Genomic DNA, 57671 nt, shown 5'->3' on the forward strand with positions numbered 1-57671 from the left:
ATTTGTAAGCATCATAAAAAACAGGTCCGTTGGCACATTCATTCCCCATCGACCAAAGGATTACCGATGGCGCATTTTTATCTCTCTCTACCAAACTGTAAATTCTGTCCAAATGGGCTTCTCTCCATTCCGGAAGATAAGAAGGCTGTGTCTTTGGATTCATAAAACTTTGACCTTCCACTCCCATTCCGTGACTTTCGATATTAGCTTCGTCAACCAAATACAAACCGTATTTATTACAAAGTTTTACCCATAAAATATTGTTAGGATAATGACTGCAGCGCACCGAATTGATATTCAGCTGTTTCATCAGCTTGATGTCTTTCATCATGGTAGCTTCGTCTTGGTAATGCCCAGTTACAGGATTATGCTCATGAATATTGACACCATGCACCATCAGTCTCACACCGTTTACCAATAATTCTCCGCCTTTCAATTCTACTTTTCTAAAACCGATTTGGGTAGAAACTGTTTCAATTATACTGCCGTTTTCATTTTTTAGCGTAAGCAGTAATGTGTATAAATTTGGTGCTTCACTGCTCCATAACTTTGGACTGGAAACATTCGCTGCAAAATTGACTGTTTGAATTTTATTAGCCGGAAAATTTACCTTTAAATCTTTTACAAAAATATTCTTGCCGGAAGCATCAACCAATTTAGCTTCCAATTGCTGATTATTTACTGCAGCAGAAGACAGGTTTTTCAAATTAACTTCTACATTCAAACTTCCGCCTTTGTAACTCGCATCTAAATCAGGTTTTGCAAAAAAATCAGCAATACGAATGTCATTGGTACTATACAGATAAACATTTCGATCAATGCCCGAAATCCTCCAAAAATCCTGATCTTCCAGATAAGATCCGTCGCTCCATCTGTAAACTTCAACTGCTACGCTGTTACTCCCTGCTTTTACATATTTTGTAATGTCAAACTCAGCAGGACTTTTTGTGTTTTCCGTATAGCCAACTTTTTCTCCATTTACCCAAATATACATCGCCGAAGTTCCTGCTTCAAAATGAAGATAAACATGACGCTTATCCCAGTTTTCGGGCAAAACAAAATCTCTTTTATAGGATCCGACAGGATTATCAGAATGATTGATAAATGGCGGATTTCGATCAAAAGGATACGTAATATTAGTATAAATTGGAATGCCATAGCCATTCAATTCCCAGTTTGAGGGAACCTGAAGTTCTTTCCAGTTTAAAGTGCTGTAATCTAATTTATAAAAATCTTTCGGGCGTTGGTCTGGTGTGGGTGACCAGGAAAATTTCCATTTTCCATTCAGCGAAAAATACCAAGGCGAGCTGGCATAATTATCGCTGATTGCCGATACTTCGTCTGCATACGGAAGAAATGATGCTCGTGCCGGTTCCCGATTAATCTGAAAAACACCCGGATTTTCCCAGTCGTTTTTTTCCAGTTTTTCTTGTCCCTCAACAGTTGCCCCATAAATTGCCAACAGACACCATAAAAGTATTTTAGATTTTATTTTCAGCATTTATTTTTATTTTAAATGTAACCCAACAGTAAGAAGCGAATAAGTGAAGTTCTTTAAAACTTCAATTTTTCAGGCAGATATTTAGCCACTAATTCTTTATAATATGGAAGTAATGCTTTAACATCTGGTCTTACTGGAGCCTTTGTATATAAATCATAAGGATTGAACTTTTTGACCCATTCGAACATTTCTGTATCTTTCTCGTTCATTAAATGCGCATAGGCATTTTCTCTATGCTGTGAGTAAAATGAATGATATCTAATCATGTATAATGCTGGCTCCGGCAAATAATCTTTCATTATCTGATACAGATACTCATCATGTCCCCAACTCATCTTTACATTATCAAGTCCGCAATTTTCGGTATAAACGCCCAATTTAGTATTGAAACGCTCATCGGTATAATCTGGATTTTCGTTGAAAAATTCTGAATACACAATTTTATCTGAATATGCACAGCCTACAGGAAAAGTATCTCCTACAACAGCCCATTGCGGTTCACCAAACAGACATAAAATTTTTCCGAGATCATGGATAAAACCAGTAAGCACAAACCAATCTGGATGACCATCTGCTCTAATAGCTTCTGAAGTCTGTAAAAGGTGCTGTGTCTGGTCTAAATCAATATCCGGGTCACTGTCATCAACAAGCGTGTTCAAAAAATCTACCGCTTCCCAGATTGACATTTCTTTTTTATTGAACTGCAGAAATTCTTCCTCTTTACTGCACACAAAATCATAAGTTTGATAGGTGTGATTCATCCTATAGAACTCTTTAACCGTTTCTACTCTTTCTGAATCTACATAATTTCTAAACTCTTCTTTTTCTTTTGTATTTTCTGCTGGATCTGGATAACGTATCAATAAATCATCTTCCCATTCGTCCAAATTCTTTAGCGGTTTATCTGTATCTATTATTTTTTTCATGTCTTTTAAATTAAAAGTTACAAGACAAAAATATAGTTTCACCTAGGAAATGAAATGGATTAATTCATCAAAAATATGGATATATTTCAATTAGACGGATGATTCATACCACTTTAGAACATTAGCCGCTAATTAACTTGCTTGGCGGAAATCCAAACTGTTTTTTAAAACATCGGCTAAAATATAAGGGGTCATTAAAACCTACTAATTCTGTTACTTCAGAAACATTATATCTTTTTGTCTTTAAAAGCTGTGCTGCTTTTTTCAAACGTATGGTTCTGATAAATTCATTCGGAGCCAAATCTGTAAGCTCTTTAATTTTTCGGTATAATTTTGAAGAGCTTACTCCTAATTTATCACACAAAAATTCTGTTGACAAATCAATCTCGTCCAAATTGTCATTTATCAAAGCCGTAATTTTTGTCATAAACTCTTCGTCAATAGGAGAATGTGTAAGCAAACCGACCTTGCTTTCTACTTCGCCAGAGAATTTTTCCTTTAATTCTAATCTTGATTTTATAATATTTTCTATAACTGTTTTAAGTAACGAAGGTTCAAATGGTTTTACGATATAACCGTCTGCTCCAATACCGTATCCCTTTACCTTATCTTCATTTTCAGAAAGTGCCGTTAATAAAACAACCGGGATATGGCTGATAAACTCATCCTTTTTTAGTTCGGCACAAAATTCGAGTCCGTTCATAACCGGCATCATGACATCAGCAACACATAGTATAGGTTTAATCTGCCTGCAGATTTTAAGTCCTTCCATTCCGTTTTCTGCGTCGTAAACTTTGTAATAATCGGATAAATAATCCACTAAATATTTTCTAAGTTCCGTATTGTCTTCAACAACTAATATTTTTTGTTTTAACTCTGTATTTTGAAGTATCTTTTTCACCGTTTTTTCAGGAATAGACATACTCAGATTGCTGGTTTTTAAAACATATTCGAATACTTCTTTATCATTATAAAAACTGCGGTCAATTGGAATTTCAACTGTAAATGTACTTCCGCTTCCAGGTGTGCTTTCAACTTTAATATTTCCCTTATGAAGTATTACCAATGATCTTACCAATGACAGACCAATTCCTGATCCTGTATTGTGTGTTTTACTGCTGCTGACCTGATAAAAGCGCTTGAAAATTTTCTCCTGACTTTTTAAAGGAATTCCTATTCCGTTATCGCTTACTTCAATAACTAATATATTTTCTCCGTCTTTTAATCGGATAAACAAATCTACTGTGCCATATTTATTTGTAAACTTTAAAGCATTGGATAAAAGATTGTATAAAATTTTATCATACTTGTCATTATCTACCCAGCCAATTATAGTGTCATTTTCTGTGTTAAAGTTTAATATAATGTTTTTATTGAAAGCCAGTTCTTTAAAAGAATCAAAGATATTTTTAGAATAGGCAACAATATCCGTTTCTGAAGCTTTAAGTTTTAATTCTCCTGCCTGCGCTCTTCTAAAATCCAGTACCTGATTAACCAAATTTAGCATTCTGCTCGCATTCTGATGAATCAGATTATACCTGCTTTTTTGATATTCGCTGGCATTTCCTTCTTCCATTAATTGTTTGGCTGGCCCTAAAATCAGAGTCAAAGGTGTTCTTAACTCATGAGAAATATTTGTGAAGAAACGGAGCTTTTCATTATTCAGCTTAATATCCTGTTCCCTGTTTATTTTTTCGGTCAGTAATTCCTGTTTTAATCGGATACGGTTTCTGATTTCTTTTCTAACAAAATAAAAAACAACAGATAACAGCACTAAAAATAACAGCAGGGCCATTGGTGTCAGCCAGAAAGGCGGGCGGATTATTATTTCATAAGAAACTGTCTTGCTCCAATGCCCGTCACTATTGCTTGATTTTATTTTAAAAACGTATTTCCCCGGAAAAAGATTGGTATATTGAACAGTTCTTGAATTACTATTCGTAGTGATCCAGTCCTTATCAAAACCTTCCAGCATATATTCAAACCTGTTAAGCTTTTCATTTGTAAAAGAAGGTGTGGAAAACTGAAGCGAGAAATCGCGGTTTTTATAACTGAGCTCCACCTTTTTGCTGTAATTTAAATCATTCAAAAGCGGTACTTGCCCATTAATTTCTGTTCTTGGGAATATCTCTTCATTCTGAATTTTGAATTCAGTAATAATAGGCGCTGGAGACCATTTATTATTTATTATTTTATCAAGCGAAAAATAAATAATCCCATTTTTACTTCCTAAATAAATGGTCGAACTGTTAAAATTAAAAAAACTGCTTGAACTGAAAACATCCAGTCTGTTACCGCTTTTTACATGGTAAACATTTACATCTTTTAAATTGGATTTAAGTCTTGCAATAGTATTGTTATTGATATTTAACCATAAATCCCCATTGATGTCCGATAACATATCTGTAATCCAATTTCCGGATAGTTCTTTGGGATTGGCAATGGGTTTAAAATTATCATCTAAGCGGTCATAAAGACACAAACCTACACGTGTAGAAGCCCATATTCTGCCTTTTGAATCAACCAGAATATCACTAATATTATCATCGTGGGGTATACCTTTCTCTTTTGCATACAGCGCCTTATATATTTTAATCTGACCCGATTTAATATTGTATTTCGCAACGCCTGTTTCTGTTGCAAACCAAACATTATTAGCATTATCAGTTTCGATGGCATTGATTTGAAAACCTGGAAGTAATTTGCCCGAAGCAGTTTGTACCTGCAGTGTTTTCGTATTTAATATAACCGCTCCTTCTCCAAAAGAGCCAATCATGACAGTTTGTTCCCCAATCTTATTAAAAGCAAATACTGGTGTTGTATTAAATCCTACACTAACCTCTTTTGAAGAATTGTTCATATAATTATAAACCAGCACATTGCCGTTCCAGAGCCCGCAGTAGAATATTTTTCCATCATCGGAATAAATACTTGCCATGTCTTTTTTACTGTCATATAGAGGAATGAAACCTTTAGCATTAGATATAAAAAGTCCATTGTGCCTTGTTTCCACAATTATTTTTCCATCATAGGTTTTAGAAAAACCGCGTATGCGGGGAGCTTGATTTCCTATATAATTTGATATGTCTTTATTGAGAACAAACTGGTTTTCATAAGGATCGTATTTGTCTAATCCGTCCTCTGTTCCAATCCATAAAACTCCGGAAGAATCAAAATACAATGCCGATACTAAATTGTCAATTATTGAGGTATCGTCAGATAATTTTGAATAATACCATTTATAATTCCCTTTTTGTATGTCTTCCAATTGACTGCAGACAAGTAAGCCTCCTAGAGTCCCAACCCAGTATTTCCCGTCCGGAGCCTGTGCCACCGACAAAAAATAAGGTCCTAAATTATTCCTTATTTCTTTATTTTCAATATACAGATTTATAAATTTATTTGCTGATTTATCAAGTTTATACAAGCCTTCACGGGTTCCTATAAAAATATCAGACTTAGCATTTTCATAAATAAAATTAATGTACGGATTCTTTCCGCCAGAATTAGGTACGATTAAAGCATAATTATTAATGCGTACAATTTCGCCTTTACTGTCTAAAGTAATTTTTGCCACCGATCCGGTTTCATAACTGCCAACCCAAATCCCTCCTTTTTTGTCTTCAAAAATTTCATTTACATATTCAAATCCAGGTATTGAAACTTTTTCGAATCGGTTTTCTTTTAGAAAAAACAGATAAACTCCTTTGGTTTTGGTTCCTACCCAGATCCTTTTAAATTTATCTGCATGCACTGCTCTGATTTCTTCGTCCGGCAGACTTTTTGGATTATTTATTTCCGGCAAAAAAGTAGTGAACTGGTCGGTGTCAATTTTATAAAGTGTCAGTCCTTTTCTTGTGCCTATCCATAAATTATTGGAGGTTTCATCAAGCTCTAAAGCTGTTATATCATCATTCTGCAGTCTGTTTTCACTTGTCGAAGAACTCATGTATTTTTTAAACTGATAGCCGTCAAAACGATTCAGTCCAGAGAATGTGCCAAACCATAAAAAACCTTTTTTGTCTTGAACAATATGCCTAACAGAATTATGAGACAATCCATTGTTGTCATTATAATGATCAAATTTTATATTCTGTGAATGCGAAAAATAAAAAGTGACTAAACTAAAAAATAATATAAAGGAATTCTGTTTCATAAAATGATTTATATATGCAATTTACAATTTTTGCACCAATAATTTCAAGGTTTTTCTATTGGCTTATGCGCTCTATCTGACTGTTATTCAGATTAATTTTAAAATGATTTGAAGGCTGTCCATTCATTGTTTTCAGCACTATTTTTGACCACAAAACCAATTTCCCGTCACCCGATTTTTCTAACTGCTCGCATACCATTTGGTATTGCTTTAATCTCTTAGCGCCAATTTCCGGAATGGCTAATTCATCAGCATTTTTTAATCTGTAAAAATCAAATATCATATCAAAACCGGTCCATGATTCAAAATCTTGGAGAGTTAAATTATTGGATGACAATACTGCATCAACTGCTAAAGCATTTTTGTTGATTTGCAATAAATCTTTACCGGAAAGTTTTAAAATAGAAGCTAAAAAATCCACCGGAAAATCTTCTGGCAAAAACCGAAGACGCACTAATTCTTTCAGATGCCATTGGGTGAAATCTTCATAATCTTTAGCTTTCAGAATCTCTTTATTCCAAATATTCGGGCTTTTTATATTTTGCAGATGGGCGTACTCTTCTTCATAAAAAGGGAATAAACTGTTAAACTTTGGAACAGAACCCACCACGACCGTTTCTACCTCAACTTCAGAATTAGAATGAACAATCAGTATTTTATACGCTGGCATATAAGCGGCCAAGGAAGGCGTTTGAATATTAAATAAAGTATTGCCTTTTGCAGTTGTCCGTACTCCCGTATCGTTAATGTGCATGTGTCCTCCAAAATGAATCTGGATACCTGCATCGGCAAATGTCTGGGCAACTTCTTCATTAGGCACTCTGTCCAGCTGCATTTTATTGGAACCAAAAAGAAGCTTCATTTCTGGTGAAGTATCATCGTTAAAATCGACCATCGGATAATGGCTGAAGGCAATCAGTATTTTTCCTCTTTGTTTTGCTTCTGCAGCCACTTTTTTTACCCAGTCTATTAAATGTTTTTTATAAATGAGCACATTGTTATAACCAATGCTTGCGCCTGAAAAATCATGCGGATTGTCTGCCAATCCTGATAATTTTTGATTTGGGACATACGCATTGGCATCGATTGCCAAAAGCCAGACTCCTTTTATTGGTTCAACCAAATAACTGGCATCGGGAAGTAATAAATTGGTGTTTTTAAGGACATACGTTCTATTTTCTAATGCGGATGCTTTTAAAGCTTTATCAAAATCATAGTCTTCATACCCATAACTTGAAAAAGGCGTTTCCCAATACAAATAGTTTTTTTGTGGAAAGAAACCAAAATCCGCCATTACATTCAATGTCTCTTTGTAGCCTCCATTTTTTATATCAGAAGTAATAATAGGTTCCAATTGATTCTCCTCTTTGGTCAAGTTAGTTCTAGAACTGCTGATTATTTGTTCTTTACCGTCTTTGCCTAAAAAATCAGTTTTTGCCGCCTCCTGAGAAAAAGGCCGTACCGCATCATGGTTTCCTGTTGTAACAAAAAATGACATGCTGTATTTTTTGGAATACTCATCCAGTATTTTTCTCAATCCTCTCACGTGAATTGGCTGTCCGTCATCACTAAAATCCCCAGGAAGCACCACTTGCTTAATTCCTCTTTTCGAGATATCATTCAAGGCTTCCAAAAAGGCAAAATAATTTTCATTGAAAATTCGGGTAGAATGCAGCTGCGAGTTCATCGTCCTGATATTAGCATATTCGCCCGTTACCGGATTTTTGATTCCCTGATAATTATTGTCTTCAAATTTTGGAAAAATATCCTGCAGATGAACATCAGCAATGAAAGCAATTTCCAGAGAAGGCTTCATTTCTTTTTGTTGTGATTTACAGGCATTAAAAGAAAGTAACAGCAGCATCAAACCCGATATTCTTAACATATAACTTTATTTTCTAATTATTTTATTCGTTCAAAAGTATTGTTCTCAAAAGAAATCTTGAAATCCGATTTAAACAATTTGGATGGCAGATAATAATCGGTTGAGATGACTTGTGCTCCAGATGCTTTGGCTTTTTCAAACGAAGTATAATCATTTGTTCTAGCCTGCTTGGTATCAGAATCTGCTCTGGTGCGAACCATATAACCTTTAGCCACTAATTCTTTAATATAGTCAAAATCCTTGATTGGGTCATTTATAATTCGGAATGCTGCTTCGGGATTTCCCTCTTTACTGTTAACAAATAAAATTCTGTTTTTTAACGAAAAATGATTTTCTAAATACCGATTGATTTTTTCTTCTTTTTCATCTAATACAAAAAGGAAACGCCCTTTCACGGCATTCAACTCCGGCCAGCCCTTTTTTAGAATTGCTTCTTCTAAAGTTTTGTGTTTTCCTCTAACCAAATCTGGTGTAATAAGCTGTTTAGCAGAAAAAACGCTTTTTATTTCTATATCAATGCTGTCCAAAGCTTTTGCAGTAAAAGGCAATGGCTTACGCAATTTTTCGATAACATCATCTTTAGTATTCATCAAAATAAAAATCGGCGTGTGATTCGGGTGTTTATCAGACCATTTTTTCAGAGCCAATAAGCCTTCCCTAAACAATAGATAATGACTTCTAAAATCAATATCCTGAATATGGAACATTTTCAAACCCGGTTTTTTAAGCTTTTGCTCTTTATCAAAAGCCATAGGTTCCTGCCCTAAATTTTTTACTATTTCCAATCCTTTTGGATTCGAGTAATAGCCACCGTTGGGGTCATATAAAACATCCAATTCTAAATTTCGTAATCCTAAATCCAGTTGTTCTTCCAAGGGAATATGACTATACTGCAGTGATTTTGCTCTTGAAGAATCCAGTTTAAACAAATAGTTGAACAAAGGTTCTTCAATAGCGATTTTATAAGAATTATGACTGCCAATAACCTGAATGTCATTAAGATGTACACCATCATTTGTAAAACTGCAAATGATGACACCTAAAATTAATAGAACAGGACAATATTTTCGAATATTTACAATCATCATTTACTCTTAATTTCAAGTTTCTGTTCCAATAATTGATCTTCCAAAACGGCTGTAACAACGTTATTAAAGACAAGTTGTTTCTGTTTTTCTTTCGGAAGATCTACTGCTTCCATTTTTAAGTTTTGAACATCATCAAAAACAAAAGCTGGTCTAAAATCAGCATCCTCCAATGTTAATTTGATATTTTTCATACTTAATCCATTTACATGTCTCACATAAAAACCATAAGCAGGCAATTCACCAAACATAGAAAATTCAGGATAATCTTTTACTGCTTCCGGTACTTGATTCAGTCGGTTTAACGGAATATAAGCCATTCCTTTTGAAGCTCTTCCCGGATAATTTATTTCAATGTTTTCTAAAGTTACATTTTCGACTGCATAACCTTCCAAACCAACTATTGAAGAAGGAAACGGATTATGGAAAAAATCAACTTCCGGCCCTCTCAAATCATAATTGCTGTCTGGACGGCCAAATGGCACTTGAACTTTTATATTTTTTATAGACACATTCTTTATACTTCCCGGTTTATCGCCGCTTCGCTGTCCCAACCGTATAAAAATGGCATTACCTGTATTTACTGCTTGTATGTTTGAAACATCAATGTTTTCAATAAAAGCACCATCTACAGATTCTAATGCAATGGCTGAACGAAAAGTATCGAGAACCTTAATATCTTTGATGGTCACATTTTTAAATCCGCCAAAAGAAGCGGTTCCAAATTTTATGGCACTGGCACTGGATTTAATCGTACAATTGGCAATATAAACCGAATCATTATAATATCCGGGGTAATATGATTTTAGACAAATACCGTCATCGGCAGCATTTATATCGCAGTTGGTTACCTTCACATTTCTACAATCCGTGATATCTATTCCGTCGTTGTTCCAATACGAGCGGTTCACAATAGTAAGATTATCGAGCGTAAGATTACTGCATAATTCAAAGGACAATCCCCAGCAGGAAGCTTCTCCTGCTTTCAACCCTTCGATTAAAACATTATCACACTGCGAAAAGCGAAGCAATTTGGGTCTCATGGTTTCGTTTGGCCTGTTTCTGCGAATGCTGTATTTTGGGTCAACAGCAATACCGGCATGATGAAGGCTGTCGATATTCAAAGCCAATTTTAAACCCTGACCGTCTATTTTTCCTTTTCCTTTGAGTGAAATATTATTTGCTTTATGCCCTAAAATTAAAGCCATTTGGGAGTTGTCGTCATTTTTTAGAGAAACAGGTCTTCCCTCAAAAGCCATATTAAAGTAATCTTTGGGATTTGTGCTTCCCAATAAAACCGATTCTTCTTCAAAATATAAGGTTACATTACTTTTTAATATAATGCTTCCTGACAAAAAGATGCCTTTAGGAAAAACTACCACGCCCCCTTTATTTTTGAAAGCAGCATCAATTGCTTTTTGAATAGCTGTTGTATTGACCGTTTTCCCATCTGCTTTTGAGCCATAATCCGTAATCAGAAACTCCTTTTGAGATTGAGTTACTTTTTGCGCATGGCACTTAAATCCAATTAAAAAATGACTGACCAATAAAGCAATAAAAAACAGTTTTAGCTTAATTTTTGACATTTTATTCTTTTATTATTTTACAATTTAAACAAGAACATACTAAACTAAAACCGTTTTCCATTGGCTCAAATTAAGGATAATCAGTCTATTTTATATAGGCTTCTAATTTATCCAAAGTATTTAGTTCCTGTTCTCTTTCGCTTGAAGATATAATTTTTGTTTCTAAAGACACAGTTGGCTTAGAGATCAGCAGATACTGAGTTCCGTCATCTGTATTTTTTACATAATCTTTAGGATTGTACTTTATTGCTGCTCCAATCCCTATAACTTCAGCAGCTACGTCTTCAGGATGTTTTCCCCATACGGCGATATAATTAGCTCCTTTTTTGGTTTCAAAATCTTTAAAATAATTTACTCCGGTAACAAACTGCACTTTTTCTCCAGTTAAGCTAACGGCTTCTACTTTAGCCTCTCTTTTTCCAGAAAATACGGTTACACGAACTAAAATATCTACTTTTTTCCCTTTGTAAGGAACTCCTCTTGAAATCATTTCCATCCATGAAGTAGTGTCTGTTTTTCCAACACGGGCTAAACGATTCGTAACCGGATTCAACGGCAATACTTTTTCTCCGTCCCAAAGGCGTATTCCTCCTAAACCAACAGTAGATGCAACTTTATAATAATCAGCTCCCCATCCTTCTTTTTGCTGTTCCGGAGTTGGATACCATTGTGCTTTTTTCAACTCTAAACCTGCTTTTGCTTTATTATAAACGTCGATAGCCACTTTATCACTAAAATAAATTCTCAATGCCATCCACTCGTTTTCGATAGCAGGTCCGTGATGCCCGATTGTCTTGTATAAATCCCCTGATTCTGAACCTATATCAGTCAGGTATGTTATTTTTTCTGATTTTTCGGCCTTCATATACAAACTGGTGTCTGTATTATTTTGTCCAAAACAAATACAGCAAAACAGCAAAGCGGCAATAAATGATAATTTCATAATTTCAATTATTTATGGATTAATTTTAATTTTCGTAAAATTAAAACAACCTTTCAAAAATACATGAAGAATTCCTTGATATTATTAAGAAATTGTCATTTTATGATGAAAAGGCGTAAATCCTGTAATGTAAACATGCTCGCCATTGGTACGCAGACTGCCCTGATGATAAGTATATTCTTCACTGTCCAAATTTTCTACGTTTAAATGTTCGCATTTTCCTGGTCCAAACTGTACAGTATCTGCTCCCAGCGAAAGCAATCCCATTTCGGATTTAAGGAAATAATTCTTTTTTTCGTCCATTATGGCTCCAGTTATATTACTTCCTTCCTTGAAACACATTTCGATTGTCACTTCAACATTTGGAGGACCGTCAACTTTAAAATCTAAATTCAGCGTTCCATTGTCTTCAGTGATTTCGATTACCGTAACTTGTTTTTTCACATTGCTTTTAGTTCTGGAATCAAAATCCATTTTATTCCAAAATCGTCCATCCGGTGATTCGGATAATTTATAATCACCATCAGCTTTGCGAAATTCTTCCGCTAGAGGCTGGTAATAATCTGCTTCTTTAATCTCCTTCAAGATGTATTTATTTCCTTCTTTTACAATACCATCACTGCTAAAATAGCCCAATCTAAAAAACGAAGTGGACAGACGCATGTATTTTAATATAGCATCGCCTTTTCTATACATCAAAAAGTTGGGATTTGAGGATCTTCCTGAAACAACCATAATCGGTTTATCATTACCTCCAAATAGTGTTACAGAAATTTTTCCGCGTCTGATTCTTGCCAAATTAGATACTGCAAAAAACTTTTCAAAATCATTTACAACCTTGCCCTCAACAGGTATTTGTTTTCGAAATTCCTCATTTTCCATAAAAAATACCAGCGAATCCGACAGTACATCATTGATAAAACTTGGAAGATTTTCAATAACAGTAACCATATAGGCAAACATTGGATTATTAGTATGAATTGCCATATAACGGTATTGCAAATAAAATTTAACGACAGTCAGATTCATAAATTGATCCTGCCTTTTGGAATTGACAGTAACCAAATCTCCGTTGGTTTCTGTATGATAATAACAGGTTGTCAGATTTTTGCTGACTATCTCCAATAATTCCGGTTTATGCAGCAAACCTGCCATAGTAATTAACGCTTTGTCAATAACCGCAGAGTAAACACCGCTTCTTTCTGAATAATCTCCATCTTCATTGATATAAATACCTTCAGCAAGCCATTCATTAATTCTTCGAATATATCTTGGATCCGGATACAGGGAATTGATATTTGCCAAAGCTGCACAAATAACCCATCTGTGATTTGGAGTATGAACGCCTCCAGTAATCATAGCTTCTCCTGCATTTACAATAAACTTTTTCAATTTGTCTCTCAGTATCTCTAAATCTTTTTGCTTTTCCAGATTTAAAACTGCTGCGGCGGGACATATATATTCCAAAATAAAAGCTGTATCGGGTGGAGACTGCATATTTCCTCCAGCGTCTAATGTACCATCAGGATATTGCTCTTTCAGCAGAATATCTATTGCCTGATTTAGTTTATCGGCCAAAAGTTTGGACTTGTAATATTCGGATTTCGAATTGGAAATTGAAGCAGCCATAACTGCTATGGAGCTTGCTATAGGACGAAAATTACTTACTCTTATGGTTGGGTCAAGTGGCGCTTTATTCAATATGCTCTTCACTTTGGCATCATTATTCAAAATGAGTTTTTTCATTAATTGAATATCCTCTTTTGCCGTATTGCTGTTTAAAAAATCATTTGCAGAAACAATATCACTAACCAAAGCCCCCGCTAATGTAAAGCCTCCTAGTTTGATAAATTCTCCACGGCTCATTTGATGTTTCATACTGTCGTTCTTTAGTTGGTTTAAGTTAATATAGGGGCGTTTATGAAAAATTAGACATTAAATAATTTAAACACATAGAAACATAGGTTTTATGTTTAAAAAAGAATACGAAAAAGAAATACATTTCTTTCACATAGATAACTATGTGCATTTTAAATAAGTGAAACGCCTACTCTTAAATCTATAGAATCTATGTTTCTATGTGTTAAAAAACCACATTAACTTCTTACTTGTCAACTACCTTTACTAATGTCCAATTTATACCAAGCGGATTTTTCGTCATTTTGCAGATTAAAGGAAAATCAGGATTTTTCATTATCCACATTTCAGTTTCATCTATCTGCGCCACCACATGCAAAGCATCAACTGATTTTCCGTCAATTGAAACACTGCTTTTATCGGTATTTGTATCTAAAACATAAGTGGTATTGTTATAAATAAACTTATTGTTTTTTAGTAAATCCTGATAGGCTGACCGCGAAATCATAAAAAATGTTTCAGTTGGCTTTAAATTTAAAACAGGAGAAGTTTCACCTTGATTATAGCATAATGCATTTCCGTTTTTCAAGCCTTCCGGCAATGTTACAATACTGCTTTTTACACCTCTTGTATCCATATTCAATACAAGTGTGTCCGTAACCTTTTTCGCTGTTAGCGACAAAGTCCTTGTTTGACCATGAAGCTTACAGACATAATTTAATTCTGTTTTGTTTTTAATCGTGGGCATGTAGTCTTGTGCTTTCACTACTTGAAAAAGTGAACAAAAAACGATTGCTAAAAATATATTTTTCATCTGCTGCTTATTTTGTTGGCGGTAAAATAGTTGTTCCCCATGCCGAAGGTTTTGAATCCATTTCTAAAATCAATTCGCCACCCTTAACAATATCTTCGTGTAAAATCCATGCTTGGTTATAAGGCTTTCCGTTTAATAAAGCCGATTTTACATACTTTTTAGTATCACTTAAATTTTTGGCCGTAATCTTAAAACTTTTACCCTCTTCCAACTGCAGAATCGTTTCTTTAATTAAAGGCGTATTCAGTAAATAATAAGGCTGACCAGCGTTTGGATATAAACCCATCATGTGAAAAGCCAACCAAGAAGACATCGCTCCCGAATCGTCATTTCCAGGTAAACCCTCATGGGAAGTATTGAAATTCTCCTTAATGATTCCCCTGATTCTGTCGCTGCTTAAATAGGGTTTTCCAATCCAATGATACATAGTCGGTGCTAAAAAAGAAGGCTCATTGGAGACATCATACAATTTAGTATCAAAAAACGTATCCAACCTGTTTTTAAAGGCCAAATCACCACCTGATTTACGAACAACTTCGGGTAAATCATGCGGGATACTTAAAGAATATTCCCAAGAAGTTCCCTCATAAAAAAAAACGCACCAATGACAAACGTACCAAGGAGATTCAGTAATTACCGGAGTATATTTATACGTTGGCTTTTGAATTCTGGATTCACCAAAAACAACATCATCCAGCCATTTACCAGAAGCATCTTTGGGCATTATAAAACCTTTGGCACCATTGTTTTCATAATCGGCTCTCCATAAATTCTTCCAATTATCGGCTTGTTTCATATATCTATCATAGATTTCCATATGATTCAATCCTTTGGCAACTGTAGCAATATTATAATCGTTGTAAGCATAATCTATCGTACGGTTTCCAGCGCGGTCAATGCCAAAAGGCACATAGCCCAACCGCAAATATTCCAATAATCCGCCACGTCCTTCTCGCTCTTCATTGCCTCCTGGAGGAACTTCGGCATCTTTCAGCATCGCTTTTAATGCCAGCTCATAATCGATTCCTTTTAGATTTTTCACAAAAGCATCGGCTAGCACAGTCTCGGCATTGGAACCGCCTTGGGTTCGGCCGTTATCATTCCCGCTTCTGCCTTCCGGCAAATAACCCTCACGCTTGTATATATTCAGTAAAGCATTTACAATTTCGACCTGTCGCTTAGGATCAATTAGCGTAATCAAAGGACTTGAAGTTCTAAAAGTATCCCAAATACAATAAAAATCATCGTAATAAGGTTCATCATTCGTCCACAAAGGATTTTCTCCTGTTCTATTTACAGGCGCCAGCATAGTATGATACAAACCAGTGTAAAACATTTTTTTATATTCTGCGGAAGTGTCAGGCGACAGTTTAATACGGCTTAATAATTGCTCCCATTTATTTTCCAAATCAGCTAAAACCGTATTAAAATCCCAGTGCGGAATTTCTGTTTCAATATTGTTTTTTGCTTTCAGCTCGCTCAAAAACGAGATTCCGATTTTAACGTTCAGTTCTTGTTTTCCTTCTTTACCAAAAGAAACTAAAACAGCCGTTTTTTTCCCTGAATCAAATTGCGCCGATTGATTGACGTAAAATTTACCGTCTTTCCAAGTAACATATTTCGCAATTGGCTGATCGAAAACAGCCCAAAAGTAAACCGTATAAGCGCGGCCGTTATTCCATCCTCCATTAATTCTGCTGTATCCCCTAACTTCGGTATCCGAAACAATTTCTATTTGGGAACCAACAAATTGCTGGGCTTCTCTTGCGTAGGGTTCAGGATTTTCTCCCAAGAAAAAACCTGGGTCAATCTTTAACTCTTTGGTTGTGTTTTTAGGATACGTAATGCGATAAAAAGAAGTTTTCTCAGCTGTTGTTATTTCAGTCTTTATCTGATTTTCTTTGAAAACCGTTTCATAATAACCCAATTTCACATTTTCTTCAGCCCTATGCGACGTTTGGTCTAATTTATCTAAAGCTCCTGAAAAAGGCATAATCTGTATATTTCCGTATTTAGGACCACCGCCGGTTCCGCTAACATGAACCTGACTGAATCCTGTTACTTCCGTTGGCAACGGCAGCCATCCGCTATTAGGTCTTGATGTACAATCCGGACTTGGTTTTACCATACCATAAGGACAGGAAGGACCGATAAATACTCTGCCATCCCCTTCTGACCCAATCATGGGATCTACATAATTGTGCAGCTGATTTTGGGCATTACTCTTATTAATAAAGAATAGCGATATCGCTAACATTATAACCTTAGCACACATTTTCATTTGCATATTTTATTTCTTTGCAGTTTTTTACATCTATTAACTCCCTCGTCCAATTTTTCATAAACACCATAGAAACATAGAATTTATAGTATTTGAAAAGAATTTGATCAGCTGTTTTCTTTTTACATAAAAACCTATGCAAAAAATAGTGGTATTTTCTATTCATTCTTTAATCATTAACTATAAATCTATGTGACTATATGGTTCGTTTTTTATAAAACGAAAACTACACACTACAGGGGGAATCTATTGACAATATTTTAATTAACACATTAAAAGCATTTACTGTTTTGGCTTATTTGACATTTCTAAAATTAATTTTCCTCCATTAGTAATATCCCTGTGAGAAATACTGGATTTTTCTACTGGTCTGCCATTGTAATCTATTTTATTAATATACACGTTTTCTGCACTATTATTACTGGCTTCAATAACAAAATTTTTGCCTGAATAATACTTGGGACTCAATTGAATGGTCACTTTATTAAATAGCGGGCTTCCTAACTGATATTGAGGATTTTCCTCCGTACCGCCATTCATTTGAAACAGACCAATTTTGAACAATACGTTAAGGCTTCCCATTAACCCCTGATCTTCATCTCCATTGTAGCCCGTGTCTGGAGCTAACCCGCTAAAGGTTTCCTTAATCACATTTCTGGTCCAATACTGCGTTAAATCAGGTCTTCCCAACAGATTAAAAACAAAGGATGTCTGTATTGACGGCTGATTCCCAAAATTTATCGGAATACGGCTAAACTCAGGATGCAGTTCGGCATCGTGTGAAGTGCCTGAAGTAAATTTTAATTTTTGAGCAGTTTCAAATTGGCTGTTCAATTTTTCAGCCGCTTTTTCTTTTCCTCCCATTAATACCGCCAGACCATCAATATCATGCGGCACAAACCATGTTGACTGTGCGCCATTGGATTCTATAAAACCGTTTTCATATTTATAAGGATCAAAGTTTACAAGCCATTCTCCATTCACATTTTTAGGACGCATCCATCCGGCTGTTTTGTCAAAAATATTTTGGTAATTTTTAGATCGGGTCAAAAAATAGCTGTAATCCTCTTGATGATTTAATTTCTTGGCCAATTGTGCCAAAGTCCAGTCCTGATAGGCATATTCTAACGTTTGGCTCGCACCGTCCTGATGGCTTCCAAAATTACCTTCGGGGATTGGATAAGGAACAAAGCCTTTTTCCATATAATATTTTAATCCACCTCCGCTATCTGTATTATGTTCATATCCCGCTTTTCCCATAATGCCGTTTAACATGTGATTTTTTTTAAGTGCTGTATAAATGAATTCCAAATCATCTTTCACTATTCCTTTTTGGATAGCAGTAACAATAAAAGGTGTTGCTGAAGCTCCCGTCATGACATAAGTATCATTTCCGCCAGAAGGACCGCGGGGGATCATTCCTCCATCTTTGTAATACTGCATTAATGAATGTACAAATTCCTCCATGATTTCGGGATAAACAAGACCCCAAAGCGTATTGATTGTCCATTGGGCACCCCAAAAAGCATCGGAATTGTATTGGTTAAATTTTGGTTTTCCGTCAGCATTGAGTGGCAATTGTCCAATTCTGAATTTTTCTCCCGTATTATCAGGATAGGCTCCATTTGCATCACTAATCATTTTTCGTCCTTGCAAAGCGTGCCAAAGGTCAGTGTAAAATCGTCTTTGATCTGTTTCTGTTCCGCCTTCAACCTTAATTCTGCTCAACAGATTATTCCATTCGTTTCTGGATTCTGAAACTACTTTATCAAAATCCCAATGTGGCAATTCTTCTTGAATATTGATTGTGGCATTTTCAAGCGAGGTATAGGAAATCCCCACTTTCATGAATATTTTATTATCTGATTTACCAAAACTGACCAAATAATTGCCCGTTGCGTCATCTTTCTCTGCCGAAACAATTGGCGTTTTGAATATAATTTTAAAAAACACCTTTAACGGTTTTGGTCTTCTAAAATTAGGGCTCATCACAAATGTGCCGGAAAGTTCATAATCATTATCTTTTACTAATGTCCCGTCTGTATTGCTACAAGGGCCCAAAACGGTATTCAGATTAAAAAGGATTGCCTTTTGCGCATTTTCAGGGAATGTATATTTATGAAAACCAACTCTTTTGGTACTGGTCAATTCCGAAGTAATTTGGTATCGATCTAATATCAGAGAATGGTATCCAGGTGTTATTTTTTCGGTGTCATGACTAAATTTAGAATAAAAATCTTTAAATATGCTTTTTTTGGCTTCACCAATGCTGGTTACCGGCATTACCGAAAGCCCAGACATTTGCCATTCATGAATATGGCTAAAGCCTTTTATTGTATCACTGCTATATTTGTATCCACAGCCCCAATCACCATTAATTTCTGTATCCGGATTTAAATTCACCATACCGAACGGACGGCTTGCGGAGGAAAAGAAAAACCACCTTGAGTTTTCCGTATCAAGCAAAGGATACACCTTATCCACCAATTGTTCTTTTAATTGATCCTTTGGAAGAGAAGCTGTTTTTTCGGTTTTACACGATACTAGAAAAATAAAAGCAAAACTTATTCCTATTTTTCCGATTTTTAAAATTTTATTTAGTCTCATTTGTTTTATCTGTATTGACAGGACTATATATTTGTTGCTGCATTGCTTTTATCTGACAATTGGTCAAATCTAAAAAAAACTGTACACAAGAATGCCTTTAGAAATATTATTTTCCATATTATTTTCAAAAAAACCAATTAACAAAAATGATACAGAGCTTAATAAAGCTATCGTTATTCAGTCGTTATAAATTGCATTCGATTATTTTCTATAATGCATGGAAAAAATGAGATTTTCAAAATAAACCCAAAATATTTTTTTAATAAAAAAGGAGAAGAAATATAATCTTCCTCTCCTTTTTATGAAATAAAATCTATCAGCAATTTGCTTTTAAATTAATTAATATCCAGGATTCTGAATTAAAGCAGGATTTAAAACCAAAGCATTAGTTGGAATAGGAAAAATACGGCGATAGGTATCAGTATTTGTTTTGAATCCCCATTTCCCTTCATATTTTCCAAATCGAATCATATCGTTTCTATGCCATGCTTCTTGAGTAAATTCTCGGCTTCTTTCTTTATAAAGATCGTCTAAAGTTACACCTGTCCAAGCTGCAGAAGTAGAACGGCTGGAACGTACCATATTTACCAATGTAAGTGCTGTTTGACCCAAAGTTGAATTACCTCCGCGAAGAATCGCTTCAGCTTTCATCAAAAGAATATCTGAATAACGTAAAAACGGTACATCATTATTTTGGTTACGGCTTGTTGAAGTTGCATCAGGATAAAACTTGATATTTCTGTACCCCATATTCCAAGCAATTTCATCATTACCTAAATCGAACAAAGTAACACTCTGGCGAAGAACAATATCTGGAGTCAAGTCTACCTGATAGGTATAACTCGCACCACCATCTGATCCAGTATAGAACTGGTCATACCCTTTTTTCGTTGTTGTAACCATTACCTTAGTAACTCCATCATTCATGAACTGCAAACCGGTTAACCATTGCTTGTTACGAATATCATTAACATCGTCGAAATTTGCATAAAATTCTGGCAAGGTACTTCTAGGTGCACTAGGCGTAAAAGGCAGACCAAACTTTGCTCTTTCAGAACGCGGCACATCGTAACGTGAATGATACATTTGTCCATTGAAACCTACACTGACAGCTGCAGGATCATAAGGAATCGCAAAAATAAATTCTTTCATTTGCGGGCCATTATTTGGATAAAACATCTGAAGATAAGTACTTCTAGGCTCAACAGCATACAATCCAGAATTAATAACGGCATCACAAGCAGCAATACAATCATTGTAACGTGCCGTTCCTGTATAAACCTCGGCATTCAAATACAATTTAGCTAACAAAGCATTTGCTGTTTGCTTATTTGGTCTGCCATAAGTTGTTATTCCAGATGCAGCACTTAAATTAGGTATGGCTTTCTTTAATTCTTTTTCGATAAATTCAAAAACCACTTTTCTATCCGATTTAGTATGTGAACTAAAATCTCCGTAAACAGTATCCAAAGGCACATTCCCGTAGCTATCCATCATTATATAATAAGAGATGGCACGCATTGTTTTTAATTCTGAAATCATAGTCGCTTTTTCTGCTCCTTCAGGCATGGCTTGATTCAAAATTGAAATAGTCTGATTGCTTGTCCCAATAACTTTTGATGACCAATCCCAAAGACTGCCTATGATACCATTGTCTGCTGTCCAATCATGATAATGCATTGCAATATAATTTCTATTGTCAAACCAGTTACCTCCTCTGGCAGGCATAATTGCTTCATCAGTAGTCAGCGATTGTGACCACCACCATGCAAATGAAAACTCTCCACGAAAAGCAGCATAAACTGGACCTGCTGTCTGAATATATTGTGCAGAGTTCTGAGGGAATACATCTGGTGTAAGTTGTGTCGTGATTGGTACGTCAAGATTTTCGCAAGACCATAACATACCAACCGCAAGTATTGGAAGTCCTATATATTTAAATATTTTTTTCATAGTGTGTTAATTTAATTTTTAGAATATCACGTTCAAACCGAACAAAAAGGTTCTTGTTTTTGGATAAAAGTTATTTGAATCTACACCTGGAGCAGTTCCTCCTTGTTCAACTTCTGGATCAATTCCAGTGTACTTAGTAATAACAAACACATTATTGATTGTCTCATAGATACGTATCTTTTTTATGTATTTACCAACTTGACCAAAATCATAACCAAAAGTCATATTGTCTAATCTAATATAGCTGCCATCTTCTATAAATCTTGTTGAATATTTATAAGCATTAAGGTCATTTGGCGATTCATTTGCAGCATCTACAAGAATATTGTTTGACATTGCGGTACTAGGCCTGAATAAATCGGCACGAGTAGCGTTGAAAATTTTATTACCAAATACTCCACGGAAGAATATGTTCAAATCAAATTTTTTGTAAGTGAAATTATTATCCCATCCCAATAAAAATTTAGGCTGTGCACTACCTGCATAATGGTAATCAGTACCGATAGCAGGACTTGTTGTCAAACTGCCGTCTTTGGCTAAATATTGAGAAACACCAGCTGCATTTTTTCCTTCATATTGAAGTGTAAAGAATTGTCCAAGAGGTTTTCCTTCTTTAAAAATTTGCAAAGTACTACCTGTTTGTCCACCACCTTCAGGCGAAACTCTTCGTATTGAATCTCCTCCGACAAAATTTGGGTTTTTCAATTTGGTGATGATATTTTCGTTGTGTGAATAATTCAAACTCGTAGTCCAGCTAAAGTTTTTAGTTCTGATTGGAGTACTATTCAAAGTAACTTCAACACCTTTGTTTGACATATCACCTCCGTTGGCTACAATTGTACCCACTGGCACAAGTACTGAATTTACAGCATAATTAAAAATCATATCTGTTGTTTCTTTGTCATACACCTCAACAGAACCAGACACTTTTCCTTTTAATATCGCGAAATCAACACCAATGTTTGTGGTTGCAGTTTTTTCCCAATTCAAATCTGGGTTTGCCGCTTGATTTGGTCCATAAGCACCAACTTGTTGTCCATTATAATAGAATGTACCAAGACTTCCTGAGATAAATTGAGCCGTATAAGCATTGAATCCTGATGAGTTACCTGTTTCTCCGTAACTTGCACGAAATTTCAAGTCACTGAAAACACTTTGGTTTTGCATAAAATTTTCTTTGTCAATTCTCCAAGCACCACCTACTGAAGGAAAATAACCCCATTGATTATTTGTTCCAAATACTGATCCTCCGTCTCTTCTTATAGATCCTTGCAAAAGATATTTATCTTTGTAATTGTAATTCAAACGTGCAAATTCAGAAATCAAACGTTTTTTCTGGTAAGCTTTACTGTCACCAAAATCTACTTTGTAACCTGATACTGCACCATAATTTCCTAAAGCAAGATTATTATAACTTACATTATCTACAGGAAAGTTTGTGTTTGTCGCTTGAAATCCGTCACCCAAAACATCTTCTTGCCAAGAGTAACCAACAACAGCTTTAATTTTGTGTTCGCCAAAAGTCTTATCCCAATTTAAAAAGCTTTCAACAATAGCATTTGAACTCTGATATGAATTTCTTAATGCTGATCCATTTACACCAAAATTCATTAATGAGTGTACTTGTGGTGGATCTGGATTATTGTAAAAATTGGCACTGTTGTATTTTTGATAATAACTGTCATAATACTCACCATGCAATGAATTTAATTGTTGGTAAGAAAGATTTAAGTTATAAGTGAAACCGAATGGAAGCTTTACTTCTGTTGTAAAACTACCCACAAAATTATTAGTTTTCGTATCATCATCTCCATGATTAATCAAAGCAACTGGGTTAAAATAACCAGTTGCTATGAAATTTTCAAAATAAGTTCCGTCTGGATTTCTTACTGGTGAAACTGGAAGATGGCTAACAGACTGTAAAAGTGCTGTATTACGTTGAGGCACATTTTTATAAATACTGTTAGAGTTCGTAACATTCAAACCAAATTTAACGTTATCATCAAAAGCATATTGCTCAACTGCTAAATGCGCGATTGTTCTTGAAAAGTTATTGTCTAAAAGAACTCCTTCTTTATCGATATAGCTTACACTTGCAAAATAATTACCATGCTCACCACCACCGCTCATCGAAAGGTTATGACTCATTGATTTAGCGTACTTAGGTCTAAGGATTTCTTTTTGCCAATCTGTATTCGCTCCTTTATCGTTTTCGGGAGTGAAATTCAAATTATTCTTTGTTACAAATGCTCTTAACTGATTTGCATCCATCATGTCAAGTTGGCTTGCTACTTTCTCAAAACCAAAATAATTACTGTAATTAATTAGCGTTTTGTCTTTACTTCCTCTTTTGGTGGTTACCATAATAACCCCATTTGCAGCACGATTACCATAAATAGCAGTTGCTGCCGCATCTTTCAAGATATCGATAGTAACAATATCCTCTGGTGCAATAATAGAAATGTCAACACCTGGAATACCATCTACAACATAAAATGGTCCTTGAGAACTATTTAACGTTGAAGCACCACGCAAAACCACTGAAGAAGCTTTGGTAGGATCACCGCTAGCCGATACATTAAGCCCCGCAACCTTACCTTGCAGCAATTGACCAACGTCACTGATTACTCCATTATTCAATTGATCCGCTTTTACAGAAGTAACGGCAGATGTTAAATTTTTACGAGATCCTTTCCCGTATCCAACCACTACAACTTGTTCTAAGGTAGTAGTAGTTGAAGCTAATTTAATTGTATACTTAGATTTTGCTCCATCTAATTTGAGACGCTGCTCCACAAAGCCTACAAAAGAAATTACCAATACAGCATTTTTATTTGAAACAGATATCTTAAATGTTCCATCAAAATCTGTCATAGCACTATTGGAAGTACCATTTTCAAGTACATTGGCACCTGGCAGGGGCATACCCTTCTCGTCCAAAACCACACCTGCGATTTCTGTTTTTTGCGCCCAGCAATTAATTGATAAGCCTACAAAAAAGGCGAATAATAAAATTTTAAGTTTTTCCATATTACATTTAAATTAGTTATTTGGTTAATTGTTTAGCAAAATTAAGATTAATGATTTGTTAAAATAATGGACAGATTATTCACAAATATGGATATTTTTAATGAAGTCAATGAGAATAAGGGATACAAGCCATCTTTTTAATATATTATATACCTAAAACCTTACTAATATAACCACCTCACAAAGGCTTCCATTGCTGCATAATGTGCTAATCCCAGCTGATGGTATAAATCTGCGGTCTCTCTATTTCGATCTTCGGCACGCTGCCAAAATTCTCTGCTGTCTGAACCTTGAAAAACCACTCCGTCTTTTTGTGACTGATGTTTAAAAATTGCTTTTCTCTTTTCCAGCACTTGATCTGGTCCCATTGGCACTGCCATTTCAATTTCATCTATTCCCCATTCCTGCCAAGCTCCTCTGTATAGCCAAACCCAACAGCCTTTCATAAAATCTTTTTCTTTCAATCTTTTTACAGCTTCAAAAACTGCATCCAAACATACTTTATGAGTGCCATGCGGATCGGCCAAATCCCCGGCCGCATAAATTTGGTGCGGTTTTATTTTATCAATCAGATTCATAGTTATTTGAATATCTTCTTCTGACAATGGCTTTTTTTCTATCGTACCTGTTTCATAAAACGGAAGTTCCATAAAATGAATCTGGCCGTCTGGCAATCCCACAAAATGACATGTAGATTGCGCTTCGCCTTTTCGAATCAAACCTTTAATATTTCTAACTTCTGGGATATCAGTTTCGCTGTTTTTTTTATTTTTAAGAAACTGAACTGATTTATTGTAAATATCATCAGCTTCGATACTTGCAATTCCAAATTTTTCATTGTAATCGCATACAAAATTGGCGAAACGCAGTGCTTCGTCATCGGCTACAGCAATATTTCCTGAGGTCTGATAACCAATATGCACTTCATGCCCTTGCTCATGCAGGCGCTTGAAGGTTCCTCCCATACTTATAATGTCATCATCTGGATGAGGACTAAAAATAAGAACTCGCTTTTTTGCCGGTTCAGCCCGCTCTGGCCGTTTACTGTCATCTGCATTGGGTTTTCCGCCCGGCCATCCGGTAATGGTGTTTTGCAGTTTATTGAAAATCTTAATATTAATATCATAAGCCGGCCCTAAATCGGCAAGCAAATCACTCATTCCATTCTCAATATAATCGGCATCAGTCAGCATTAGTATTGGTTTTTTCAAATGCAGTGCCAAACCTAAAACAGCTTTTCTGATAAGAGTATCTGTCCAATTCACTTTTTCGACCAGCCATGGCGTATTGATACGCGTTAATTTTGAACCTGCAGCTTTGTCTAAAACAAAAGTGGTATTATTATGCTCCTGCAAAAAAGTTGCCGGAATCTGATTGGTCACTGGACCTTCAACAGAAGACATAATTATATTCGATTTTCCTTCACCCCAAGCCAGCAGTATAACTCTTTTGGCTTCCATAATCTTTTTTACGCCTAAAGTTATTGCAGTTCTTGGCGTATTATTTAGACCCGAAAAATCATTACTTGCTGCCACACGGGTAATATGATCTAAAGCAACCAAACGGGTTTTTGAATTTTGCAGAGACCCAGATTCATTAAATCCGATATGCCCATTACCGCCAATTCCTAAAATCTGCAGATCAAGACCTCCATACATTTCAATCTTAGCTTCATAATCATTGCAATAATCTCCTATTAGTTCTTTCGATAAAGTACCATCTGGAATATGTACATTTTCCGGCAGAATATCTATATGATTGAACAATAATTCGTTCATAAACCGAACATAACTGTTTATAGAATCCGGTTCCATAGGATAATATTCATCAAGATTGAATGACACTACATTTTTAAAACTGAGTCCTTCTTCTTTATGAAGCCGAACCAGCTCTGCGTATAAACTCTTAGGACTTGATCCTGTTGCTAAACCCAATATGCATAGCTCGTTTTTAGCTTGCTTTTCTCTTATTAAACCTGCTATTTCTTGAGCTACCGATTTGGAACCTATTACTGAATTTTCATAAACAACAGTTCCTATATTTTCAAATCTCTTTTCAAAACTTGTCGCTTTGTCTATATCACTTTTTAACATTGCTTTTATTTTTTTTGATTAATTTATTGATTAAATATTTATAACAAATCCGTTGGGCATAATTAATTCAAACACATAGAATCATAGATTTTAAAAGCTTAAAACTTGGCGTTTCACTTATTTAAAATACACATAGTAACCTATGTGAAAGAAATGAATTTCTTTTTGTGTTCTTATTTTTCAAATAAAATCTATGTTTCTATGTGTTAAATATTTTTTTTGAATTATACTCAAAGAGTTAAAACTACTAATGGATTTCTTTGCTTTCAGTCCATTTTATTTCCCATTGTTTTATTGATTCTCTTTCCTTCAATTCATCAAATGGTTTATTGTTGACTGCAGATTCTTTTAATGCCAGCAAAAACATTTTCCATCTTGGCCAATAAAATTCTTTGTACATACCACGCCAAGATCTGGATGCATAATCATTTAAATGTCCTTCTCCTCCCCACAGTGTTATTAATGTTCTTGCATTTTTTATGTACAGTTTGGATTCATCAGGAGAACTTCCGTAATCGGAAGCAGATTTCAGCCAATTATTCAAGCTGTTCAAAGGCTGTCCCGACATCATAGTATCAATATCCGCAGCTTGTTTTTCAATTCTTTTAAACAATTCATCTGCCTTTTTTATATTTTTCTGCTGATAGGCTTTAACGCATTCTATCAATAAATCGTCAATACGAAGTGAATAATAATGTCTTGAAACGTCTATTAAATCATAAGAGTAAAGAGCATTTTTATCGAAATTTTTAGCTTTAGCTTCTTTTTTCAAAATATCGATAGCCTGCTTTAGCTTTTCTTTATCTCCGGGATTTCCTTTAAACTCAGTTATTTTTAGCGTAGGTCTCTTAAAAAACAGATAAGCTCCCGCTCTGTCATTCCACCAGCGCGTTTCCCAATATTTAGTGCTATACACCGATTCTAATAACAATTGCCAAGCCTGAAAAACGGGGGCAGAAGTCTTTTTCCCATATCTAGCGTTTAAATATTCTTTCAGCCAGTCATTTACCGATTCCCTGCCTTTATTCCATGGAAGATCATAGATGTATTCGTAAACAATTGAGTTATTATTTAATCCTTCTGGCATTGCTCCATAGCCAACAATATTGCCTTTATTAGAATTTTTCAATAAGCTTATCAGTTCATTTTTGTAAAAATTTAAATCCCCATAAACTGGATTAGACCCTCCATAATTATGCACATAACCATAAGTCCACTGCTTTCCGTAAAAAGCTTCTTGGTTTTCCCAAACTTTATGCCTGTCATTTGCATAATCCTGAATCATTAATCTGTCGTTTGGCACTTTACTAAGAAAAGCTTTGGTTGCTTCTTTAGTCCAAAACTCTTTGTTATCTCCAAAAAGCCACCCCTGCATAACCCAAATAGCGCTTGGAGAAGCTTCATTAATGGTTTCAAAAATGGTTTTCCCATAATCGGACAGTTCCTCATATTTATGCGCTGCAGAAACTGGAGGCGTAATTTCATTAAAAGAATCAGCTAAATAAAAATCAGACTGCCCATATAATTTTGTGTAAATTTCTATAAAACGTTTACCGACTTCTTTAAACAAAGGGTCTTTTGAGTCTAACAAATATGTGCTTTCAAAACCTCCTCCTGACCAGGATTTTAATTCACTTATTTTTGAATTTGGATGCTTTTCCGCAAATGCTTTTGGCACATATCCGCTAAAAGCCGGTACAACTGGATGCATTCCTAATGCTCTCATCCTTTGCAGTATTTGCTTTTGAACGTTTTCCTTTTTGTTTATCCAATCTTGTGGCAATGGCCCTTCAAGACTGTTGATGTTCCCCATTCTTTGCCAAGGCAAAAATGCAGGTCCTGCAAAATGCGCCTGCAGTTGACCGTCAGTTAGCCCATACTCTTTCCATAATTGCTGCCAGACTGCTTCCTGACCTTCTAATGCTGTAGGCAGATTGATGCCGTGAAGCGCCATCCAGTCTATTTCTCGTTCCCATCGTTTCCAATCCCACCACGGAGTCGTGTAACCAAACGTACAGGCATTTAAATATTCCCTGTATTTAAAAGGTGTAGCTAGTTGTTTTGAATATTTTGGCCATGTTCTTGGCAAAGCTGTTCTGTTTCCTTCCCAAGTAACCAAAACAGCTCCTATGTCCTTAAGAAAACTATAGGCTCCATAACAGATTGCCGTATTGGTTGTACCCTTAATTCTTACCCGATTTGCTGTTGTTTCGACTTCAAACCAATCGGCTTCATTATTTTTTTCGACGATAATTAAGTCAAATTCATTTGCCCGTTTTCCAATAAGCCTTTCCAGTACTGCAGATGCAGTTTGGGTATCCTTCCCGTTTTTACAGTATCCGTTAGTTACAAATAAAAAAAAAACAAGAAAAGCGGCTGCACTTTTCATTAATCTGTTTTTACTCAAGGTCTCTTTTGTCATTTTGCTGCAGTTTTAATTTCTTACACATTTATTTTTTTGATAATTTTAAAAATATAACTCATTCAGATTTACAGAAATTTTAAAACCTGAATTCAATTATTATATTCAACGGTTAAACCGCTGAACATAATTAAAATCTTGGATTATTTTTTTGAATGATGGCAAAAAAGCAAAACATTCCCTTTTAGCCCCGATTGCAGTGAAAATCCTTATGGATCGTCTCGTCCCAAAAGACGAGACGATCCATAAGATTGCAACGGAAAGCGGGACGATGCTTGCTGAAAATACCGAATCTTTCTGCTCCAAAACTAATTATCGAGTTCAGCTTTTAAAACAATCACTGTATTATGAATAATTTCGGCAATTTATTTAAGGATAAAATTATAAAATAATGAACTCTTAAATAATGGACGTATCATTCAAAACTATAGACAGACTGCCCAAATAAATAAGGAACCACGATTAATGCTTTTGGATTATCCATGTTAGCATAACTTATATATTACAAAAAGGGCAAAGTAATCTCACTAAAACTGACAGCAAAAAAAAAGACCGCTCAATTTTGAACAGTCTTTATATTATTATACATCGATAAAATAACTTAAGATCTAAACAATCCCTGCTTATTAGCATTGTATAAAACCAAATCATAAGGAACTAATTTTGGAGCCACTCTTTCTGAAGAAGCATCAAACCTGATGTTATTATGCTTTCTGAACAAGTAAATCTCTTTCAGGCAATTTGACAGACTCTGATGAATTGAACTTGTAAAAATTGGCAACGGCTTGTCTCCAGCCAATAAATCTATTTGGTAATTAGAACTGCTTTTCGACAGATTATTTCCAATAATTCTTAAAGAAAATGTTGTTGAATTTCCGTTTTGCTCTCCTTGATACTGTACTACCATAATTCTATAATTAATGTGGATAAATTAAATTTTATTCTTTTTCAGCTTTCATTTTAGCTTAATTCTCAATAAAATTAGATAAAAAAAAGAAACTGATATAATAATGAGGTGTAAATTATCAAATTTATAACATTGAGCTATTATTAAAATAACTTCACTTATTCATTTAATAAAAACTACCTTTAATTTATGTATATTTTTAATAAACACCCAACAGGATGAAGCATACCTATAAAAAACGAAAAACCCTGTAATGTATGAAGTTACAGGGCAATCTAACTAAATGTATTAAAACAAACAATCTTCTTAGTCTCTTTACTCTTTTCAGAATAATTTTATCCCTTATTAATTGGTAAAGAAACTACATTTCCTATTTCATTTCTCATGGTCATATTCAGCTTATCCAATAATGATAATTTATTGGACACCAAACCTGAAAATAAATTATAGGATATATTTAATTTTTTTAAATGGGTTAACTTTTCTAATTCTATTGGAACTTGACCTTTAAAATCATTATCGAAAAGATTCAAGTTTTCCAGCAATACCAAATTCCCAATTGAAGGGCTTAATTTCCCCGTGAATCTGTTAGTATATAAGGAAAGTAATTTCAAAGATTTTAACTCGTAAAAAGAAAGAGGCAAAGATCCCTGAAAAGAGTTTTCATATAAAGAAAGATTCTCAAGCATAGACAGTTTTCCTATCTGCTGAGGCAGCTCACCAGATAAAATATTACGGTCAAGCAATAAAGTCTGCAAATTAGGGAGTGAACAAATTGAATTAGGAATAAAACCTGTCAGCCTATTAAAAGAAAGATCTAATACCTGCAATGCTTTCAGATTACCAATATTAAGCGGAATTTCGCCATTCAACAAATTAGTACCTAAATTTAATTCCTGCAGATTCAGCAAAGTAGTAATTTCAACAGGTATGCGGCCTGTTAAATTATTGTTTTTCAAGTTTATTGAAACTACTTTATCATCTACTATTTTTATTCCATACCACTTATCCATTGGTAAAGAAATATCCCATTTATTAGTCCATTTAGCTCCATTGGTAGCCTGGTTTAATTTTATCAAAACCTCCTTTTCTGCTTTTGAAAAATTTGCAAAAACAGAGAATGAAAAGAATATGGTAAAAATCAGCAGCGTAATTTTATTACTCATTTACTTCGTTTAAAAGTTAGTTGAGGCAAAAATAATTAAAAACTTCGCCAAAAAACAAAAAAAGTCGACTAATTAACAGAAAAAAAATATTGACAGAAAAATATCCTACAAAAAAAGTGCAGCTCTTCAAAAATGAATTGTTGCACTTACAAAAAAATCAAGTAAAATAAACTAACTAATTAATTTACAAGCATAAATAAAGAGATTTCGCTGTCTATCTTTGGATTTTTCATTCTCTATAAATGTTTTTGTCATAAGATATTAAAATTTTTAGTTTATTATCTTTTACAAAATTATTCCGGCTTGCTTCTATTATTTACCAAACAACAAAAAGGCAATTATGAGCGTGATAATAATATTGAACAGCTGTGCTGTCAAAAAAGCGTACAATAGCTTTTTACTGTTATTAATGAATTACCCCGAGGCAGAGCCTCGAGGAATTCAACTGATTAAATTACTGTTTTTAACTTTTATTATTTATCCTTTACACAACGAAATCCCAAGTGATTACAAGCACTTGTTGTTTCTCCTTTACCTCGGCTTCCTGCCACATATCGGATACAATATTGATCGCTGCATAAATAAGAACCTCCTCTTTGAACATGCTTTTCTACTCCCGGTTCTTCGGGATCGTTACTTACGGAAGGTCCTTTTGGATTATCATTGGCACTGCTTTTATAATAATCATCACTGTATAAATCGTTACACCATTCCCAGACATTCCCCTCCAAATCATATATCCCAAATGGATTTTTAGGAAAAGATTTTACTGGAGCGGCTCCTGCAAAACCGTCTTCGGCAGTATTATTATTTGGAAAACTTCCCTGAAAAATATTAGCAGCCCATTTACCATTTGGCTTAAGATCAGCTCCCCAATAATATTTAGTAGACGGTCTTTGAGCTCTAGCTGCAAACTCCCATTCGGCCTCAGTAGGAAGCCGTTTCCCTGCCCATTCCGCATAAGCCTTAGCATCGAGATAACTAACCTGAACCACGGGATTATTTTCTAATCCAACAATACTGCTTTCTGGTCCATTTGGATGCTGCCAATTAGCTTCTGGAACGTATTGCCACCATTGCTGAATATTATCCAAAGCCACTTTTCCTGTTGGAGGCACAAATACAGCCGAGCCTGGCACTAAATTTTCAAGCGGAACACCCGGATAATCTTTTGGATCCAATGGTCTTTCTGCAATTGTCACATATTTCGTTGCTGTCACAAAGGCTGCAAATTGAGCATTTGTCACTTCGTGCTCATCAATCCAATACCCTTTTACACTCACTTTGTGAATAGGTTTTGCATCTGGATAATCATTGGTTCCCATATTAAATTCACCTCCGGCAATCCAAACCATTTCTTTAGTAGAACCCGTTGCATTCTCTTTAGCATTAGCATTAATTGACTGCAGCAATAATGCTTTTTTGGAAGTATTTGCCTTGCACAAAGCTTGGCAATTAGCCGCAACAACAGCCACAGTTTTACTTTCCTGTCCAAAAGCAGAACATAAGCCTGATAAAACAATCACTGCAATTGAACTGTATTTTTTTATATTCATATCAATAGTAAATTGAGATAACTCAAACTTTAAAACAGTAAAAAAACCGTAACGCTTTAAATTTCAGTCAATAAAAATTTAAAACATAAACAAGCTTTACTTTTTATATAGTTAATTTCATAAAAATCCTTTGATAGTTATTTTAATACTACCAATCATATATAATAAAACAACAGCTTTCCAAATTTGTACTGCTGTTTTCGTGTTAAAATAACTGATGATGAATATTTTTGCCAATCCTCAGCCACTAATTAAAAACTTGTCATGCTGACTGACTAATTTCATTTTTAATTTGCAAAAGCCAGATTAACATTCTTTTTCAAATCATCAGCTCCCTCTTTTTTGAAAACAATTTTACCCTTTTTATATAGAATCAATGTTGGAAAAACGGTAACCGTTTTTAAATCCGATATCACTTGCGGGCTTTCTTCTAAATCAATTTCGATGATTTTTAAATTAGCTCCATATTCCGCTCTAATAGTTTCCAAAACAGGTTTCACTTTTTTGCAGGCACCGCAATATCTGGAACCAATGTCAACTAAAACAGTATTGTTATCGGTAATGATTTTATTGTATTCTGCCAATGTCAGTTTACTTTTCAAATTAGTATAAAAAGGCTTTCCTGATCCTATCCAGGCAGCAATTCCACCTTCTAAATCATGCACTTCAGAGAAACCGTTTTTTAATAATTCTTTTGCCAATTGACCGCTTCTTCCAGCACCAATCGAATAAATAAACACTGGTCTTGATTTATCCAGTGCATCTGTATATTTACCATAATTCTCCGTTTCTAAATTAAAATTAAGCGCTCCATTAATATGATTCAGCGAAAACTCTTCCGGACCTCGCGCATCAATTAGCTGTGGCTTTTTTTGCTCCTTAATTTTTGCAGAAAAGGAATCTATTTTTAAGGTAAACGCATTTTGATTTTGAGAAAATCCAGCTGTAGTAACTAAAAATACAATTGCTGTTATACTATTTTTGAATGATTTATGACTGAACTGGTTCATATACATCTGAATTAATTATGACAGCATTTTTACTTTGAGAAATTGGAATCGACAGAACGCCTTCAGCTAAAGGGCTTCCCTCTTTTTTAGATTTGAATATTGGCCAAAGGAACTGTGCATACCATTCTTCGCCTTTATATGTTTTAGTTCCGTATGATTCGGGGAATTTACGAGTGATTAAACCCGTACCAAAAATCACATCCCACAGGAAAAACATATTTCCAAAGTTGCCTTTAAAGTGTCCGACACCATCTCCGCTTGTATCAGCATGATGCGCATGATGTGTTGCCGGAGTAGAAATAAGACGTTCTAAAACCCATGCAATAGGATGCAAAGCTTTGTATTTGTAAAACGGTTTATCCCAAGCAAGGCTGGAATGCGCAGCCAAAGTAATGATGCTTTTTATCACGGTAACAAACAAAGCCGGTAATCCTAACCCTAAAAACGTTAACGTTGCTGTCAAATAAATCTGAGAGAAAAACACGGTGTAAATAAAATTTTGTCTCGAAGCCATTGCCATTCCCATATACGAAGCCGAGTGATGCGTCCTGTGAAAACGCCATAAAAATGGAATCTGATGGTGTAAACGATGGTACCAATACTGCGTTAAATCATCGGCAATTGCAATCAGGAAAAAACCTCCCCAAAAAGGAACCCAAGATAATGTATTGGCAAGATTAGGAATTAAATACGGCAACGCAGTTAAGCTGAAAAAAGTGATTACCGGAGGTAAAATCAATTTTGGTGCTAAAAAACTAACAATGTCTATTTTGCGTTCCGTGCCAGTCCATTGATCGTCATATAAACCTGCAGCAAATTCAACTGCTCCCAAAATCAGCATAAAAACGATTAATCCCCAAGTTCGGATATTTTCGAATGCCAGTTTTGTAAATTCTAAAAAAGATGGTAATGAAATATGTGATTCGCTTACAACGCCATTACTTAATTTGAAATATAGATAAATTGCCAATACCGGCAATGTATATAACAAAAGACTAATGCTCAAATCTCTTGTCAGTTTGCTTTTTGAATTATAATCTGTTGCCATGATTTCTTATTTTAAAAATTGATTAATTATTGCTAAACCTCCAGCCAAAACAACCAGCGGTACTAAAAAGAGAATTGCTCCCACAACAATCTTTTTTCCTATGATTTGAAAATCTATTAGTTTCATGATAATTTGATTTAAAAAGAATCAGGTCTTTAGAGGTATTGAAAGACCTGAATTCTTATATTATTTATTAATTAGTACCACCGGGTTTGCTTGCTTGCTGAATCAAATCCTGAACAGTTTTATCTTTATCTGCTCCGGTATTATGTATTCTTCTGTTGTATACATCCTGCCAGTCAATTAGCGGATAAAGGTTATTCTCTTTGGCTTGCTCATCAAACAGTTTTTTAAGCTCGGCTAATTTTTCAGGATGTTTTTTTGCCAGGTCATTACGCTCGTTAAAATCTTCATTTAGGTTGTATAATTCCCAAACATCTGTGTCAAAATTACTTGGTGCAGGTTTTTCATTTTTACCCAAACTGTTTTTCACAGCAAACGAATCAGGCAAATGAGCCGCAGCGGCTTTCCATCCATCTTTATAAATGGCTCTGTTTCCAAAAATGTAATAGTATTGTACTTTATGCAATGATTCTGCTTTTGGATTATCTAAAGAAGCCTGAAATGAGGAACCCTGGATTTTATCCTGCTTAATTTCTCTGATATATTCCGGAGCTTTAATTCCTGCAATATCCAATGTTGTTGGAAGTAAGTCAGTTACATGGCTGTATTGATTTCTGATTCCTCCTTTTTCCTTAATTCCCTTCGGATAAAAAACAATCAGCGGATTACGGGTTCCTCCTTCTGAATGTGCGTCTTGTTTCCAATTTTTAAAAGGGGAATTGGTTGCCTGTGCCCAGCCTAAAGGATAATTTGTATTTAAACCTTGTGGAGTTCCAATTTCTCCGATATTATTTAAATTATCCTGAAGATTTTTTTCATCAGCGATTTGTGAAAAAAGTTTTTGGTTTATTGTACCCTGCAAAGTACCTTCTTTACTGGCTCCATTATCACCAATTGCAACAAAAATCAAGGTATTGTCTAATTGATTGCTTTCCTTTAAATAATTGATTACTCTTCCAATTTCGTGATCCGTATAAGTAAGGTATCCTGCATATACTTCCATAAATCTGGCATATACTTTCTTTTGATCCGTACTTAGTTTTTTCCAGTCTGTAATAAGCGGATTGCGTCCCGGTAGTACAGCATTAGCAGGAATTACACCCAGTTTTTTCTGATTCGCCAATACTTTTTCACGATAGACATCCCAGCCTTCATCAAATTTTCCTTTATATGGATCACTCCACGAATTATCTACCTGATGAGGTGCATGAACTGCTCCCGGTGCATAATATAAAAAGAATGGTTTATCCGGGGCTGCTTTATGCTGCTTGGTAATATAACTAATAGCTTTATCAGTAATCTGATCGGTTAAATGTCGTCCATCAGGTGTTACATGTGCATTGTCTTCTACTAAATCAGGTTTGTACTGATCGGTTTGTGATCCTAAGAAACCAAAAAAGTGTTCAAATCCTTTTCCTGTTGGCCATCTGTCAAAAGGTCCTGCATCGGTAGCCTCTTCATCAGGAGTTAATCCATATTTACCCACAGCAAAAGTGTTATATCCTTTATCTCTTAAAATCTCAGCAATTGTTCCTTTGTCTGATGGAATTCTTCCGTCCCAGCCAGGAAATCCTGCTGATAGAATAGTGTGTGAAAAACCACTTTCATGAACTCGTCCGGAATTTCTGCCGGTTAATAATGCTGCACGGGTAGGAGCACAAATTGCCGTAGTATGAAAATTGGTATAGCGCAAACCATTATTGGCCAAATTATCAAAAGTAGGTGTGCTGATCAAACCTCCAAAAGCACTTGAGGCTCCAAATCCTACATCATCCAGTAAAATCCAAACAATATTTGGAGCGCTGGCAGGAGCTTTTACAGGTTCTGGCCAGTATTCTTTAGAATCGGCTAAGGTTTTTCCAATTGTACCTTTAAATTCTGATTTTTCTTGTGCAAAGCCCAGCTGTGCAACAAGCAATGCAGTAATCAAAAGCCCTTTTTGTGGATTTTTGATTTTTGAGTTAATTTTAATTTTTTTCATAATTTCTTTTTTTAATATTTTATTTGTTATATGTATTTAGTATAATTTTAAACTAAAATTTTATTTTATTTTATTCCAATCTTCTACACCTACTTTTATTGACCATTGTTGATGTAATTCAATCAGGTTTTGTAGCAGTTTTGGTTCTAATTTTGCCACATTTTTTGTTTCTGTCCGGTCTGTAGCAAGATTGTACAATTCCCAGGGCTGATTGTTTTCGGCTACTGCTTTCCACTGACCTTTTCTTACTGCTTTGCTGCCTTCATGTTCCCAAAATAAAGCTTCATGTGCATCAGATTGTTGTCCTTCAAATTCCTTTTTTAAGCTAATACCTTCTAAGGACGTGAGTTTTTTTCCTCGAAAAAAATCAGGATATTGAAAACCGGCATACTCCAGACAAGTTGGAAAAATATCAATCAAATGACTTACTCTGTTGCTTAGTGTACCTGCCTTAATATGCTTTGGATAATAAGCAATAAAAGGGGAAGCAATACCGCCTTCATGGGTGTTCTTTTTGAATAATTGAAAAGGCGTGTTGCTCACATTTCCCCAAGGACTTTCGTAACTGTCAATCGATGCAACCGAACCTGCTGTTCCATTTTTTTGTGTAACATAATTCCAATTTTTCACATCATCGGCACTTCCGCCATTATCCGAAAGAAAAAGAATAAGGGTATTATTTTCTTCTCCCAAAGACTTTACTTTCTGCAGGATTTCTCCAATTCCGGCATCCATTCGGTCGATCATGGCAGCGTAAATTGCCATTCGGGTATCCCATTTGTCTTTTTCTCCGGCACTTAGTTTTTCCCAATCCGGCACTTTTTCAAAACGATTTGATAAGTCCCAATTTTTATCAATGATTCCTTGTTTTTTTAATTTTTCAAAACGTCTTGCTCTCAATTTATCCCAGCCTCCCAGGTATTTGCCTTTGTATTTTGCAATATCTTCCGGCAATGCCTGAATGGGCCAATGCGGGGCATTATAAGCCACATACAGAAAAAAAGGCTTTTGGTGATTTCGTTGTTTTTCTAAAGAATTAAGGGCAAAATTGGTTATTTCCTGAGTCAAATAAGTAGAAGTATCCGTGCGAATAATTTCTTTATCTCCTTTCAAAAAAGTAACTTTTCTTCCGTCGTTATATAAAGGTTCCGAGTTGAAATAACTGCTCCCATTGTTTTGTAAAGTAAAAGAATCATCAAACCCCCGATTCACCGCCCAGGCTGATGGTACTAAACCAACGTGCCATTTTCCGGAAACAATAGTGTTGTATCCTGCCTGTTTGAGTGCTTGCCCAATCGTGATACAATGTTCGTTTAAATATCCCTGATAAGCCGGAAATCCCTTGTCCTGAACCATGTCTCCAATACCTGCCTGATGAGAATACAAACCCGTGAGCAATGAAGCCCGTGAAGGACAGCAACGCCCCGCATTATAAAACTGCTTTAGAATAAGCCCGTTTTTAGCGAGTTTATTCAAGTTTGGAGTTTTAATTTCTGAGCCAAAAGCACCAATATCTGAGAAACCTAAATCATCCGCCAAAATGACGATGATGTTAGGTTGCTTTTTCTGTGCAAATAGCTGAAATTGTGCAACAACCAACAGGGCAAGAATGAACAGTTTTTTAATCATTTTATTTACTCGTATGTAAGGTTTTTAATTAATATCCAGGGTTTTGAGGTAAACCTACCGGGTCAATATTTCTTTCGCTCTGCGGAATCGGATATAAATTATTTCTTTCTGAAACAGAGTTTTTAGCCGTTACTTTTTTTATTTCGGTAACCAAAGTTCCCCAGCGTACTAAATCAAACCATCTTTGCCCCTCTTGGACAAATTCCTTTTTACGCTCTTCGCGAATGACTTCTCTTAATTGAGACGTTGTAAGACCTACTAAATCCACAGTTACATCCGGTGTTGAGATTGCTTTTCCAAAAGCTCTTCTTCTTACCTGATTCACAAGTTCATGAGCTTCTAAAGTTGCTCCGTCTTTTTCATTAATAGCTTCTGCCAAAGACAATAAGATATCCGCATAACGGATTATTGGAAAATTGATAGCCACATTTGACGGTGTAGCTAAATTGGTCAAATCAAGATATTTGCCGAAAATTGGCTTTGGGAAAGTATACAATGTTCCAGTAGCAGGATTCAATAATTGTTTTTTATAACTCACATCTCTTCTAACATCTCCTTCGGCATAAATATCATAGAACAAAGCTACATCCGAAATAATATCTGCTGGTTCAGTTGCTGTAAATCCGGTAAATGATGTTGCCTGAAAAGTACTTCCGCTGGAACCGTTTCCTGCTTGATTCGGTTCGAACTGAACAGAAAAAATATGTTCCTTGCCGTTCTTTTTTGTTTTCGTAAATATATCCTGAAAGTTTTCAAAAAGCGCATATCCATATCCGCCATTAATCACTTCTTTTGCTTTAAGAATTGCATTTGTCCAATCTTTTCTGGTCAAATATACTTTCGTTAAAATAGCTTTTGCTGCTCCTGATGTAGCTCTTCCAGCTTCATTAGCCGGATAAGCTGACGGTAAGCTTTCAGCATCTTTTAAGTCCAAAATAATCTGAGCATAAACTTCTTCTACAGACGCTCTTTTTGATTTTAAACTTTCTACATTAATAGAAGTGGCTTCATGCAAAACGATTGGAACTCCACCCCAAAGACGAACGGCTTGGAAATACAATAACCCCCTAATGAATTTAGCTTCATTAATCAATCTAGTTTTTACTACTTCTGACCCTGATACTCTAGAAATATTATCAATAGATATGTTGGCTCTGTTGATACCATTGTAAATTTGACGCCAAGCTACCTGAACACGATCTGAAGTGGCATCATGGGTTAAGCTGCTTAAAGCTCTTACCTGAGGATTCGTCGCCGAAACTCCGGCTGCAGCATAATCAGAAGCCATGTCTGTCAGGAAATAAAGATTTCTTCCGAATAAACTCTGCTCACCCGAGTCAAGGCTTAGAGAAGCATAAACTGCAGTCACACTGGCCACAGCATCATCCTGGGTTTTGAAGAAATTTTCTTCGGTTATAAAAGAGGTCGGCGTTACCTCCAGATCCGTGCACGATACAAATAAACCTGTACTTAATATGAATGTTATTATTATCTTTTTCATTGTTATATTTTTTTACTTAGAAAGTTACGTTCAAGCCCGTAATGAATGTTTTAGAATTTGGATAAGCGCCAAAGTCAATTCCGGGATATAAATTATTTTGTTCATAAGAACTTACCTCTGGATCATAGCCTGTGTATTTAGTCCATGTAAATAAGTTTTCGGCAGATACGTATATTTTAATACTCTTAGTTCCAATTTTTGAAGAAATGCTTTTTGGGAAAGTGTATCCTAAAGTAATTAGTTTTAATCTCAAGAAAGAAGCATCTTCCACATAACGTTCCGAAACAATTCCGAGTGGAGAACTTGTAGCTCTTGGGATTTCATTGCTTGGGTTAGTTGGAGTCCAACGATCTAATAAAGTGGCAGCAGCATTGGTTCCAAGAGTAGAAATTTCCAATTGCTGATTTAGCGCGTTAAATATTTTTCCTCCATAAGCACCCTGGAACGAAAAACTCAAATCGAAGTTACTGTAAGAAAGGGTGTTGCTGAAACTTCCAACAAATTTAGGCTGTGAACTTCCAAGATCTCCTTTGTCAAGGGCTGTAATTATTCCGTCTCCATTGGTATCTACGTATTTTCTGTCTCCAATTTTTGTATTGGCAAGACTGTTAATCTTAGGTTGCGTATTAACTTCCTCCTGAGTTTGAAAAATTCCATTGGTTTTGTATCCCCAGAAAGTTCCTAGTGGCAATCCCACTTTAACCGTTACGGGTTGTTGCTGTAATAAAGAACCATTTGGCACTATCGGGAAAAATTGATTCACTCCATTTCCGATTTCCAATACTTTATTTCTGTTGGCAGAAAAAACAAAGTTAGAATTCCATGAAAACGTTTCTGTTTTGATGTTTTCGGTGATCAAACCAATTTCAATACCTTTATTCTCTACACCACCAATATTTTGAAGTACTGTAGCAAATCCTGAAGTTAATGGAACTGGCACACTTATAAGCAGATCATTTGTTTTTTTATAGTATGCATCAAAAACAAAATTTATTTTTCTGTCCAATAATGATAAATCTAAACCAATATTATACTGATCTGTTTTTTCCCATCTCAAATCTGGATTTGCCAAACGGGTTGGTGCCAATCCAGTTTGCAATGTACCTCCAAAAGCATAATTAACAGACCCTATAGAAGCTAATGAAAGATAATTTCCAATTTCCTGATTCCCTGTAGTTCCAGCACTCAGCCTAAGTTTTGCATCACTTATCCCTTTAATGTTTTTGGCAAAATCTTCTTCTGTGATGTTCCAGGAAAATCCAGCTGAAGGGAAATAGCCCCAAAGTGATTCAGTACCAAATCTTGAAGAACCATCTGCACGCGCAGATACTGTCAGATTATATTTCCCTTTATAAGAATAATTTGCTCTGGCCAGCCACGATTTCAATACGCTTTCGAATGCTTCTGTATAAGGTTTTACAGCCACACCATCCTGTAACGCATTGTAAGTATTGGCATCATTTACAAAAGTATTTGCTCCTGCATTCACCACTTCTCCCTGAGTATATTGAAGTGTATATCCAGCCAAAGCAGAGAATTTATGATCCTCTCCAAAATGGGTATTATAATTCAAAGTATTTTCATTCAATACTGAACTTACCAGTCTGTCACCAGAAGAAGCAAGTCCTTTGGTTGGAGCACCAGTCGTTGTATTCGATGGTGCATAATAGTTTTGTTTGGTGTTAATTACGTCACCGCTAACAGCAACTTTGGCCGTAATTTCTTTGTTGATTTTGTATTCTCCAAACAAACTGGTCAAAATTCTGTTGATTTTAGTTTCGTTTACAGTATTTCCCAAATCATTAATCGGATTGGGTACGTAACCGTTAACTGATGTTGCATAAGGATTATTGGTTACATTATAGCTTCCGTCATCATTCCGGATTGGAACTACCGGTGCAGTAAGCAGGATACTAACCAATGGATTTGGATTTCTTCCGGCAGCAGTGCCTCCATTAGTTCCTACTCCATTTGATATTGAATTGCTATAATTTGCATTTACACCAAATTTAAAAGCCTGAGAATAGTTTCTTTCGTAATTGGCACGAAGAGAAATTCGTTTAAAATCAGACCCTATTACTATTCCTTCCTGATTAAAATAACCTGATGAAACTGCATATCTGGAGCGGTCATCACCTCCCGAAAATGTTAATTGGTGGTTCTGAACAGGAGCTGCCGAATTAAAAGCCGCCGACTGCCAGTCATATCCTCCTGATGTTTTAAGAGCTTCAATTTGAGTAGCCGAAAAAGATGGCGCTTGACCAATACTTGCCTGAACATCATTTCGCAGGCTTGCCCATTGGCTCGCATCTAATAAATCTATCTTTTTTGACACATTTTGAATTCCAAAATAACCTTGATAGGAAATATTGTCCTGTCCTTTAGTCCCTTTTTTAGTTGTGATAAGCACCACACCATTTGCACCACGGGAACCATAAATCGCAGTTGCCGATGCATCTTTCAAGACGTCAATAGACTCAATATCGGCAGGGTTAATTGTTGAAAGTACATTTACTCCAGCTCCTGCATAAGTAACTCCAGCCGTACCGTTGCTGTTGTCATTGTAGATTAATACTCCATCCACAACATAAAGCGGTTCATTACCTGCTGTAATTGAATTCCCTCCTCTAATACGAACACTGGAAGTTGCCCCTGGACGGCCTGAACTTTGGGTTACAACAACTCCTGGAATCGCTCCGCGCAATAAATTGTCGGCAGAGGAAGTAACCTGAGCCAAATTTGCTTTTGGAATCGATGATATTGCACCAGTGATATCTTTTTTCTTTTGAGTTCCATATCCTACAACCACCAGCTCATTCAACTCTTGAAGATCCTCCTCTAAATTGACAATAAGCGGACTTCCATCTGCAATAACTTCAGCTTTTTTATAGCCAATATAAGTTATGATTAAGGTGTATGGAAATTTTTGTCCAGTTTGAAAATAAAATTTACCCTCTGCATCGGTTACCACTCCGTGGGTGGTTCCTTTAATAATTACAGAAGCTCCCGCTACTGGTAAATTTGAGATTTTATTAACTACTGTTCCGTCAAGTTTAGACTGAATAAGGGGTTTCGTATCTTGTGCCTGGATTCCAAATGAAAACAGAAAAATACCTAACCAAGAAAGATTATATAATATTTTTTTCATTACTTTGTTTTGGTTTAATAAATAAGGAGTCCTGAAGGCAGATTAAATCAGCTTTCTATCCTTTTTGAGATGAACATTTCTTTTTTAAACTCGCCATTTCTGTTGCCGCAGAAATGGCTTTTTTTATCTACAGCACATTAGTATTTTCATTTTATTTCTATTTTAATTATTAGTATTAAATTGTTTTTTTAGGGAAAAAGCATATAAACAAACATCCAAAATAATTTATTTGTTTCAATAAATTACTTTAAAAAGATTATTCGGAAATGTAAATTGGGATAAATTGAAAACTCTAACAGCAACAGCACATTCGACTAAGAGTGTCGAATGATGAAGATCCTTGCATGATCAAAAAAGTGGTGTTTTTGATTGTTTTCAAAATATAAGTGTTAATGATTAATATCGTTTTTAAACTATACTATTTCTATAGACAAACTTATAATTAATATTTAAAACCACCAAAAAAAAACATAACATTTTGCAAACCAATTATTAATTTGAATAAAACAGCAAACAGACACAGATACACAAACATATAATATATTAAATATCAAAACATTACTTCTTATTTCATTCAATGAAATATTTCTAAGATAGAAACCATAAAGTAATGTTTTTATTAAAAATATTTGAAAAGAGCGCTGATTTTAAAATATTTCATATCTGGAAATACATATTCTTAAAGAATGAATTGACACAAATCCTACTGAAGTATATTAATTTAAAAAGCGTTATAATTTTAAAAAATTATAACGCTTAAAACTCAAAATCAAACTACAAACAATAACTTACAAATTTTATCAACCATTCTGTTTTATTCATCAGCTGCCAGAATTCCTTTGGAGGTATTCATAACTTCCAATTTAAATGCAACACCAGATTCACTTCTCATTGTAAGATTGAAACCATTTTTTTCTGCCAAAATAGCTGGCACATAACCGGAAAAAGAATTATAAGCTAAATTCACTTTTTCTAAATTCTGCAACTTAGCAATATTGAAAGGGATTTGCCCACTCATTTTATTATCAAATAAGCTTAATTTTTCTAATGAAACTAACTTTTCAATATTCTTGCTAATATGTCCGGAAAATTCATTGCTGCTCACAGATAATTCTTTTAAATGCTTCAATTCATATAATGACACTGGAAATTCTCCACTTAATTGATTATTAAATAAAGAAATAACTTCCAGTTCTTTTAAATTCCCTATTTCACCTGGCAACTCTCCAGAAAGATTATTCATGAAAAGGATTAAAGTTTTTAAATGCTGGATTTTACAAATAGAATTTGGTATAGAACCTGTCAATTTATTAAACGATAGGTTTAACTCCTGCAGTTTTTTTAATTTACCAATGTTTTGTGGTATTGTTCCGGAAATCTGATTTTTAAATAAATTTAATTCTGTTAAATTTTTTAAATTAGTTATCTCAATCGGTAAAATCCCTACTAAATTATTATCCGAAAGATTGATTCCTATCACTTGTTCATTTTCGATTTTAACTCCATGCCAAGTCGAAACTGGAGCATTCAAATCCCATTTTACAACCCATTGACTGCCATTTGTTTTCTGATATAACTTAACCAAAATATCTCTCTCACTATTTGAAATATTTGCTAATAAGGAAATAGAAAACGAAACCGTCAAAAATAATGCAATAACATTTTTCATCATCTTTATTTTTTAGGTTTAACAATTTAAAGTAACTCATAAATTCATTAAAATGCAAATTTTATCGATAAAATACACTTTTTGTTTTTTATTATAATCCAAAAGCTACAATATTTAATAAAACATGATTATGTTTCAAAAATTTAAATTATATTTGATGTATAACCTTAAAACCTTTAATTATGGAAATGAATTGTATTGCAATTTTTGTAAGCGCATTAACCACATTGGTAGTTGGATTTATCTGGTATAACCCAAAAGTATTTGGAACTATATGGATGAAAGAAACTGGTCTCACTCAAGAGGAACTTCAAAAAGGAAACATGCTGAAGATTTTTGGTCTGACCTATATTTTCTCTTTATTTATTGTCATGATTGAAATGTCATTAACAATCCATCAAACTGGAGCGATGGGAATGATTGGAGGACCACCGAAAATCAATGAAGCACTTCCTTCATTTAAAGCCTTCATGGCCGATTATGGAACTGCCTACAGAACATTCAAGCATGGGGCTTTGCATGGATTTATGTCCGGTTTATTTTTTGCCTTACCAATAATTGGAATAAACGGTTTATTTGAAAGAAAATCTTGGAAATATATTTGGATTCATGCAGGATTTTGGATAGTTAGCTTGACTATCATAGGATCTTTGATTTGCGGATGGGTTTAAAGCAAAGTATAAAAGAAAGCCTTATTTCTGGTTGCATAGAAATAAGGCTTTTTTTATTGAAATAATGCTTCTATTTGGCTGGCCAATTCAAAATCTTTTGATGTCACTCCACCTGAATCATGTGTATTCAAACGAATATTCACTTTATTATATACGTTAAAAAGCTCTGGATGATGATTCATCTTCTCGGCCAACACTCCCACTTGTACAATAAAACCAAGTGCTTGTGTGAAATTCTTAAACTTAAAATCTTTCTCGATTGCATTTTCTTTAAAATGCCACTCCTTTAAATTTTCCAGAAAAGGGCTCGCTGATTCTTCTGTATATGTTTTCATAAATCATTTATTTTCTATAAAGTTAAGGAAAAGAATCTGAGATTCTAAGAAGCTAAGTTTTTGAAATGCTAAATTTGGAGCTTGAAACAATTTTACACAGATATTTTTAATCGAAAAGTGCGCAAAAGGAAGCACTATACACACAAAGATTTGCATCCTTTGCGGTTAATTTTTTAGAATTGCCAGATACTGTAACTATTTACTATCTTTCTTTTTTAGATAATGACAAAAATGCTAAATGTTTCTGCTCCAAATTAAGCTTAGAGACTTAGAATCTTAGTAACTCAGAAACTTTAAAACTATTCTCCATTAAACTAACTTTATTGCTAAATTTGAAAAAATATACTTGTCCAGCTTGAAAACAACTCTTTCATATCAGATTTACGAAACCACAGCTCAACTTCCAGAAAACTGGGATGATCTGGGATGTAAAAATATTTTTTTGTCCAAGGATTATTTTGAAATTTTAGAAAAATCGGCTCCATGCAACATGATTTGCCATTATATTGGAATTTTTAAGGATCAAGATTTAGTGGGAATAGCAATCTCGCAATTTTTGGATTTAAATAAATTGGAATCTTTTGGCGACAGAGACCGCTGTGTTAAAGCCAGTGTTCGGAAATTTGTTCTGAAAAATTTTGCTTCTCATGTGCTGCTCATCGGCAACAACATGCTTACTGGTCAAAACTCTTATGTTTTTTCGGACTCAATTACTCCAACAGAGGGCATTAAAACCTTAAAAAAAGCAACTGCCAATTTAAAATTGAAGTTTAAATCGATGGGCAAAAAAGTGCATATCACCACTTTTAAAGATTATACACAAAAAGATGCCGAAAACTTCGCCTCTGACGCTTTTAGAAAAGACTATAAATACCGCATTCAGCCCAACATGACCTTTACCATTCTGGATGAATGGAAGACTGAACAGGATTATATTGATTCACTGACCAAAAAATACCGGGATCAGTACAAAAGAGCGCGAAAAAAAGCGGAAGGGATTGAAAAAAGAAAATTACATCTGGAGGACATCATAAAACATGAAACGGCTATTTATGACTTATACCATCATGTTGCCCAGAATGCGCCTTTTAATACTTTCTTCCTGACCAAAAATCATTTTAGAATTTTTAAAGAAACGCTGAAAGACAATTTCTTATTTTATGGTTATTTTTTGGACGAAAAGCTTATCGGTTTCAACACATTAATCAAAAACGGCAACACGATAGATACCTATTTTTTAGGTTATGACGACACCGTTCAAAAGGAAAGAATGCTGTATTTAAATATGCTTTATGATATGATTGCCTATTCGATCAATAAAGGTTATAAAGAAATTATTTTCTCCAGAACAGCTTTAGAAATAAAAAGTTCTGTTGGGGCGAAACCAATGGAAATGTTTGGTTTTATGGAACACAGTAATTCCAAAATAAACAAACATGTTCCTAAAATATTTCCAAAATTAGAACCAGAAATTGTCTGGCAGGAAAGAAATCCATTTAAATAATTGACGAAATTTAAGCAACAGCTACCTTTAATTGTTTGTGCAAAATAGAGATTTCCAAAAGACTTTCGACTCCGCAATACTCACCATCAATTTGGAAATTTACAGGAATATTAGTTTGTATAGTAGCTCGGTCGGTAGAGATTATTTCAATATCATCATTCTCAATCGGCATATTTCCAGTGATGATTTTTCCAAAAACAATCAAATCCAAATTTTTAAGAATTACTAATTCAAATTTCCCATCGTTCATTGAACCCTCTGGGTTAATTATAACTCCTGTTCCATATTTTTGCGAATTAGCAATTACAATCATTCTGGCCGCACATTTAATGGTTTGATTGTTGGCAGTGATTGTTGCTTCAAAAGGATCATCCATATCTTTTAAAGTTGTATAGGCTTGAATAGCGTATCCCCACATACCACGTATCTCGCTGTTTTCATAATTTTTAACAAGATCAGCATTTAATCCGATATCACTCAAATGCAGGCTTTTTTTACCGTTGATAGCAATCATATCCATCTCGATATAATTACCATAAAAAGCGATTTTCAGATTATCATCAAGCGCTGTTGGCAAGTTCAAATCGACCGACAGACCATTTGCGGAGCCAGCTGGTAAAATTCCGAGAATTACATCATGTTTTTCTATTGCTTCAGCAACCATTTTTATAGTTCCATCACCGCCGGCAACTAAAATTCTTTCAGGCTGATAATTATTATATAGTTCTCTTATCTTAATTAAATCGCCCTCTCCAGTAGTTTCATATAAAATGAGTTCCAAATTTTCTTTTTCTGTAAAAAAACTGACCTCCTCTACAAATTGAGTTTTATCAACATCGCCTGATATTGGATTTACTACCATGATAATACTCTTTTTCATAATTTGGGTTAGTATGTAAATTAAAAACAATAAATTTAATGATAATAAAACCAATCATATCACATGAAGCCTTTTTTAAAATTATACCGTGGATATGCCAATGAACAGGAACTCATTGTTATGGGGCATGTATTTAATTCCAACAAAGTCAAGGATTATGATTATAAAAAAAATAATTTCAAAAATGCGGCAGCGATAATTAATTTATTCCGAACAAAAACACAAGCAAATGCTGATGTGTATCTAAAGTATAAAAATTCAACAATCCGTACAAGAACATTAAATGACGGTTATTTTAAATTTTGCATTCCTGTTGATGCTGCAGTTGGTTTTGGCTGGATTGATTATGAAGTAAGCATTATACACAATAATGAAAGCATCGCAGAAAAAGGAAGTTATATTCGCCCTACTCAAGGCAGTCTTGGAATTATATCAGACATTGATGACACTTTCTTAGTTTCGTACACATCAAATCCTTTTAAAAAACTGTATGTCTTATTGTTTAGAAATGTAAACAGCAGAAAAATCTACCGAAATGTAGTTTCCCATTATCAAGCCTTAAGTTCTGCAGGCAGAAATAATAAAAACGAACAGAATGCATTTTTTTATGTATCAAGCAGTGAATGGAATTTATATACTTTTATAATTCGCTTTACCGAAATTCATCAATTGCCCAGAGCGGTTTTATTGCTAAAAGATATTAAAACTAGTTTAAAAGATTTTGTTTTCACAGGCAGAGGAAGCCATAACCATAAATTTGAAAAAATAAAACATATTCTGGAATTTTATCCAAATCTGAAATACGTTCTGTTAGGCGACGATTCACAGGAGGATCCATATTTATATGAGAATATCTGTAAAATTTTCCCCGTAAATGTAAAAGCTGTTTATATCAGACAGACAGGGAGTTCTAAATCAGAAAAAGTAATAGCAGCTCTAAACAATTTAAAAGAATTAAATGTTGAAATCTGTTATTTTAAAAACAGTGAAGAAGCTATTGAACATTCAAAAAATATTGAAGTTATTTAGTGACAGAATGCTAAATACAAACCTAAACTCGATTATTATTTTTTAGGAGCAGAAAGATTGGGCATTTTAGGAAATATCGTCCCGCTATCCGTTACAATCTTTGTGGGCTGAACCCCAGCCCACAAAGGATTTTCACTTCAATCGGGGCTAAGGAGAGGTGTTTTGCTTTTTTAACCACATTACCTAAAAAAATAATCCAAATTTTATAAAAAAAGCTCCAAAAATGGAGCTTTTCTATCATTTAAAATTATCAATTTCTTCCTGAACAATTTCCCAGTCCAAAAGTAATTTATCCAATTCTGCTTTCTTTTTGTTATACGCTATAAAAAAAGAAGCATCTTCAATATGTTTGTCATAATTGGAAGCCAGCAATTTATCATCGTGCTGAATGTCTTTTTCCAATTGTTTAATCTGACTTTCTATTTTACTCAACTTATTTTGCAGAGCTTTTCCTTTTTTCTGATCTTCATAGGACGCTTTATTGCTTTCTTTAGGAGCTGCCGCTTTAGCAATATCTTTTTTCTCTACTTCACGCATGTTTTCCAAATTGCGCTGTTCCAAGAAATAATTAATATCCCCTAGATATTCTTTGATTTTTTGATCTTTGAATTCATAAACGATGTTAGACATTCCCTGCAGAAAATCCCTATCGTGAGAAACTAACAATAATGTTCCTCCAAATTTTTGCAGAGCAGCTTTCAAAACATTCTTAGATTTTATATCCAAGTGATTGGTAGGCTCATCCATCAGCAAAACATTAATAGGCTGCAATAATAATTTACACAGTGCCAAACGGTTTCTTTCACCTCCAGAAAGCACTTTTACCTTTTTCTCTACATCATCGCCACGAAACAGGAAAGAACCCAGCATATCGCGCACTTTCATTCGGTTTGTATCCATTGCTGCATCTTCCATTGTCTGTAGCAAAGTAATCTCACCGTCTAAATATTCGGCTTGGTTCTGGGCGAAATAGCCCAATTGTACATTGTGACCTAATTTAATCGAACCTTGGTATTCAAATTCGTCAACTATAGCTTTAATAAAAGTCGATTTCCCTTGACCATTTTGACCGACAAAAGCAATTTTGCTGCCGCGCTCTACTAATAAACTGATCTCTTTAAGAATCGTTTTATCACCATAACTTTTGGTAACATTTTCAGCTTCAACAACTACTCTGCCTGGCTCTTTCGAAACTGGAAATGAAATATTCATAACCGAATTATCGTCTTCATCAACTTCAATACGTTCTACTTTATCCAGCTTTTTGATTAACGACTGCGCCATCGAGGCTTTAGAAGCTTTGGCTCTAAATTTCTCAATTAACTTCTCCGTTTCTTCAATTTTCTTAGCCTGATTTTTCTGGGTAGCCAATTGCTTTTCACGAATTTCATGACGCAGTTCCAGATATTGAGAATACGGTTTATTGAAATCATACGCTTTACCTAGCGAAATTTCTATAGTTCTATTCGTCACATTATCTAAAAACATTTTATCATGCGAAACAATAACCACAACTCCAGGATAATTGCGTAAAAAACTTTCCAGCCAAATAATACTTTCAATATCCAAGTGATTCGTAGGCTCATCCAGTAATAATACATCGTTTGACTGCAATAATAATTTGGCCAATTCGATACGCATTCTCCAACCTCCCGAAAAAGTTTCAGTTTGGTTGTCAAAAACTTCTCTTTTAAAACCCAGACCCAAAAGAATTTTTTCGGTGTCCCCAACATAATTATAACCACCTAACAATTCAAAACGATGGGTGTAATCAGACAGGTCTTCTATAATTTGACTGTATTCTTCACTTTCATAATCAGTTCGGGTTACTAATTGATGGTTAATTTCGGCTAATTTTTTCTCTACAATTTTGATTTCGGTAAAAGCTTCGTAAGCTTCTTCCAAAACGGTTCTGCCTCTTTCAAAATCAATATCCTGACGCAAAAATCCCAAACGAATTTCTTTCTCCTGAGAAATCACTCCAGAATCCGGAGCAAAATCTCTAGCCAGCATTTTGAGCATTGTCGATTTCCCTGCACCGTTCTTTCCAACAAGACCTACACGGTCACCTGCACCCAATCGAAAAGTAACTTCTTCAAACAAATATGAACCACCAAACGAAACCGATAAATTATGTATATTAAGCATGTATTAATTATTTTATTCCTTTATGAATTAGTAAATTTGGTCTTTCTAAAAACAGAAAAATTAAATTTTTTGCAAATGTTAAAAAAAGGATCCAAACTATATAGCATTTTAACAGGAACTTGTCCAAAATGCATGAATGAGAGTATGTATGTAGACAAAAATCCTTTACATTTAGGATCAGTACTCAAAATGAATGACCATTGCAGCCATTGCGGACTAAAATATCAGATTGAACCTTCTTTCTTTTATGGAGCTATGTATGTAAGCTATGGTTTGAATGTTGGAGTTGGAATTGCCACTTTTATCATATCTTATCTTATATTTAAATCCAGCATACAAACATCTTTCATAGCTATCATTGCTGCATTAATTATATTGTTTCCAATAGTATTAAGATGGTCAAGAAACATTTACATCAACATGTTTGTTAAATATGACCCGCCAACTAAAATCTAATTACGATTTTCCTTTACGTTTGTTGGTAAATCTTTTAATATCAATTTCCTTATCCAGCAAGATACAATTTTCGATATTATCATACAACGCTTTGGCCATAGCCGGACCCAGCATCACACCGCGAGTTCCCAATCCGTTCAAGACATGAACCCTTTTATATTCTGAATGAGTTCCCACTAATGGTCTCCTGTCTCTAACGGTTGGACGGACTCCAGCATAGTGTTCAATTATTTCAAACTCACAGGAAACAATCTCTTTAATCCTGTCAATTAATACCTTTTTTCCTTCTTCTGTGGGTAAATCAGTTTTGTCTTTCCAATTATAAGTTGCACCAACTTTAAACAAATCATTGCCTAATGGCAAAATGAAAACACTGGTATTGACTATGACATCAAGTTTCAAATCAGGAGCTTTAATCACAAACAATTCCCCTTTCGTCCCATCTAAAGGGAGTTCATTAAAAAAAGGATTAGCATGCAAACCAAAACCTTCTGCAAAAACAATATGCTTAGCTTCAAGATTCTTATATAAAACTCTATCTTCTTCAACAATTAAAGCATCATAATCAAAAGTTTCGTTTAGCAAAAGTTGGCGAGACAACAGAAAATCATGATACTTAGAAAGCAGTGAAGCTGTATCTACAAATCCAGTCTGCAGTACTTCTCCATAACCGAAAGGAGAATCGATACCTTCATATTCATTAAAACACAAAGAAGTCGATAAAAAAGGAGCTAAAGCTACTTTATCAGAGGCTGCAAACCAGTTATTTTGCTCCTCTATAGAGAAAAACTTTCTTAATATAGGAACTTTAAAATCAAACTTATTAGGTATCCTGCTACTTAAATTAGAATAAAAATCAGTCATTAATTCCAATTGTTCTTTAGCTTGCCATACTTCACTAAATCGCTTTAAAATAACAGGATTGTATAATCCTCCAGCAATTTTCGATGAATTTTGAGAGTCGTTGTTAAAAACAACAAAACTTTTTTCATGAAGCAATGCCCTTTCACAAAATGAAATCCCAGCCAAACCAGCTCCAACAATTATATAATCAATCATGAATAAAAAAATATTAAAGAAAACAAAAAAACTCTTACTTTATTTAAGTAAGAGTTTCTTTTAAAATAATGTATGAAATTAGTAATTCCACATATCGTGTTCAAAGTCACGAATTTTGTCTTTGATTCTATCCGATTCCAATAATTGATTCAAAGCGTTTTCATTCACATACTCAGTAATAAGACGGTCGCCATAAACATTTTCTTCTTTGTATATAATTCCGCTGAACTGACGTGAATCTAAAATTCTATCAAAAGATATTGGCATCGAAGAATTTTTTTCATTGAATGCTAAATATTGATGCAAATAATCACGAATAGATGGATAAAATATCCAAAACAAATCAATATAATCAGGATTTTCAGTTCCTACTTCTCTTGCTTCAGGAGCAATCGGGCAAATGCCCAATAAACGATATTTCAATTCACTTTGGCGTTTGTCAAAATACCAGTATCCTTTCAATTTGTATCCCGTAATATCCTGAGACGTAAGCTCTCTCTTATCAATAAATTGAGCATCTAAAACTTTAGCAACAGGAACAGTAGCAGGACCAACCACTTTTACTTTTTTACCTTTAACAGTTTTATAAGTAATCGACGATTTTGCTTTTGGATAATACAAATCTCTATTGGCATTTACTTCTTCTCTACCAGCATTTGTAGTATCAATGTAAGTGAAAGAACTGCTCATGTCTTTGAATGTCTTTTTAGTATTAAAATAATCATCAGCATACACCTCAGTTATTTTATTAGCTTTAATACCTTTAATTAAAACATCAAACAATGATCTTCTGTCTTTTCCTATATTAGTAGAATCAATTGGAAAATAAAGAGGAAAATTAAATCTTTCACTCAAATCAATTATCTCCCAAGTAGTTTTTCCCATTAATATATCTCTATCATCAACATAACCATAAGCTAAAGGCTTATCATTATCAAGAGATATTTGAGATTTAGTCTTAACACCTATTTGCTCAGGAGTTTTAGCATTAAGCAAATTAGACTGTGCAAATGAAGAAAAACTCCCTGCAACTAATGCAATAACTACTACTAAATTTTTAGTCTTCATCTTTATTAATTATTAAGTTATTTAAGTAAATAGTAACTTAAATATTTATTGTATTTCGTAAATTACTGGTGCAGTTCTTGAAAGCATTATATCAGATCCAACCAATTTAGTTTTAATATCAGAAATCGTAACTTGATCACCTCTAGTTGCTCTCGCTAAAGCAGCTTTACATTGTGAATTAACTCTGTCTCCAGAAACAATTACCGCTGCTTGACCAGCAACTTTTAATGTAAATCCAACAACATTCAATTGAACATTAAAATCAAAATCTAGTAATTTTGCAGAAACTTGAGAAACTTCTAAACGGGATTTTGCACCTTTAACAGTTCCAACGTCTCCTGCGATTGCACCAACTGGAGCAGGTATACCTTTAATTCTGAAAGATCTTTTATCAGATACTTTAGAGCCATCAGGCAAAGTACCTGTAACATTAATAACCACTTCAGATCCTTGACCTGGATTCATGTTATAACTACCAGCTTTACCAGCACGACTTAATCCTGGTGCAGAAGCACTCACTTTATCATCGGAAACACCAGCAAATGAAATAGTCATTGGATTAATAACACCTCTATAAACAACATTCATTTTATCTGCAGAAATAGTTGCTGAATTTGGTTTTGGCACAACTACATAGTTACCTATAATAGGAATTGCCACTGGCTTCCCGTCTTCCATAAAAGTAAAGTTACCATTAATGTCGTGTTCTCCAACATTTCCAGCACCAAAACTAAAATCAACTTGACCATCATGTAAAGCAGTTGCCAAATTTAAATCACCTCCGTTTACAACAACCTTAGTTGGCACTGTAGATTTATCAAAACGTCCTAAAACGATTTTTCCTTTTACAGCTTCACCAGCAAAGAAAGCTGATTTTTCAGGAATTACAATAGCAGTATAGTTTTTCATTGACGCAGCTGCAACCGCAGTTGAACCAGTTAATCTGCCTAAAATTTGATTTTCAATAGTATTAACATCATTTTGAATAGCTGTTAATTTTGCTACTGAAGCAATTAATGGAAAATGCTTAAAATTATAATCTAAATTATTTTTAGTAACACCTTCCTTATCTTTAATATCTCCAGTATTAAATTTAGTATTAAATTCAGTTAGGATATCCTTGAATTTAGGATCAGTTCCCAATGCAGACTTAACAGCCGTTTTATATGCCTCAATTGCATTTAAAACTTCCTTCCCTTTTGCTGACAATCCATCACCGCTAAACCATGATTCATCTAATTTTGATGAATTATCCATAGTCTCATATGGTAATTTACCATCTTTTTCTCTTACAATATCTTTAGTAAAACCTAATTTAAGCGATTCTACATATTTATAAAAAGTAGTTGTAGCTACTGCTACTTTTTTACCAATTTCATTAGGAACTTGATATTGCTCTGGTTTATCTTGAGCTTTAAGATCTAAGTCCGCTAAAATAGCCTCATTAGAAGTTAATGCTAAACCATTTGCAGTTTCAAATCTCTCGTTTATTAATCCAAAAGCTGATAAAACTTCTTTGGACATATTTAATGCTAACATCGCGATGAAAACCAAATACATAAGGTTAATCATCTTCTGTCTAGGGGTTAATTTTCCTCCTGCCATTTTTTCTAATTAGTTTATTATTAAAATTAAAATATAGTTAAAAAACTAATTATCCTTTATTACTCATTGCAGAAAGCATACCGCCATAAACATTATTCAAAGAAGCAATATTTGCAGTCATTGATTGCATTTGTTCTTTTAATTTGCTTGCGTTTTCAGCTATTTCTTTATTTGCTTCAGTATTTCTGGAAGCACTTTCTAATTGTATTTTATATAAACTATTTAAAGATTCCATTTGGGCAGCTGCCATAGACAATTCTTCGCTGTATTTTTTTGTTGCTGCAATTGAATCAACAGTTGGAGAAATATTTCTTGAAGCATCTTCGAAATTACGAATGCTACTACCAAGACTGCTCATTAATTCACCGTCAATTTTTGCTTCTTTCAACAAAGCATCTAATTTTGAAGATAACATTCCGTCAGCATCATCAGAAACAACTTCTTTTTTATCGGCTTTCTCACCACCAGCTAATTCAGGATATACTAAAGACCAGTCTAATTCATGATCTACAGGTTCGAATGCTGAAAGAGCAAAAATAAAAGCTTCAGTACAAAGACCAATTATTAATAACGCACTTGCTCCAGGATAATGTTGAATTTTGAAAAGTGCTCCAATAATTACTACTGCCGCTCCCATACCATAGGTAAAATTCATTGCTTTTTTGCTCAATAATGCCATCTTTTAAAAATTTTAAAGTTAATTTATAGGTTATTTTATTTAATTGATTTAGGAATTCTCTATTATTTTTTACCGTTTTTAGTAGTCTGAGTACCCATATAATCTTGTACTGTTCTAAAACCGATATAACTTCTTGCTGAATCCGAATACTCAAATGCACGTGTACTTACCTGCAAGAAATAAGAAACATCTTTCCATGATCCTCCTCTTACTACTTTACGTTTATTTGAATTATCAATAACTGCTGGATTCATTGTAGACATGAACTCATATGAATTTGAATCATAAGCAGAATCTGTCCATTCAGAAACATTACCCGCCATATTATACAAATTATATCCGTTCGGCTCATAAGATTTAGCCTCTACTGTATATAAAGCCTGATCCGCTGCATAATCACCTCTATTAGGTTTAAAATTAGCTAAGAAACAGCCTCTATCACTTTTTGTATACGGACCACCCCAAGGAAAAGTAGCCGATTCCAAACCTCCTCTGGCTGCATACTCCCATTCAGCTTCTGTAGGTAATCTGAATGAATTTACATTATCAAAATGGCTTTTCTTAGATTTTAACCAGATATTTTTATTTAAAGTTCTCCATTCACAAAAAGCTTTTGCCTGCTTCCATGTAACACCTACCACTGGATATTCTCCGTAGGCTTTATGCCAGAAATAATCATTATGCATTGGCTCATTATAGGAGTAACTAAAGTCTTTAATCCAAACTGTTGTATCAGGATATACTTTTACCTCTTCGGTTCTTATAAAATCTTGTCTCTTACCAACTTTTGCTTTTGCAGCAGCCTGAATATCCATCCAATTATAACGGAATTTAAGCTTATTCACATCCATGGTTCTCAAACCATTATACGAAGCTTCAAGTGGCAAATACATAGAATCCATTACTTCAACATAATATTCATCTGGGTATTTTTTAACATCTTTTATAAGCTTTGCTTTTTTATTTAATCTTTTAAAAGCATTGGGATCCTTATCAGTACCAATACTATAATAGTTATCATACATATACTTATCATATGCAGTCATTTTTTCAGGATTAGAATCTTTAAAAGTATAATCAGCTATACTGCCTGAATTTTTTCCTTTACCTTTTCCATCAGTTGCAGCGCCCTGCCCGCTATCTTCTGCCAAAATAGCCAAACGCAGACGGATTGTAGAATCTTTAACCCATTCCACAAACTGACGATACTCGTTATTTGTAATTTCTGTTTCGTCCATATAAAAGGATCTAACAGTAACAGTTTTTGTTGGGGCGTCACCAACATTGGCAACATCATCATCAGATTTACCCATGATATACGATCCGCCAGGTACTAGTGTCATTCCATAAGGTTTTTCAG

At 34.6% G+C, this 57671-nt stretch carries 37 protein-coding genes (2 of these 37 cut by a window edge); 4 read left to right on the forward strand and 33 right to left on the reverse strand.

Annotation, left to right across the window (positions count from 1 at the left end; translation table 11 throughout):
- The 25 genes from CLU83_RS12465 to CLU83_RS12585 all read right to left on the reverse strand — a co-directional run.
- Window positions 1–1501, reverse strand: partial view of a glycoside hydrolase family 2 TIM barrel-domain containing protein gene (locus CLU83_RS12465; RefSeq protein ID WP_100431912.1) — the 5' portion only. The gene continues 1640 nt to the left of window position 1, outside the view; only the first 1501 of its 3141 coding nucleotides appear in the window; its start codon is at window positions 1499–1501; its stop codon lies off the left edge, out of view.
- Between the two features lie 53 nt (window positions 1502–1554).
- The gene (locus CLU83_RS12470; RefSeq protein ID WP_100431913.1) at window positions 1555–2427 is read right to left on the reverse strand and encodes an inositol oxygenase family protein; all 873 of its coding nucleotides are present in this window, start codon (window positions 2425–2427) and stop codon (window positions 1555–1557) included.
- Window positions 2428–2548: 121 nt separating this feature from the next.
- Window positions 2549–6583, reverse strand: a complete 4035-nt coding sequence (locus CLU83_RS12475) for a two-component regulator propeller domain-containing protein (protein WP_100431914.1) — start codon at window positions 6581–6583, stop codon at window positions 2549–2551.
- Window positions 6584–6638: 55 nt separating this feature from the next.
- Window positions 6639–8468 (reverse strand): metallophosphoesterase, encoded by a 1830-nt coding sequence (locus tag CLU83_RS12480; protein ID WP_100431915.1) that lies wholly within the window; start codon window positions 8466–8468, stop codon window positions 6639–6641.
- 17 nt (window positions 8469–8485) lie between these two features.
- Entirely contained in the window at window positions 8486–9556 is a 1071-nt protein-coding gene (locus CLU83_RS12485) for a phosphatidylinositol-specific phospholipase C1-like protein (RefSeq protein ID WP_232727091.1), read from the reverse strand.
- The gene (locus CLU83_RS12490) at window positions 9553–11139 is read right to left on the reverse strand and encodes a glycoside hydrolase family 28 protein (RefSeq protein WP_100431916.1); all 1587 of its coding nucleotides are present in this window, start codon (window positions 11137–11139) and stop codon (window positions 9553–9555) included. Before CLU83_RS12490 ends, CLU83_RS12485 begins: the two co-directional genes overlap by 4 nt.
- Before the next feature lie 85 nt (window positions 11140–11224).
- Window positions 11225–12082: a DUF4861 family protein gene (locus CLU83_RS12495; RefSeq protein WP_100431917.1), complete on the reverse strand. Its 858-nt coding sequence runs from the start codon at window positions 12080–12082 to the stop codon at window positions 11225–11227.
- 84 nt (window positions 12083–12166) lie between these two features.
- A complete protein-coding gene (locus tag CLU83_RS12500; RefSeq protein ID WP_100431918.1) occupies window positions 12167–13960 on the reverse strand; it encodes a hypothetical protein in 1794 nt (597 codons plus the stop codon).
- Window positions 13961–14186: 226 nt separating this feature from the next.
- Entirely contained in the window at window positions 14187–14753 is a 567-nt protein-coding gene (locus CLU83_RS12505) for a hypothetical protein (protein WP_100431919.1), read from the reverse strand.
- A gap of 7 nt (window positions 14754–14760) precedes the next feature.
- Window positions 14761–17034 (reverse strand): GH92 family glycosyl hydrolase, encoded by a 2274-nt coding sequence (locus tag CLU83_RS12510; RefSeq protein WP_100431920.1) that lies wholly within the window; start codon window positions 17032–17034, stop codon window positions 14761–14763.
- A gap of 282 nt (window positions 17035–17316) precedes the next feature.
- Window positions 17317–19641 carry a GH92 family glycosyl hydrolase gene (locus tag CLU83_RS12515; protein ID WP_100431921.1) on the reverse strand — a complete coding sequence of 775 codons (2325 nt, stop codon included), beginning with the start codon at window positions 19639–19641 and terminating at the stop codon, window positions 17317–17319.
- Window positions 19642–19980: 339 nt separating this feature from the next.
- Window positions 19981–21594, reverse strand: coding sequence for a RagB/SusD family nutrient uptake outer membrane protein (locus CLU83_RS12520; protein WP_100431922.1), 1614 nt, complete (start codon window positions 21592–21594; stop codon window positions 19981–19983).
- An 18-nt stretch (window positions 21595–21612) separates the two neighbouring features.
- The gene (locus tag CLU83_RS12525; protein ID WP_100431923.1) at window positions 21613–24624 is read right to left on the reverse strand and encodes a TonB-dependent receptor; all 3012 of its coding nucleotides are present in this window, start codon (window positions 24622–24624) and stop codon (window positions 21613–21615) included.
- Window positions 24625–24788: 164 nt separating this feature from the next.
- On the reverse strand, window positions 24789–26717 hold the full coding sequence (locus CLU83_RS12530) for a glucosamine-6-phosphate deaminase (protein ID WP_100431924.1): 1929 nt from the start codon (window positions 26715–26717) through the stop codon (window positions 24789–24791).
- Between the two features lie 247 nt (window positions 26718–26964).
- A complete protein-coding gene (locus CLU83_RS12535; RefSeq protein ID WP_100431925.1) occupies window positions 26965–29139 on the reverse strand; it encodes an alpha-N-acetylglucosaminidase in 2175 nt (724 codons plus the stop codon).
- A gap of 601 nt (window positions 29140–29740) precedes the next feature.
- On the reverse strand, window positions 29741–30046 hold the full coding sequence (locus tag CLU83_RS12540; protein WP_100431926.1) for a hypothetical protein: 306 nt from the start codon (window positions 30044–30046) through the stop codon (window positions 29741–29743).
- A 335-nt stretch (window positions 30047–30381) separates the two neighbouring features.
- Window positions 30382–31212 (reverse strand): Two component regulator three Y domain protein, encoded by an 831-nt coding sequence (locus CLU83_RS12545; RefSeq protein ID WP_100431927.1) that lies wholly within the window; start codon window positions 31210–31212, stop codon window positions 30382–30384.
- 473 nt (window positions 31213–31685) lie between these two features.
- Window positions 31686–32768 (reverse strand): formylglycine-generating enzyme family protein, encoded by a 1083-nt coding sequence (locus CLU83_RS12550; protein ID WP_100431928.1) that lies wholly within the window; start codon window positions 32766–32768, stop codon window positions 31686–31688.
- Window positions 32769–33055: 287 nt separating this feature from the next.
- The gene (locus tag CLU83_RS12555; RefSeq protein ID WP_100433721.1) at window positions 33056–33778 is read right to left on the reverse strand and encodes a thioredoxin domain-containing protein; all 723 of its coding nucleotides are present in this window, start codon (window positions 33776–33778) and stop codon (window positions 33056–33058) included.
- Entirely contained in the window at window positions 33759–34826 is a 1068-nt protein-coding gene (locus CLU83_RS12560; protein ID WP_100431929.1) for a sterol desaturase family protein, read from the reverse strand. Before CLU83_RS12560 ends, CLU83_RS12555 begins: the two co-directional genes overlap by 20 nt.
- Before the next feature lie 193 nt (window positions 34827–35019).
- Window positions 35020–36930, reverse strand: a complete 1911-nt coding sequence (locus CLU83_RS12565; RefSeq protein ID WP_100431930.1) for an arylsulfatase — start codon at window positions 36928–36930, stop codon at window positions 35020–35022.
- Between the two features lie 60 nt (window positions 36931–36990).
- Window positions 36991–38559, reverse strand: coding sequence for an arylsulfatase (locus CLU83_RS12570; RefSeq protein WP_100431931.1), 1569 nt, complete (start codon window positions 38557–38559; stop codon window positions 36991–36993).
- Window positions 38560–38587: 28 nt separating this feature from the next.
- Entirely contained in the window at window positions 38588–40060 is a 1473-nt protein-coding gene (locus tag CLU83_RS12575) for a RagB/SusD family nutrient uptake outer membrane protein (RefSeq protein ID WP_100431932.1), read from the reverse strand.
- Window positions 40061–40076: 16 nt separating this feature from the next.
- Window positions 40077–43208, reverse strand: a complete 3132-nt coding sequence (locus tag CLU83_RS12580; RefSeq protein ID WP_100431933.1) for a TonB-dependent receptor — start codon at window positions 43206–43208, stop codon at window positions 40077–40079.
- 814 nt (window positions 43209–44022) lie between these two features.
- A complete protein-coding gene (locus CLU83_RS12585; protein WP_232727094.1) occupies window positions 44023–44880 on the reverse strand; it encodes a leucine-rich repeat domain-containing protein in 858 nt (285 codons plus the stop codon).
- 179 nt (window positions 44881–45059) lie between these two features.
- On the opposite strand from CLU83_RS12585, the gene CLU83_RS12590 reads away from it, so the two are divergent.
- Window positions 45060–45548: a DUF1761 domain-containing protein gene (locus CLU83_RS12590; RefSeq protein ID WP_100431935.1), complete on the forward strand. Its 489-nt coding sequence runs from the start codon at window positions 45060–45062 to the stop codon at window positions 45546–45548.
- 53 nt (window positions 45549–45601) lie between these two features.
- Here the strand turns inward: CLU83_RS12590 and CLU83_RS12595 are convergent, their stop codons facing one another.
- Window positions 45602–45883: a 4a-hydroxytetrahydrobiopterin dehydratase gene (locus tag CLU83_RS12595; RefSeq protein ID WP_100431936.1), complete on the reverse strand. Its 282-nt coding sequence runs from the start codon at window positions 45881–45883 to the stop codon at window positions 45602–45604.
- Window positions 45884–46238: 355 nt separating this feature from the next.
- Between CLU83_RS12595 and CLU83_RS12600 the strand changes: the two genes are divergently transcribed.
- Window positions 46239–47387 (forward strand): GNAT family N-acetyltransferase, encoded by a 1149-nt coding sequence (locus tag CLU83_RS12600; RefSeq protein WP_100431937.1) that lies wholly within the window; start codon window positions 46239–46241, stop codon window positions 47385–47387.
- Between the two features lie 10 nt (window positions 47388–47397).
- Here the strand turns inward: CLU83_RS12600 and CLU83_RS12605 are convergent, their stop codons facing one another.
- A complete protein-coding gene (locus tag CLU83_RS12605) occupies window positions 47398–48267 on the reverse strand; it encodes a diacylglycerol kinase family protein (protein WP_100431938.1) in 870 nt (289 codons plus the stop codon).
- Between the two features lie 63 nt (window positions 48268–48330).
- Here CLU83_RS12605 and CLU83_RS12610 point away from each other — a divergent pair, with 63 nt between their 5' ends.
- A complete protein-coding gene (locus CLU83_RS12610; protein ID WP_100431939.1) occupies window positions 48331–49296 on the forward strand; it encodes an App1 family protein in 966 nt (321 codons plus the stop codon).
- 237 nt (window positions 49297–49533) lie between these two features.
- Here CLU83_RS12610 and abc-f read toward each other — a convergent pair whose 3' ends face one another.
- Entirely contained in the window at window positions 49534–51444 is a 1911-nt protein-coding gene (gene abc-f, locus CLU83_RS12615) for a ribosomal protection-like ABC-F family protein (RefSeq protein WP_100431940.1), read from the reverse strand.
- A 75-nt stretch (window positions 51445–51519) separates the two neighbouring features.
- On the opposite strand from abc-f, the gene CLU83_RS12620 reads away from it, so the two are divergent.
- Window positions 51520–51900 (forward strand): DUF983 domain-containing protein, encoded by a 381-nt coding sequence (locus CLU83_RS12620; protein WP_100431941.1) that lies wholly within the window; start codon window positions 51520–51522, stop codon window positions 51898–51900.
- Here the strand turns inward: CLU83_RS12620 and CLU83_RS12625 are convergent, their stop codons facing one another.
- From CLU83_RS12625 to gldK, 5 genes are all read right to left on the reverse strand, one after another.
- Window positions 51901–52959 carry an FAD-binding oxidoreductase gene (locus tag CLU83_RS12625; protein ID WP_100431942.1) on the reverse strand — a complete coding sequence of 353 codons (1059 nt, stop codon included), beginning with the start codon at window positions 52957–52959 and terminating at the stop codon, window positions 51901–51903. It lies immediately after the preceding gene.
- Between the two features lie 78 nt (window positions 52960–53037).
- Window positions 53038–54027: a gliding motility protein GldN gene (gldN, locus tag CLU83_RS12630; RefSeq protein WP_100431943.1), complete on the reverse strand. Its 990-nt coding sequence runs from the start codon at window positions 54025–54027 to the stop codon at window positions 53038–53040.
- Window positions 54028–54072: 45 nt separating this feature from the next.
- The gene (gene gldM / locus CLU83_RS12635; protein ID WP_100431944.1) at window positions 54073–55632 is read right to left on the reverse strand and encodes a gliding motility protein GldM; all 1560 of its coding nucleotides are present in this window, start codon (window positions 55630–55632) and stop codon (window positions 54073–54075) included.
- A 49-nt stretch (window positions 55633–55681) separates the two neighbouring features.
- Window positions 55682–56311, reverse strand: a complete 630-nt coding sequence (gene gldL / locus CLU83_RS12640; protein ID WP_100431945.1) for a gliding motility protein GldL — start codon at window positions 56309–56311, stop codon at window positions 55682–55684.
- 62 nt (window positions 56312–56373) lie between these two features.
- On the reverse strand, window positions 56374–57671 hold the 3' portion of the coding sequence (gldK, locus tag CLU83_RS12645) for a gliding motility lipoprotein GldK (protein WP_100431946.1). 106 nt of this gene lie beyond the right edge of the window; 1298 of the gene's 1404 nt are visible here — the last part of the coding sequence; the start codon falls outside the window, past its right edge; it ends in the stop codon at window positions 56374–56376.

Source organism: Flavobacterium sp. 1 (assembly GCF_002797935.1).
Classification (GTDB): Bacteria; Bacteroidota; Bacteroidia; order Flavobacteriales; family Flavobacteriaceae; genus Flavobacterium.

Excerpts from the sequence above, each read along its gene's own strand:
- CLU83_RS12470 (WP_100431913.1), bottom strand. The coding sequence starts at position 2,427 with ATGAAAAAAATAATAGATACAGATAAACCGCTAAAGAATTTGGACGAA.
- CLU83_RS12475 (WP_100431914.1), bottom strand. The coding sequence starts at position 6,583 with ATGAAACAGAATTCCTTTATATTATTTTTTAGTTTAGTCACTTTTTAT.
- CLU83_RS12480 (WP_100431915.1), bottom strand. The coding sequence starts at position 8,468 with ATGTTAAGAATATCGGGTTTGATGCTGCTGTTACTTTCTTTTAATGCC.
- CLU83_RS12485 (WP_232727091.1), bottom strand. The coding sequence starts at position 9,556 with ATGATGATTGTAAATATTCGAAAATATTGTCCTGTTCTATTAATTTTA.
- CLU83_RS12490 (WP_100431916.1), bottom strand. The coding sequence starts at position 11,139 with ATGTCAAAAATTAAGCTAAAACTGTTTTTTATTGCTTTATTGGTCAGT.
- CLU83_RS12495 (WP_100431917.1), bottom strand. The coding sequence starts at position 12,082 with ATGAAATTATCATTTATTGCCGCTTTGCTGTTTTGCTGTATTTGTTTT.
- CLU83_RS12500 (WP_100431918.1), bottom strand. The coding sequence starts at position 13,960 with ATGAAACATCAAATGAGCCGTGGAGAATTTATCAAACTAGGAGGCTTT.
- CLU83_RS12505 (WP_100431919.1), bottom strand. The coding sequence starts at position 14,753 with ATGAAAAATATATTTTTAGCAATCGTTTTTTGTTCACTTTTTCAAGTA.
- CLU83_RS12510 (WP_100431920.1), bottom strand. The coding sequence starts at position 17,034 with ATGAAAATGTGTGCTAAGGTTATAATGTTAGCGATATCGCTATTCTTT.
- CLU83_RS12515 (WP_100431921.1), bottom strand. The coding sequence starts at position 19,641 with ATGAGACTAAATAAAATTTTAAAAATCGGAAAAATAGGAATAAGTTTT.
- CLU83_RS12520 (WP_100431922.1), bottom strand. The coding sequence starts at position 21,594 with ATGAAAAAAATATTTAAATATATAGGACTTCCAATACTTGCGGTTGGT.
- CLU83_RS12525 (WP_100431923.1), bottom strand. The coding sequence starts at position 24,624 with ATGGAAAAACTTAAAATTTTATTATTCGCCTTTTTTGTAGGCTTATCA.
- CLU83_RS12530 (WP_100431924.1), bottom strand. The coding sequence starts at position 26,717 with ATGTTAAAAAGTGATATAGACAAAGCGACAAGTTTTGAAAAGAGATTT.
- CLU83_RS12535 (WP_100431925.1), bottom strand. The coding sequence starts at position 29,139 with ATGACAAAAGAGACCTTGAGTAAAAACAGATTAATGAAAAGTGCAGCC.
- CLU83_RS12540 (WP_100431926.1), bottom strand. The coding sequence starts at position 30,046 with ATGGTAGTACAGTATCAAGGAGAGCAAAACGGAAATTCAACAACATTT.
- CLU83_RS12545 (WP_100431927.1), bottom strand. The coding sequence starts at position 31,212 with ATGAGTAATAAAATTACGCTGCTGATTTTTACCATATTCTTTTCATTC.
- CLU83_RS12550 (WP_100431928.1), bottom strand. The coding sequence starts at position 32,768 with ATGAATATAAAAAAATACAGTTCAATTGCAGTGATTGTTTTATCAGGC.
- CLU83_RS12555 (WP_100433721.1), bottom strand. The coding sequence starts at position 33,778 with ATGAACCAGTTCAGTCATAAATCATTCAAAAATAGTATAACAGCAATT.
- CLU83_RS12560 (WP_100431929.1), bottom strand. The coding sequence starts at position 34,826 with ATGGCAACAGATTATAATTCAAAAAGCAAACTGACAAGAGATTTGAGC.
- CLU83_RS12565 (WP_100431930.1), bottom strand. The coding sequence starts at position 36,930 with ATGAAAAAAATTAAAATTAACTCAAAAATCAAAAATCCACAAAAAGGG.
- CLU83_RS12570 (WP_100431931.1), bottom strand. The coding sequence starts at position 38,559 with ATGATTAAAAAACTGTTCATTCTTGCCCTGTTGGTTGTTGCACAATTT.
- CLU83_RS12575 (WP_100431932.1), bottom strand. The coding sequence starts at position 40,060 with ATGAAAAAGATAATAATAACATTCATATTAAGTACAGGTTTATTTGTA.
- CLU83_RS12580 (WP_100431933.1), bottom strand. The coding sequence starts at position 43,208 with ATGAAAAAAATATTATATAATCTTTCTTGGTTAGGTATTTTTCTGTTT.
- CLU83_RS12585 (WP_232727094.1), bottom strand. The coding sequence starts at position 44,880 with ATGATGAAAAATGTTATTGCATTATTTTTGACGGTTTCGTTTTCTATT.
- CLU83_RS12590 (WP_100431935.1), top strand. The coding sequence starts at position 45,060 with ATGGAAATGAATTGTATTGCAATTTTTGTAAGCGCATTAACCACATTG.
- CLU83_RS12595 (WP_100431936.1), bottom strand. The coding sequence starts at position 45,883 with ATGAAAACATATACAGAAGAATCAGCGAGCCCTTTTCTGGAAAATTTA.
- CLU83_RS12605 (WP_100431938.1), bottom strand. The coding sequence starts at position 48,267 with ATGAAAAAGAGTATTATCATGGTAGTAAATCCAATATCAGGCGATGTT.
- CLU83_RS12610 (WP_100431939.1), top strand. The coding sequence starts at position 48,331 with ATGAAGCCTTTTTTAAAATTATACCGTGGATATGCCAATGAACAGGAA.
- abc-f (WP_100431940.1), bottom strand. The coding sequence starts at position 51,444 with ATGCTTAATATACATAATTTATCGGTTTCGTTTGGTGGTTCATATTTG.
- CLU83_RS12620 (WP_100431941.1), top strand. The coding sequence starts at position 51,520 with ATGTTAAAAAAAGGATCCAAACTATATAGCATTTTAACAGGAACTTGT.
- CLU83_RS12625 (WP_100431942.1), bottom strand. The coding sequence starts at position 52,959 with ATGATTGATTATATAATTGTTGGAGCTGGTTTGGCTGGGATTTCATTT.
- gldN (WP_100431943.1), bottom strand. The coding sequence starts at position 54,027 with ATGAAGACTAAAAATTTAGTAGTAGTTATTGCATTAGTTGCAGGGAGT.
- gldM (WP_100431944.1), bottom strand. The coding sequence starts at position 55,632 with ATGGCAGGAGGAAAATTAACCCCTAGACAGAAGATGATTAACCTTATG.
- gldL (WP_100431945.1), bottom strand. The coding sequence starts at position 56,311 with ATGGCATTATTGAGCAAAAAAGCAATGAATTTTACCTATGGTATGGGA.